The 53,712-nt window shown below is 66.6% G+C and carries 61 protein-coding genes and 1 pseudogene (1 of these 62 only partly in view); 18 read left to right on the top strand and 44 right to left on the bottom strand.

Features of this window, described 5'->3' with window-relative positions:
* Positions 1-1,054, top strand: partial view of a CaiB/BaiF CoA transferase family protein gene (locus HCU64_RS24425; RefSeq protein WP_233387025.1) — the 3' portion only. 164 nt of this gene lie to the left of the window's left edge; 1,054 of the gene's 1,218 nt are visible here — the last part of the coding sequence; the start codon falls outside the window, past its left edge; the stop codon is at positions 1,052-1,054.
* 12 nt (positions 1,055-1,066) lie between these two features.
* On the opposite strand, the gene HCU64_RS24420 is transcribed toward HCU64_RS24425, so the two are convergent.
* The 3 genes from HCU64_RS24420 to tsaD all read right to left on the bottom strand — a co-directional run bounded on the left by HCU64_RS24420 (position 1,067) and on the right by tsaD (position 5,688).
* The gene (locus tag HCU64_RS24420) at positions 1,067-2,071 is read right to left on the bottom strand and encodes an NAD(P)H-dependent glycerol-3-phosphate dehydrogenase (RefSeq protein ID WP_233387023.1); all 1,005 of its coding nucleotides are present in this window, start codon (positions 2,069-2,071) and stop codon (positions 1,067-1,069) included.
* 58 nt (positions 2,072-2,129) lie between these two features.
* Entirely contained in the window at positions 2,130-4,367 is a 2,238-nt protein-coding gene (locus HCU64_RS24415) for a mechanosensitive ion channel family protein (protein WP_233387021.1), read from the bottom strand.
* A gap of 271 nt (positions 4,368-4,638) precedes the next feature.
* Positions 4,639-5,688, bottom strand: a complete 1,050-nt coding sequence (gene tsaD, locus HCU64_RS24410) for a tRNA (adenosine(37)-N6)-threonylcarbamoyltransferase complex transferase subunit TsaD (protein ID WP_233387019.1) — start codon at positions 5,686-5,688, stop codon at positions 4,639-4,641.
* Positions 5,689-5,855: 167 nt separating this feature from the next.
* Between tsaD and HCU64_RS24405 the strand changes: the two genes are divergently transcribed.
* From HCU64_RS24405 to HCU64_RS24390, 4 genes are all read left to right on the top strand, one after another.
* Positions 5,856-6,560, top strand: coding sequence for a uroporphyrinogen-III synthase (locus HCU64_RS24405; RefSeq protein ID WP_233387016.1), 705 nt, complete (start codon positions 5,856-5,858; stop codon positions 6,558-6,560).
* Between the two features lie 483 nt (positions 6,561-7,043).
* On the top strand, positions 7,044-8,834 hold the full coding sequence (locus HCU64_RS24400; RefSeq protein WP_233387014.1) for a hypothetical protein: 1,791 nt from the start codon (positions 7,044-7,046) through the stop codon (positions 8,832-8,834).
* Positions 8,835-8,999: 165 nt separating this feature from the next.
* On the top strand, positions 9,000-10,526 hold the full coding sequence (locus tag HCU64_RS24395) for a heme biosynthesis protein HemY (RefSeq protein WP_233387012.1): 1,527 nt from the start codon (positions 9,000-9,002) through the stop codon (positions 10,524-10,526).
* A 96-nt stretch (positions 10,527-10,622) separates the two neighbouring features.
* On the top strand, positions 10,623-11,714 hold the full coding sequence (locus HCU64_RS24390; RefSeq protein ID WP_233387011.1) for a hypothetical protein: 1,092 nt from the start codon (positions 10,623-10,625) through the stop codon (positions 11,712-11,714).
* A 4-nt stretch (positions 11,715-11,718) separates the two neighbouring features.
* Here HCU64_RS24390 and HCU64_RS24385 read toward each other — a convergent pair whose 3' ends face one another.
* The 3 genes from HCU64_RS24385 to HCU64_RS24375 are packed head-to-tail and all read right to left on the bottom strand — an operon-like array spanning position 11,719 to position 14,753.
* Positions 11,719-12,057: a DUF1491 family protein gene (locus HCU64_RS24385; RefSeq protein WP_233387009.1), complete on the bottom strand. Its 339-nt coding sequence runs from the start codon at positions 12,055-12,057 to the stop codon at positions 11,719-11,721.
* A 49-nt stretch (positions 12,058-12,106) separates the two neighbouring features.
* Positions 12,107-12,799: a peptidoglycan-binding domain-containing protein gene (locus HCU64_RS24380; RefSeq protein ID WP_233387008.1), complete on the bottom strand. Its 693-nt coding sequence runs from the start codon at positions 12,797-12,799 to the stop codon at positions 12,107-12,109.
* Positions 12,800-12,854: 55 nt separating this feature from the next.
* Complete coding sequence (locus tag HCU64_RS24375) at positions 12,855-14,753, bottom strand: sensor histidine kinase (RefSeq protein ID WP_233387007.1); 1,899 nt, start codon at positions 14,751-14,753, stop codon at positions 12,855-12,857.
* Positions 14,754-15,115: 362 nt separating this feature from the next.
* On the opposite strand from HCU64_RS24375, the gene HCU64_RS24370 reads away from it, so the two are divergent.
* Entirely contained in the window at positions 15,116-15,400 is a 285-nt protein-coding gene (locus HCU64_RS24370) for a hypothetical protein (RefSeq protein WP_233387006.1), read from the top strand.
* A gap of 8 nt (positions 15,401-15,408) precedes the next feature.
* Here HCU64_RS24370 and dgcA read toward each other — a convergent pair whose 3' ends face one another.
* On the bottom strand, positions 15,409-16,392 hold the full coding sequence (gene dgcA / locus HCU64_RS24365; protein WP_233387005.1) for an N-acetyl-D-Glu racemase DgcA: 984 nt from the start codon (positions 16,390-16,392) through the stop codon (positions 15,409-15,411).
* A 3-nt stretch (positions 16,393-16,395) separates the two neighbouring features.
* Positions 16,396-17,409 (bottom strand): N-acetyltransferase DgcN, encoded by a 1,014-nt coding sequence (dgcN, locus tag HCU64_RS24360; RefSeq protein ID WP_233387004.1) that lies wholly within the window; start codon positions 17,407-17,409, stop codon positions 16,396-16,398.
* A 209-nt stretch (positions 17,410-17,618) separates the two neighbouring features.
* Between dgcN and hslV the strand changes: the two genes are divergently transcribed.
* The 4 genes from hslV (at position 17,619) to HCU64_RS24340 (ending at position 21,546) form a co-directional block, all read left to right on the top strand.
* The gene (gene hslV / locus HCU64_RS24355) at positions 17,619-18,149 is read left to right on the top strand and encodes an ATP-dependent protease subunit HslV (RefSeq protein ID WP_233387003.1); all 531 of its coding nucleotides are present in this window, start codon (positions 17,619-17,621) and stop codon (positions 18,147-18,149) included.
* Entirely contained in the window at positions 18,146-19,252 is a 1,107-nt protein-coding gene (locus HCU64_RS24350) for a hypothetical protein (protein WP_233387002.1), read from the top strand. The genes hslV and HCU64_RS24350 overlap by 4 nt, the downstream gene beginning before the upstream one ends.
* A gap of 102 nt (positions 19,253-19,354) precedes the next feature.
* Positions 19,355-20,668, top strand: a complete 1,314-nt coding sequence (hslU, locus tag HCU64_RS24345; protein WP_233387001.1) for an ATP-dependent protease ATPase subunit HslU — start codon at positions 19,355-19,357, stop codon at positions 20,666-20,668.
* A gap of 29 nt (positions 20,669-20,697) precedes the next feature.
* The gene (locus HCU64_RS24340) at positions 20,698-21,546 is read left to right on the top strand and encodes an EamA family transporter (protein ID WP_233387000.1); all 849 of its coding nucleotides are present in this window, start codon (positions 20,698-20,700) and stop codon (positions 21,544-21,546) included.
* Between the two features lie 16 nt (positions 21,547-21,562).
* On the opposite strand, the gene HCU64_RS24335 is transcribed toward HCU64_RS24340, so the two are convergent.
* The gene (locus HCU64_RS24335; protein WP_233386998.1) at positions 21,563-23,263 is read right to left on the bottom strand and encodes a methyl-accepting chemotaxis protein; all 1,701 of its coding nucleotides are present in this window, start codon (positions 23,261-23,263) and stop codon (positions 21,563-21,565) included.
* A 115-nt stretch (positions 23,264-23,378) separates the two neighbouring features.
* Positions 23,379-24,440 (bottom strand): MBL fold metallo-hydrolase, encoded by a 1,062-nt coding sequence (locus HCU64_RS24330; protein ID WP_233386996.1) that lies wholly within the window; start codon positions 24,438-24,440, stop codon positions 23,379-23,381.
* Positions 24,441-24,825: 385 nt separating this feature from the next.
* Between HCU64_RS24330 and HCU64_RS24325 the strand changes: the two genes are divergently transcribed.
* Complete coding sequence (locus HCU64_RS24325; RefSeq protein WP_233386995.1) at positions 24,826-28,011, top strand: efflux RND transporter permease subunit; 3,186 nt, start codon at positions 24,826-24,828, stop codon at positions 28,009-28,011.
* Positions 28,012-28,021: 10 nt separating this feature from the next.
* Positions 28,022-29,248: an efflux RND transporter periplasmic adaptor subunit gene (locus tag HCU64_RS24320; protein ID WP_233386994.1), complete on the top strand. Its 1,227-nt coding sequence runs from the start codon at positions 28,022-28,024 to the stop codon at positions 29,246-29,248.
* 77 nt (positions 29,249-29,325) lie between these two features.
* Here HCU64_RS24320 and HCU64_RS24315 read toward each other — a convergent pair whose 3' ends face one another.
* A complete protein-coding gene (locus HCU64_RS24315; RefSeq protein WP_233386993.1) occupies positions 29,326-30,417 on the bottom strand; it encodes an aromatic ring-hydroxylating oxygenase subunit alpha in 1,092 nt (363 codons plus the stop codon).
* A gap of 370 nt (positions 30,418-30,787) precedes the next feature.
* On the bottom strand, positions 30,788-31,249 hold the full coding sequence (locus HCU64_RS24310) for a hypothetical protein (RefSeq protein ID WP_233386992.1): 462 nt from the start codon (positions 31,247-31,249) through the stop codon (positions 30,788-30,790).
* A gap of 269 nt (positions 31,250-31,518) precedes the next feature.
* Between HCU64_RS24310 and HCU64_RS24305 the strand changes: the two genes are divergently transcribed.
* Genes HCU64_RS24305 through rimM form a run of 5 tightly spaced genes read left to right on the top strand, consistent with a single transcriptional unit; the run spans position 31,519 to position 34,681 of the window.
* A complete protein-coding gene (locus HCU64_RS24305) occupies positions 31,519-31,740 on the top strand; it encodes a glutathione S-transferase (RefSeq protein ID WP_233386991.1) in 222 nt (73 codons plus the stop codon).
* Positions 31,741-31,755: 15 nt separating this feature from the next.
* Complete coding sequence (ffh, locus tag HCU64_RS24300; RefSeq protein ID WP_233386990.1) at positions 31,756-33,321, top strand: signal recognition particle protein; 1,566 nt, start codon at positions 31,756-31,758, stop codon at positions 33,319-33,321.
* Complete coding sequence (locus tag HCU64_RS24295; RefSeq protein WP_233386988.1) at positions 33,318-33,653, top strand: chorismate mutase; 336 nt, start codon at positions 33,318-33,320, stop codon at positions 33,651-33,653. Before ffh ends, HCU64_RS24295 begins: the two co-directional genes overlap by 4 nt.
* Positions 33,653-34,015, top strand: a complete 363-nt coding sequence (rpsP, locus tag HCU64_RS24290; protein WP_233386986.1) for a 30S ribosomal protein S16 — start codon at positions 33,653-33,655, stop codon at positions 34,013-34,015. Before HCU64_RS24295 ends, rpsP begins: the two co-directional genes overlap by 1 nt.
* Positions 34,016-34,075: 60 nt before the next feature.
* Complete coding sequence (rimM, locus tag HCU64_RS24285; RefSeq protein WP_233386984.1) at positions 34,076-34,681, top strand: ribosome maturation factor RimM; 606 nt, start codon at positions 34,076-34,078, stop codon at positions 34,679-34,681.
* Between the two features lie 12 nt (positions 34,682-34,693).
* Here rimM and HCU64_RS24280 read toward each other — a convergent pair whose 3' ends face one another.
* From HCU64_RS24280 to HCU64_RS24270, 3 genes are all read right to left on the bottom strand, one after another.
* Entirely contained in the window at positions 34,694-35,488 is a 795-nt protein-coding gene (locus HCU64_RS24280) for a bestrophin-like domain (RefSeq protein ID WP_233386982.1), read from the bottom strand.
* Positions 35,489-35,592: 104 nt separating this feature from the next.
* Positions 35,593-35,964: a hypothetical protein gene (locus tag HCU64_RS24275; RefSeq protein ID WP_233386981.1), complete on the bottom strand. Its 372-nt coding sequence runs from the start codon at positions 35,962-35,964 to the stop codon at positions 35,593-35,595.
* Positions 35,965-35,992: 28 nt separating this feature from the next.
* On the bottom strand, positions 35,993-36,742 hold the full coding sequence (locus tag HCU64_RS24270; RefSeq protein ID WP_233387031.1) for a class I SAM-dependent methyltransferase: 750 nt from the start codon (positions 36,740-36,742) through the stop codon (positions 35,993-35,995).
* 96 nt (positions 36,743-36,838) lie between these two features.
* Between HCU64_RS24270 and trmD the strand changes: the two genes are divergently transcribed.
* Complete coding sequence (trmD, locus tag HCU64_RS24265) at positions 36,839-37,543, top strand: tRNA (guanosine(37)-N1)-methyltransferase TrmD (protein ID WP_233386980.1); 705 nt, start codon at positions 36,839-36,841, stop codon at positions 37,541-37,543.
* Between the two features lie 85 nt (positions 37,544-37,628).
* Here the strand turns inward: trmD and rplQ are convergent, their stop codons facing one another.
* The 29 genes and pseudogenes from rplQ to tuf all read right to left on the bottom strand — a co-directional run.
* On the bottom strand, positions 37,629-38,045 hold the full coding sequence (gene rplQ, locus HCU64_RS24260; protein WP_233386979.1) for a 50S ribosomal protein L17: 417 nt from the start codon (positions 38,043-38,045) through the stop codon (positions 37,629-37,631).
* 152 nt (positions 38,046-38,197) lie between these two features.
* Positions 38,198-39,217: a DNA-directed RNA polymerase subunit alpha gene (locus tag HCU64_RS24255; protein WP_233386978.1), complete on the bottom strand. Its 1,020-nt coding sequence runs from the start codon at positions 39,215-39,217 to the stop codon at positions 38,198-38,200.
* A 93-nt stretch (positions 39,218-39,310) separates the two neighbouring features.
* A complete protein-coding gene (locus tag HCU64_RS24250; protein WP_233386977.1) occupies positions 39,311-40,195 on the bottom strand; it encodes an MBL fold metallo-hydrolase in 885 nt (294 codons plus the stop codon).
* A 23-nt stretch (positions 40,196-40,218) separates the two neighbouring features.
* Positions 40,219-40,608, bottom strand: coding sequence for a 30S ribosomal protein S11 (gene rpsK, locus HCU64_RS24245; protein WP_009866710.1), 390 nt, complete (start codon positions 40,606-40,608; stop codon positions 40,219-40,221).
* Between the two features lie 175 nt (positions 40,609-40,783).
* Positions 40,784-41,152: a 30S ribosomal protein S13 gene (gene rpsM, locus HCU64_RS24240; protein WP_183507025.1), complete on the bottom strand. Its 369-nt coding sequence runs from the start codon at positions 41,150-41,152 to the stop codon at positions 40,784-40,786.
* Positions 41,153-41,374: 222 nt separating this feature from the next.
* On the bottom strand, positions 41,375-41,977 hold the full coding sequence (locus HCU64_RS24235) for an adenylate kinase (protein ID WP_233386976.1): 603 nt from the start codon (positions 41,975-41,977) through the stop codon (positions 41,375-41,377).
* Between the two features lie 131 nt (positions 41,978-42,108).
* A complete protein-coding gene (gene secY, locus HCU64_RS24230; RefSeq protein WP_233386975.1) occupies positions 42,109-43,455 on the bottom strand; it encodes a preprotein translocase subunit SecY in 1,347 nt (448 codons plus the stop codon).
* A gap of 104 nt (positions 43,456-43,559) precedes the next feature.
* Positions 43,560-44,057, bottom strand: a complete 498-nt coding sequence (gene rplO, locus HCU64_RS24225; protein ID WP_233386973.1) for a 50S ribosomal protein L15 — start codon at positions 44,055-44,057, stop codon at positions 43,560-43,562.
* Positions 44,058-44,067: 10 nt separating this feature from the next.
* On the bottom strand, positions 44,068-44,259 hold the full coding sequence (gene rpmD, locus HCU64_RS24220) for a 50S ribosomal protein L30 (protein WP_147047099.1): 192 nt from the start codon (positions 44,257-44,259) through the stop codon (positions 44,068-44,070).
* Between the two features lie 12 nt (positions 44,260-44,271).
* Entirely contained in the window at positions 44,272-44,859 is a 588-nt protein-coding gene (rpsE, locus tag HCU64_RS24215; RefSeq protein ID WP_233386972.1) for a 30S ribosomal protein S5, read from the bottom strand.
* A 127-nt stretch (positions 44,860-44,986) separates the two neighbouring features.
* Positions 44,987-45,349: a 50S ribosomal protein L18 gene (rplR, locus tag HCU64_RS24210; protein WP_233386971.1), complete on the bottom strand. Its 363-nt coding sequence runs from the start codon at positions 45,347-45,349 to the stop codon at positions 44,987-44,989.
* Positions 45,350-45,359: 10 nt separating this feature from the next.
* Positions 45,360-45,893 carry a 50S ribosomal protein L6 gene (rplF, locus tag HCU64_RS24205; RefSeq protein ID WP_233386970.1) on the bottom strand — a complete coding sequence of 178 codons (534 nt, stop codon included), beginning with the start codon at positions 45,891-45,893 and terminating at the stop codon, positions 45,360-45,362.
* Positions 45,894-45,909: 16 nt separating this feature from the next.
* Positions 45,910-46,305, bottom strand: a complete 396-nt coding sequence (gene rpsH / locus HCU64_RS24200; protein ID WP_183507011.1) for a 30S ribosomal protein S8 — start codon at positions 46,303-46,305, stop codon at positions 45,910-45,912.
* 12 nt (positions 46,306-46,317) lie between these two features.
* The gene (gene rpsN / locus HCU64_RS24195) at positions 46,318-46,623 is read right to left on the bottom strand and encodes a 30S ribosomal protein S14 (RefSeq protein ID WP_233386969.1); all 306 of its coding nucleotides are present in this window, start codon (positions 46,621-46,623) and stop codon (positions 46,318-46,320) included.
* 39 nt (positions 46,624-46,662) lie between these two features.
* The gene (gene rplE, locus HCU64_RS24190; RefSeq protein WP_147047285.1) at positions 46,663-47,193 is read right to left on the bottom strand and encodes a 50S ribosomal protein L5; all 531 of its coding nucleotides are present in this window, start codon (positions 47,191-47,193) and stop codon (positions 46,663-46,665) included.
* A 112-nt stretch (positions 47,194-47,305) separates the two neighbouring features.
* Positions 47,306-47,623 carry a 50S ribosomal protein L24 gene (rplX, locus tag HCU64_RS24185; RefSeq protein ID WP_147047093.1) on the bottom strand — a complete coding sequence of 106 codons (318 nt, stop codon included), beginning with the start codon at positions 47,621-47,623 and terminating at the stop codon, positions 47,306-47,308.
* Positions 47,623-47,991 (bottom strand): 50S ribosomal protein L14, encoded by a 369-nt coding sequence (rplN, locus tag HCU64_RS24180; RefSeq protein WP_147047092.1) that lies wholly within the window; start codon positions 47,989-47,991, stop codon positions 47,623-47,625. The genes rplX and rplN overlap by 1 nt, the downstream gene beginning before the upstream one ends.
* Before the next feature lie 251 nt (positions 47,992-48,242).
* Positions 48,243-48,515, bottom strand: a complete 273-nt coding sequence (gene rpsQ, locus HCU64_RS24175) for a 30S ribosomal protein S17 (protein ID WP_147047091.1) — start codon at positions 48,513-48,515, stop codon at positions 48,243-48,245.
* 13 nt (positions 48,516-48,528) lie between these two features.
* Complete coding sequence (gene rpmC, locus HCU64_RS24170) at positions 48,529-48,744, bottom strand: 50S ribosomal protein L29 (protein ID WP_183507005.1); 216 nt, start codon at positions 48,742-48,744, stop codon at positions 48,529-48,531.
* Between the two features lie 14 nt (positions 48,745-48,758).
* Positions 48,759-49,172: a 50S ribosomal protein L16 gene (gene rplP, locus HCU64_RS24165; RefSeq protein ID WP_233386968.1), complete on the bottom strand. Its 414-nt coding sequence runs from the start codon at positions 49,170-49,172 to the stop codon at positions 48,759-48,761.
* Between the two features lie 33 nt (positions 49,173-49,205).
* The gene (gene rpsC / locus HCU64_RS24160) at positions 49,206-49,952 is read right to left on the bottom strand and encodes a 30S ribosomal protein S3 (protein ID WP_233386966.1); all 747 of its coding nucleotides are present in this window, start codon (positions 49,950-49,952) and stop codon (positions 49,206-49,208) included.
* A gap of 10 nt (positions 49,953-49,962) precedes the next feature.
* Positions 49,963-50,346 carry a 50S ribosomal protein L22 gene (rplV, locus tag HCU64_RS24155; protein WP_147047087.1) on the bottom strand — a complete coding sequence of 128 codons (384 nt, stop codon included), beginning with the start codon at positions 50,344-50,346 and terminating at the stop codon, positions 49,963-49,965.
* 1 nt (position 50,347) lies between these two features.
* Positions 50,348-50,626, bottom strand: a complete 279-nt coding sequence (gene rpsS / locus HCU64_RS24150) for a 30S ribosomal protein S19 (protein WP_147047086.1) — start codon at positions 50,624-50,626, stop codon at positions 50,348-50,350.
* Positions 50,627-50,631: 5 nt separating this feature from the next.
* The gene (rplB, locus tag HCU64_RS24145; protein WP_147047085.1) at positions 50,632-51,468 is read right to left on the bottom strand and encodes a 50S ribosomal protein L2; all 837 of its coding nucleotides are present in this window, start codon (positions 51,466-51,468) and stop codon (positions 50,632-50,634) included.
* A gap of 26 nt (positions 51,469-51,494) precedes the next feature.
* Complete coding sequence (locus HCU64_RS24140) at positions 51,495-51,791, bottom strand: 50S ribosomal protein L23 (protein ID WP_147047084.1); 297 nt, start codon at positions 51,789-51,791, stop codon at positions 51,495-51,497.
* Complete coding sequence (rplD, locus tag HCU64_RS24135) at positions 51,788-52,408, bottom strand: 50S ribosomal protein L4 (protein WP_233386965.1); 621 nt, start codon at positions 52,406-52,408, stop codon at positions 51,788-51,790. The genes HCU64_RS24140 and rplD overlap by 4 nt, the downstream gene beginning before the upstream one ends.
* Positions 52,408-53,148: a 50S ribosomal protein L3 gene (gene rplC, locus HCU64_RS24130; RefSeq protein WP_233386964.1), complete on the bottom strand. Its 741-nt coding sequence runs from the start codon at positions 53,146-53,148 to the stop codon at positions 52,408-52,410. Before rplC ends, rplD begins: the two co-directional genes overlap by 1 nt.
* Positions 53,149-53,197: 49 nt before the next feature.
* On the bottom strand, positions 53,198-53,506 hold the full coding sequence (gene rpsJ, locus HCU64_RS24125; protein WP_147047081.1) for a 30S ribosomal protein S10: 309 nt from the start codon (positions 53,504-53,506) through the stop codon (positions 53,198-53,200).
* Positions 53,507-53,590: 84 nt separating this feature from the next.
* Positions 53,591-53,712: pseudogene (tuf, locus tag HCU64_RS24120) on the bottom strand (elongation factor Tu); the annotation flags it as partial.

Raw genomic sequence — 53,712 nt, 5'->3', positions numbered from 1 at the left:
CCCGCCCTCGATCGAGGGCGAGAGCGCCGCCTACATGATGATGAACCGCGGCAAGCGCGGCATCGCGCTGGATCTCAAGAGCCCGGAGGGCAAGGCGGTGCTCCGCCGCCTGCTCGCCGACGCCGACGTGCTCATCGAGAATTACCGCGGCGGCACGATGGAGAAGCTTGGGCTCGGCTACGAGACGCTGCGCCAGGAGTTTCCCGGTCTGATCTACTGCGCTCTGTCCGGGTTCGGCCGTACTGGCCCTTATGCGGACCGCGCGGGGTTCGATCTCGTCGCCCAGGGTATGAGCGGGCTGATGAGCATCACTGGGGAAGGGCCGGGTCGGCCTCCGATGAAATGCGGGCCGCCGGTCACCGACATCACCGCCGGTATCCTCGCGGCCATGGGCGTGCTCGCCGCCTACACGCACAAGCTCAAGACGGGGGAGGGCCAGGTCGTCGACACCTCGCTGTTCGAGGCCGGCATCACCCTCACCTACTGGCAATCGGCCATCGCCATGGCGACCGGCGTCGCCCCCGGCCCGATGGGCTCGGCCCATCCGCTCAACGCCCCCTACGAGGCCTTTGAGACGGCCGATGGCTGGATCACCATCGGCGCCGCTAACCAGACCAACTGGCTGCGGCTGCTCGGCGTGCTCGGCGTCGAGGAATTGTCGAACGATCCGCGCTTCGCAGCGAACCGCGACCGCATGGCCCATCGTGAGGATCTGGTCGCGGCGCTTGCCCCGCATTTCCGCAAACAGGATTCGGCGACTTGGCTGGCGCGGCTCGAAGCCGGCGGCGTTCCGGCCGGTCCGGTCCTCGACGTGCTCGCCATGCAGCGAGACCCGCAGACGCTCGCCCGCGAGATGGTGGTCGACGTCAACCATCCGAAGGCAGGGCGCATGAGCACGCTGGGGCTTCCGGTGAAATTCTCGCAGACGCCTGGGCGCGTGCACGGACCGGCCCCGACCTTCGGCCAGCACGGTCGCGAGATCCTGTCGGAGGCCGGCTACGACACGGCGGCGATCGAGGCGCTGCTCGCAAGCGGGGTCATTCGCGAAGCCTGACCGGCTGGGCTTTCAGTCCGTTTCGGCCTTGAGGGGCCGGGCGAGAAGCCGTGCCACCACCCCGTCGACATCGGACGCGCCGGACACGACGTCAGCCACGGCTTCGGCGATCGGCATCTCGAGATTGCGGGCCTTCGCCAGATCGATCAGCGCCGCTGCGGTGAAGGCGCCCTCGGCGAGCTTGCCGCCGGAGGCCTTTTCCGGCGAGGCGCCTCGGCCGAGACGGTCGCCGAAGGCGAAGTTCCGCGATTGCGGGGACGAAGCCGTCAGCACGAGGTCGCCGAGCCCGGACAGGCCCATCAGCGTCTCGGGTCGTCCGCCAAACGCCTTCGCGAACCGCATCAACTCGGCGAAGGCGCGAGCAATGAGGGCAGCCCTGGCGCTCTCGCCGAGGCCGCGCCCAGCGACAATGCCCGAGGCGATGGCGAGCACGTTCTTGCCGGCGCCTCCTATCTCGACGCCGCGCACGTCGTCGGTGTGATAGAGCCGGAAGGCCGGGCCGGAGATCAAGCCCGCGAGCCGGGCCGCCTCCGCGGCGTCGGCGCAGGCGAGCGTCACGGCGGTCGGCAGGCCGCGGGCGACGTCCGTGGCGAAGCTCGGACCCGACAGCACGGCGACGGTCGAGGAAGGCATGGCCTCTGCGGCGACGTCGCTCATGAACGAGTCGGTGCCCCGCTCGATTCCCTTCGCGCAGAGAACCAGGGCGGCAGCGCCGAGATGCGGTCGGAGCTGCCCGAGCACCTCACGCACGGTCTGGGCCGGGGTCACGAGAAGGACGCACCCCGCCTCCGACAGGACGCTTTCGTCGCTCGTCGCCCGGACCTCTTCGTGTAATGGGATGCCGGGCAGATAACGGGTGTTGTCGCGGGTCTTCTGGAGCCGTTCGGCGGAAGCCGGATCGCGTAGCCAGAGTGTGACGTCCCGCCCGGCACAGGCTGCAGCATTCGCCAAGGCCGTGCCCCACGAGCCGCCGCCGACAACGACGATGCGATTGGCTCGTCCGCTCTCGACGCTCATGGAATCTCCCGTCTTCGGCGGCACCCTCTGTCGTCTCGACGGTGCCGTCAACGTCGCATCAGGCCGCGACGGGTGTCTCGCCATCGCCTCGGATGCCGAGACGCTCGCAGAGCCGCAGGATGTTCAGCATCAAGCGGTTGACGATCTCGGTCTCGTTTGCGCCGTTGCGGACGTCGAGGCCGTATTTCAGCGTCACTTCGATCCCGTCCTGGCTCAGCGCTGAAACCGCGACCGAGGTGCGCTCCGGTGTCGATTCCGGGATGTCGGACACGAGCTCCTTCATGCCTGAAACAAGCGCTTCGATCTGCGGAACGCTGGTCTCGTAAGGAATTGGGAGCTTGGCCGAGTTCAGATGGAAGCGGCGTGTGCCGAGGTTGTTCACCGTCGCGTCGGAGAGCTTGCCGTTCGGCACGATGATGAGGCTGTCGTCGGCCGTGCGCACCCGCGTCGAGCGGATGCCGACATGTTCCACGGTGCCTTTCGTGTCGCCCGTGGCGATCCAGTCGCCGCGCCGGAATGGTCGATCGATCGCGAGGATGCCGGCGCCGAAGACGTTCGACAGGGTTTCACGCGAGGCGAAGGCCACTGCAAGACCGCCGATGGACAAGCTCGCCACCACGCCCTCGTAAGGCAGCGAAAGCTGGATCGCGATGTAGGTCAGTCCCGCCGCGATCAGCGCGATCTTCAGGGCGCCGAAGCCGAGGGAGACCAGGATGTTGTCCATGGTCATGCGGCCGCCCTCCCCGCCCGTGAAGTAACGGGCGACCACCGCATCGATAAGACGCCAGCCAAGCCACATCACCGAGATGGCGAGCATGACGCCAGTCACGCCGACCGAAATGCGTGTCGCGAGGTCGGGCAGGCCGAGCGCCGGAACCAGGGCGTTGTAGACGAGAAAAACGACGGTGCCCCAAAGCGGCCAGCGGAAGGCGCGGCGCGCCGCCCGCGGGTCGGCCTCGCCGACGGAGCGCACGAGGAAGACCAGGATCGCCCGGGCGATCAGCCATCCGAGCCCAATCGCCGCCAGGATGATCGTGGCCCAGCCGGTGATCTGCCACGCTTCGAGCGGGCCGAACTCCGTCAGCATCGGCGGCGCGATACCGCGCACCCATTTGCGGACCTTGAAGAAAACCGAAGGCGGGGCTGGAAGCCCCTTGGCATCCGCCGCCGGCATCTCCTCGACGGCGATGTAGAGGTCGCGCGCGCTGCGAAGGGTCTCGGCGGTGAATTTCCAGCTCATGGCGTCGCCGGTGCCCTTTGGCGCGAGGACGATACGCCCTGCCGGATGGCTGAAGACGACGAGGGGCTCCCGATTTTGGGGATCGTCCGAAATCTCCTGCGGGGCCATCAGCCCGATGCGGTTCATGATCCCGTTCAGATACTGGAGCGCCAGCACGCCCTGATCGTCGCGGACCGCCTCGCTGAGCTCAGAGGTGTCGAGGGTCGAGAGCGCCTGGGCGCGGCCGCCCGCCTCCCACTCCGAGAAGGCGCGGGTGAAGCTGCGCATGGCATCGCGCGCGTTCTTGCGCAGCTTGTAGGCCTCAGGGCTCGGCGGTCGGCCTCCCGAGCGGGCGAACAGGGCCTTGCGACCCGCCTCCAGCGCAGCCTCGTCAGGCATTGCGATGAACCACTTGTCGTCCTTCTTGACGAGATGCAGCGGCAGCATCGCGCCGGTGCCGGCCTGCTCGAGCTTGAGATCGATCGCGTCCTTGTCAGTCTTTCGACCCGGAATGCCGTGAAGGCGGAAGGTGGTCTGGTCGACGAGGTTGAACAGCGTCTGCGCCAGCCCGAGCTTCTGCTCCGGATTGATGGAGCCGGTATGCTCTCCGAAGTCGATGACGGAGACGGCGCGGGTCATTTGGTCCGGCGCGTCGTAGCGGGCACTGTTGCCGGCACCGGCGAAAGTGCGCAGCGCCTGACGCGGGCCGCGCTGGTCAATGCCAAGCGCCTCCGGATTGCCAGCGGTCCGCCCACCGGTCCACCACTCGCCCGTGTCGAAGCGGCCCATGAAGGTCTGGCCGTCATTGGCAAGGACGAACTCGATACCGCCCGAACGCTGCCCCTGAATCCAGCGCCCCTTCAGAGTCCGCCCGTGTACTTCGCCTTCGATCGAACCGTCGTATGACAGGTAAGTGCCATGGACGTGACTGCCTTCCTGCTGCAGCGCCATCCGCGCACCGCCCTGGCGCCAGCGTGTGTTCCAGGTGCCAGTCCAGCTGGGATCACCGGCGAAGCTCGGGGCGGAAACGAAGGTAACGGTGATGAGGACGAGCAGCAGGCGCAGGATGGAGTGCATTGCGTTCCGAAGACGGTGGAAGTCGGCCGGAAGCTAGGTGGCCGCGATCCAAGGTCAACCATTGACGTTTGGAACACATTCTCGCCGCATTTCACCTCGCGCGGCGGTCTGCTCGGTCCACAATACCTGGACAAGATCAGTCGTCGGCGGGCGAGCAGCACTGAATCCCTGTTCAATGCCTGCAGGTCTGCCATGCCGTCTTCCGTCACCTGCCGAACCACACAAGGATCGCGATCGAGGACAACCCGTCTCGATCGTCGGTTGACCGGATTCAGGCTGCTGTGGCCGCCGCCGCGAATGGCCAACGGGCGCGTGCGGGTGCCGTCAGGTCGTCGACGTAACCTGCGCGCAGGCGCTCGAGCCCGGCCCAGGCGATCATCGCGCCATTGTCGCCGCAGAGCGGCAGCGGCGGGGCGACGAAGCTGAGGCCGACCTGCCCGGCCTGCGCCGCCAACGCTCGCCGGATAGCCCCATTCGCGGCGACGCCGCCGGACGCCACGAGGGCCGTCGGCCGGCCGGCGACGGCATCGAAACCGCGCAGGGCCACGCGCACCCGGTCGGCGACGACGTCGACCACGGCGGCCTGAAAGCTCGCACAGAGATCGGCCACGTCGGCGCGCGCCAGCGGAGCGATCTTCTCCACCTCGATGCGCAGGGCCGTCTTGAGCCCCGACAGGGAAAAATCAGCCTCGCGCCGGCCGAGCATCGGCCGCGGCAGGGCGAAGCGTTCGGGGTTGCCAGCCTCGGCCATGCGCTCGACTTGCGGACCACCCGGGTAACCGAGCCCAAGCAGCTTCGCGACCTTGTCGAAGGCCTCGCCGATCGCGTCGTCGATGGTCCCACCGAGCCGGACGTAGTCGCCCACGCCTCTCACCGCCACGAGTTGGGTATGGCCGCCCGACGCGAGCAGCAGCAGATACGGGAAAGCGACCCCATCAGTGAGGCGCGGCGTCAGGGCGTGCGCCTCGAGGTGGTTGATTGCGAGCAGCGGCTTGCGCGAGACGAGCGCCAGGGATTTTGCCGTGACGAGCCCGACCAGCACGCCGCCGATCAAGCCCGGCCCTGCGGCGACAGCGATGCCGTCGAGCTCCGCCAGCGTCGTGCCGGCCTTGTCCAGGGCGCGCTCGATCAGGCGGTCGAGCACTTCGACATGGGCGCGCGCAGCGATTTCCGGCACCACGCCGCCATAGGCCGCGTGCTCGGCGATCTGGCTCAGCACCTCGTTGGAAAGGATCCGTCCGCCCTGCTCGTCGCCGTCGGGCTTGGCGACTACCGCAGCGGCGGTCTCGTCGCAGGTGGTCTCGATGCCGAGAATCTTCATCGGATTTCGCTCACGGAGGCGTTGGCCGTGGCAGGCCAGGTCGCCGGAAGGGCTGGGTTCGTTGTCGACCCGGCCTGGATGGACCGAGCATACATGGAAAAGGATGGGCCGAGGGTTTACGGCAGATCGATCGCGCCGAACAGCGCGGCCGAACCGAGGGAGGCTCGATGCGGATCTGGGTAGCCCGTCCCGAACCGGGCGCCTCGCGGACGGCCGAAAAGCTGCGTGCGCTCGGGCACGAGCCCGTCGTTGCGCCGGTTCTCGTGGTTGCCGCCACCGGGAGGCCGAAGCCCATCGGCCGGTTCGATGCCGTACTGCTTACCAGCGCTCATGGCGCCGCTGCCCTCGCCGAGAGTAGCACGGCCATGGAATGTCCGATCTTTGCCGTCGGCCGGGCGACGGCCGATGCAGCCCAGGCGGCCGGTCTCGATCGGGTGCATGAGGCGGGTGGCGACGCGATGGCGCTGTCGCGCCTCGTCGCATCACGCCTGCCATCCGGCGCACGCCTGCTGCACGCGGCCGGCGAAGACCGCAAGGCCGAGCCGGCAGCGAGCCTTGCTGCGGCGGGCTACGCTGTGACCGCCTGGGAGGCCTACGCGGCGCGGGTGGTTGCCGCCCTCCCCGGGCCGGTGGAGAAAGCCCTTCGCGTCGGCAATCTCGCGGTAGCACTCCATTATTCCCGCCGCAGCGCGGAGGCGGCCTTGTGGCTCACGCAATCTGCCGGACTCGACGCACCATTTCGGATAGTGGATCACTACTGCCTGTCCGCAGACGTGGCCTTACCCCTGGTCGAGGCCGGGCTCGCGGCCCATTTCGTTGCGGCACAGCCGAGCGAGGACGCGCTTCTGGCCGGTCTTCCCGAACCGGCCTGAACGCAGCCCTTGCACGAGCGGGACGAAGAGACCAAGCCGGCGAAAGACGGCGGGGCCGGCGAACGGCCGAACGAGAGGGACGACACGCCCGTGACATCACCGGCAGACGAGCGCGGCAAACCCGGCGACCGACCGGACGGATCCGGAAAACCTGGGTCGGCGCCGGCCAAGCCCGGTTCGACTGGCAGCAGCACGATGGCGCCAAGCGCAACCGTGAAGGCCGCCGAGGCTCCAAAGGCGAGTGAGCCGACAAAACCCGGTGCCATCGGCAGCAGTGACAGCGCGTCGAGCGCCGCTGGAGCAAAACCGTCGGAGAGCGCATCTTCTGCATCACAAGCCGTTCCGAAAGACGGCACCGGCAAAGACACGGACGTGAAGGCGACGATCGGAGGTGGCGGCTCCGCCTCATCGGCCGCCGGCAGTTCTGGGCCGAACACGGCGTCGTCCAGCGCATCATCCGCCAACGCCGTACCGAAATCGGCAGTGGGCGATTCTGCGAGGACATCCGGACCGGAACCCGTACCGCCAGCGAAGCCCGGCGCGACCGGTAGCAGCGCGGTACCACCCGCTTCGCCCTCTGCAGGATCTGGCGCACCCAAGCCGAGCGAACCGATCAAGGGCGGCGCCACCGGCAGCAGTACGGCCGGAGCCGACAAGTCCGGCTCGGGTCCGAATCCGTCTGGCGCGTCGGCCAAGGCGCAGCCGGGCGCGGCGCGCGTGGGCCGGGACGATGCGCTGACCGACGGCCCGATCATCGACCTCAAGGCAAACCGCCCCGCCGGTCCGCCGGGCGCCAAGCCGACGACGAAAGAGACGAGCAGCGCGCCACCAACCGGGGGTGCTGTCACTACAGCGTCAGGCCCCGGCTTTGCCCCGCTGGCCATCGCCGGCCTGATCGGTGGTCTGATCGGTGCAGTCCTGCTGTTCCTGCTCGCACAGACGGGTGCGCTGGCGCCAAAGGGCGAACGTGCACGGCTCGATGAACTCGATAAGCGCATCGCGTCGCTCGCCTCTGGCAGCACCGTCGCGGCCCTCGACAAGCGGGTGAGCACCAACGAGGCCGCGCTGAAGCCACTCCCCGAAGCGATTACCAAGGCCCAGGCCGCCGCATCGAGCGCGAGCGAGAAGGCGGATCAGGCGCTGCAGAAGACGTCGGGCTCCTCTGGTGCCCCCTCGGCCGAGGGAGCGCCTGCGGCATCAGTCGATCTGTCAGCGCGTCTGGATGCTCTCGATCAGCGCGTCTCAGCCCTGCAGGAAGAGCCGGGCCGCGACCCGGGATCGGACGCGAAGTCCGGCACCGCGCGCAACGGTGAGGATCCGGTGCGCCTCGCCGACATCGACGTCCGTTTGAAAGCGCTCGAGGCCAAGGGCCAGGCGCAGGGGGCTGCCGTTCCCGAAGAGGATCTGGCCCCGAAGCTCGCAGCGCTACAGGGCGATGTCGAAGCTCGCGCCAAGGCGAACGAGGCAGCCGACAAGGCGCTCGGCCAACGGATCGACCAGATGCAGCAATCGCTCGATGGCCGGATCGCCACGGCGACCGAAGCCGTTCAGCAGGCGACCCAGGCCAGCCGCCAAACGGCTGAGGCGGGCAAAGTCCAGGCCGAGGAGGCTGCAAAGGCGGTCGATCGCCGTCTGCAGGAGCAGGGTGACCGCATCGCGGTGCTCGACAAGACGGTCGACGGCAGTGCGAAGGCGGTGACGGTCCAGGCCGCGCTGCGCGCCGTTGCAGCCAATCGCATTTCGGATGCCCTGTCCTCCGGTGCCCCTTACGCGGATGCGTTGGCGAGCCTGCGTGGCAACGATCCGAGAGACGGCGCCGCGCTTCAGCCGCTGGCGGCCTTCGCCGATGCAGGGGCCCCGACCACTTCCGTGCTTGCTGAAGAATTTCGCCCGATCGCGGAGAAGATCGCTTCGGCGCGACGCGCGTCCCGTTCGGCCGCCCGTGCCTCCAGTGGCAGCATCGGCGACCGCCTGCTGGGAATGGCGGAATCTGTTGTGCACGTGAAGCGCGTCGGGCCGTCCGGTGGCTCCAATGGTGGCACCGCAGCAGCGCCGGCGGCAGACGACGAGCCTGAGGCCAAGGTGCAGGAGGCGCTCGATCGAGGTCGCCTCGATGCGGCAGCCAAGGCCTTCGCGGCGATGCCCGAGGATGCCCGTGCCCAGGCCAAGGAGTTCGGTACCCGGCTGAAAGCCACAGCCGACGCCCGCGTATCCGCTCAGGCGCTGCAGGCCGATGCCTTCAAGGCGCTCTCGGCGCCGGCCGCCGGTCGCTGAGCGTGCCATCTGCCTTGGAAAGCATCCCGAAAGTGGGGTGGACGATCCAGGTACCGATCGGCGGCGCGGATGACGTGCCGCCGCCGGCCCATGTTAAACAGCAACAGTTCAGCGCGGCCGCTCCCTCGCGATCTGGCCATTCGACGTTCTGGAGTTCTTGACCGAATGTGGCGCGCTCTCGTCTTCCTCGCCCTCCTGGCCGTTGCCGCCGTCGGCGCCGTCTGGGTGGCCGACCATCCCGGTACCGTCACCATCGTCTGGAGCGGCTACCAAATCGGCGTCAGCCTCGCAGTGGCCCTGGTCGGCGTGCTTGTCGCCGTACTGGTTGTCGGAATCATTCTCGCGGTGGTGCGCGGGGTGGTGGGGCTGCCGGGCTTCCTGAGCCGCTCCACCCGAGAACGCCGCCGCGCCAAGGGCATGTCGGCGCTCTCGCGCGGCATGATCGCCGTCGGCTCGGGTGATCCGCTGGCGGCCCGGCGCCATGCGGGAGACGCAGAGCGCCTGCTCGGCGCCCAGCCGCTGACCCTGCTGCTGAAGGCGCAGGCGGCCCAGATCTCTGGCGACCGCGACGCGGCGGAAAAAGCCTTCCGCAGCATGGCGGACGATCCGGAGACGCGCGTGCTCGGCCTGCGCGGACTTTATGTCGAGGCACGCCGCCGCGAAGACGACACGGCAGCGCGCGCCTATGCGACCGAGGCGGCGCGACTGGCGCCCAGCGTAACCTGGGCGAACGATGCCGTGCTCGAAGCGCAATGCGCGGATGGCGATTGGGCGGGCGCGACGGAGACCGTCGAGCGCCGCGCATCCCTCGGCCTGATGGACAAGAACGCTGCCCGCCGTCAGCGCGCGGTCTTGCTGACGGCCTCCGCCCAACTCCACGAGGCCGGCGAGCCGGAAGCGGCTCTCGTCGAGGCGCAGAAGGCAGTGAGCCTCGTGCCGGATCTTGTGCCAGCTGCCTGCATCGCGGGCCGACTGCTCGCCCGCAAGGGCGACCTGCGCAAGGCGGCGAAGGTGCTACAGACGGCCTGGAAAGCCGAGCCGCATCCGGATCTCGCCAAGGTCTATCTGACGCTGCGCCCGGGTGATTCCACACAGGACCGGCTCAATCGCGCCGAGGTTCTGGCGCGGCTGTCGAGCTGGCACCCGGAGGCGCGCCTCGCGGTGGCCCACGCGGCCACCGAGGCACGGGATTTCGCCAAGGGTCGCGAGGTTTTGGCGCCTCTGGTCGCGGATCATCCGACGGTGCGGACCTGCATGCAGATGGCCCGGATCGAGCAAGCAGAACACGGGGCCGAGACCGGCCTCGCCCGCGAGTGGCTTGCCCGCGCCACCCGTGCCCCGCGCGATCCGGCCTGGATCGCCGACGGCATCGTCTCCGAACGCTGGGCACCCGTCTCGCCGATTTCCGGACGTGTCGACGCCTTTGTCTGGAAGACGCCGCCGGAGCTGCTTGGAGGACCCTCGGATGACGATGCGGAGCACGAGCCGGAGACGGCATCGCAGTCGATGAAGAACCTCGCCTCGCCCGTAGCTCGCGCCGACGGCCCCCTGCTGGCGGCCAAGCCGAAAGGCGATCCTGTGGCGGGAAGCGCCTACCTCGTCGACAGCGGCACGCCGCCCGTGCCGCCCGTTTTCAAGGTCGGACAGCCAGCGGGCAACAATGAGCCGCCGGAGCTACGCGGCCTCTCCTGAGCGAGGCCGGGACATCCGCGATCCGCGCGGCTTAAAGCTCGATTCACGCAAACTTGCTTAACTTGGGCAAAGCGAGTTCTGCGTTATCGAAAGCCCATGACCTCATCCGTCAGCGACACGCCGGACGTCACCGGCCTCATCGAACTGTCGCGCGATCCGGGGCTAGACCTGAAACCGGTCATCCTGCGGGTTCAGACCGATCTGTTTCTGGCTGCGCCGATCCGCGACCGGGCCGTGCTGTCCTCCTTCGCCTCGCTCGCGACAGGCTTGATCTCGACCGTCGACGACGAAACCCTGCTCACCGTCGCGCGCAAGCTCGCCTCCTGTCCCGAAACTCCGCAAGCGGTGCTCGCTGCTCTCGCGAGCCGTGGCGGAGAGGCCTGCCTGGAGGTGATCGAGTCCGCGCACTTGCTCGAACCGGCTGTCATCGCTGCCGCCCTGGCATCTGGCACTGACGTCGGCGCGGCCATCGCAGCCCGTGCCGAGCGCGACCTCAGATCGAGCCGCACTGCCGAAGCCGTCGATCCGACACTTCCCGACACGATGCTCGACCGCTCGACCTTCGAGGAGTTGATGAGGCGAGCACGTCACGACGCGGACATCGCCGGTGCTTTGCTCGCGCGGCCTGACGTTGCTGCTGCCGATGTTGCTCCGCTCTGGCTGCATGCGGAGCCGGCGTTGCGTTCGAAAATCCACGAGGCTGTTGCGGCGACGGCGTCCCTGCGCTCGCATCCGCAGGCTCCGCGCGGTCTTGGCGAGACGCTCACCGACCTGTCGCGAGATGGAGACGTCAAAGGCTTTACGGCGGCGCTTGCTGGGGCGCTCGGGCTTCCGGCGAACTTCCTTACGTCAGCGCCAAATCCCGCCTCGCGCTATGATTTGTTGACGCTGGCCTTGCGCGCGGCCGACCTCAGCGAGGCCGAGGCGGTCTATGTCTTTCTGACGCTGAACGCGACCGTCGCGCGCTCTGCCGACCGAGTCTTTTCGCTGGTCCAGCTCTTCCGCTCTCTGACGCGACCGGCTTCGCGCGATCTCCTCGCGGCTGTTCTCGACATCCGGTTGCCTGAGCGGGCAGCGGGCGTCGAGCACCGTCCCTATTACGCGCCGGATGCCGACAAGCCGCGAGCGGTGGCCGAGCGGATCTCCCCGCGCGATATCCTGCCGGCCCGCGCGCGGCAGACGGTCTAAGCAATCATTCGACGAGTTCGAGACCGTGACGCCCATCGCGGTCGTCGACCTCGATGATCCAGAGGTCCTCGTCGAAGCGGATTTCCTTCGCGATCCGCATCTCGACGTCGGGGCTGTCGGCTCCCGATAAGATCGCTGCGAAACGCCGCTCTCCGTCATCGGCCTTGATCAGCGCCTGCGGCGCCGGACCATAGAGATCGGCCGTGCCGTTCAGGCGATCGACTTTCAGGAAGATCGCGCCGGCCTCGGGTGAGCCGCGGCGGCGCTGCACGGCGGGAATGCCCTCTACGGCGAGACGGCGCAGATGCGCGGACACCCAGAAATCGGCGCGGAGACGAGACATGGCTTCGCGATAGCGCGTCAGGCGCCGCGCTGCATCCCCGCGTTCGGCCTCAGCCCTTGGCGGCGCTGGCCTTGGCGGCGAGTTCGCGCAGGGTCCTGCCGGAGGCTTCGCCGGTGACCGGGAGCTTGCGGTCGCGCTCGAACTTCTCGATGGCCGTCTTCGTCGCCGGTCCCATCACGCCATCGGCCTTGATTGTGCCGTAGCCGAGCTTTGCCAGCGCACGCTGAGCCTGGGCAACCTTGTCGACGGCTTTCGGCGTAACCGACGCCGTGGTGTCGCTGGGTGAGCGCAGGATGTCCGCGATCGGATCACGGACGGGCGCCTTCTCCGCGTGCCGTGGCTCGACCTTTTCCCGCGCGGCCGGCTCTGCGGCTGCCGCGACGGGCGCTGCCTGGGATGGGGCAGCGGGCGCCGGAGCGGCCTTGGCCTGCTGGATCGCTGCTTTCGGCAGGATCGGGGCCGGGTGAGGCCCGGATTGGCGGCCCAGAGCGTTCACGCTCACGTAGCCGACAGCCACCAGCGCGGCGATGGACCCCAACGCTTCACCGGGGCGGCTCATGCAGGTGCGGCCGAGCCAGCGGCTGAAGGTGGCCGCCGTCGCGAAGAATTCGGCGGACGCCGAGCCGGAGGACGGCGCGCGCGGGGAGCCGCGCGTTGCGGCCTTGGCGACGGCTTTTGCAGGTCGCATATCGCGCGGCACGACGATCTCGCGCTGATCCCGCCGCGTGCTTGGCTCGCGCATCAACGCGCTCCTTCGAGGGTTCGGGTTGCCGCGTTGGGCGGAATGCGCAGCATGATCAGCCCGCCTTCCGGAGCGCGGTCGCGCTCTCGCCACGAGGCATAGGGGCGTCGTCGAAAAGGCCGATCGGCAAGCGCACGACGGTTGGAGCAGGCTCGACGGCCGGCGCCGCACCGCGCAGGCTCGCACGGATGGGTGCCGGCTCGGCTGGAGCGGCACTGCGGCGGGGTTCGACTGGCAGCGTCACTGAGATTGTGGTGCCCAGGCCCGGCGCGCTCTCGATGGAGACCGAGCCGCCGTGCAGGCCGACGAGGCCGCGCACAACGGAGAGGCCCAGGCCCGTGCCCTCATGCGTGCGCCCGTAGCCGCCATTCGCCTGGAAGAAGGGATCGCCGATGCGCGGCAAGTCCGCTTCGGCGATGCCGCAGCCGGTATCACCGACGACTAGGTCGAGGTAGTTCCCTCCGCTGCGCACTCCGACCTCGATGCGACCGCCCTTCGGCGTGAACTTCACGGCATTCGAGATCAGGTTGATCAGCACCTGACGGCAGGCCCGCGCGTCGGCCTTCAGAACTGCGCCGTGCGGGATCACCCCGCGTACAAGCTGGATGCCGGCGCTTTCGGCCCTCATCTGCATCAGGTCGCAGCAACCGTTCACGAGCTCCGAAACGTCGAGCATTTCGGGATCGAAGTCGAAATGCCCGCTCTGGATGCGCGACATGTCGAGCAGCGTGTTGACGACGCCGAGCAGGTGCCGGCCGGAGGAGGCGATGATGTCGGCATATTCCTTCGAGCGTTCGGCGGTGAGCGTGCAGGCGCCCTCCCCTGCGAGCACTTCCGAGAAACCGATGATGGCATTGAGCGGCGTGCGCAGTTCATGGGTCACGGTCGCCAGGAACCGGCTCTTCACAGCATCGGCGCGCTCGGCATCGGCCCGCGCCTTGTCGAGCTCGGCAGCGTGGCGATGATGTTCCGAGACGTCGCGCGTCACAGCGACGACGGTCGCGGCATCCGCACCGGCGAGGCCCGCCTCGATCCGGTGGGCGCGCATTTCGGCGAAGATGGTGCGGCTGCCGTCGGCGCTCGGCACCGCCAGGTGCAGGCGGAAGGGAACAGTAACCGGCTCACCGTTCGAAGCGACGTCGCTGATCGCCTTCAGGAGCGCCGGGCGGTCACCGATATGGACGCGGTCGAGCAGACCGAAGCCGCGCAGCTGACCATGGTCGATACCGACGAACCTCACGGCCGATGCGCTCGCCTCCAGCACGCGTCCGTTGGAATCGTGCCAAGTGACGAGGTCGTCGATGGCCGAGAGCAGCAGGCGGTCGCGGGCCTCGTTGTCGCGCATCCGGGCGCGCCATTCGCCCTCGCGGCGCAGATGCTCGATGGCCTGAGCGGAGATGTGGCCGATCGCGGTGATCGCGAAGAGCGGCATCGCGATCGCACTCGGCCAGCCGACGGCCTGACCGGCCAGGTCGAACTGTCCCGCCACGGCGATGGCGAGCGCACCGATGGCAGCGATCACTGCGGCGGCGACGGTCGCACGGATCGAGCCGGAGACCAGGGCTTCGAGCGGGATCGCCACCAGCCAGAGCGCGGCAGCAGAGCTCGACCCGCCCGTAAGTGCGGCGAGGCAGACCACCACGCCGGTCAGGCCGGCGGAGGACAGGGCGTGCGCGATCCAGAGGATCCCTGTCCGCGAGAGCACTGCTGCGGCCAGGACCGGCAGGAACAGAGAGGCGATCCCTAGCGCTTCGATGCCGCTCGGAACACCGCGCCACAGTAGGTAGGGCGGCAGGGCCGCCATCATCACCGCGCCCGCGGCGAGACGCGACACGAGGAAACGCTCGTGCCGGAACCGTATTCCGGGCTCTTCGAGAGCCGTCTCGTGAACGAGGCCCGCCAGACGGGCATCGAACAGGGACGCAAAGGTCGTGTTGATACGCAAACCCGCCACTCGCCACGCGATCGGCCGCAAACGACGACCGGATTTCGCGCCCTTCAAGCTCACAGCTTCATCCGATGCCAACCGTCGCAGAGGCGGTTTAAGTGACGATGAAGCGAAAGCGTCGGATCGAGTCGCATGGCTCGGATATTGGACGCCGGACGCGCTCCCAGGATGAAGCCGGGGCAGTTTTCCACAGCCACGCCTCTCGCATTTCGATGATTCACGAAGGGCGATGCGATCGAGACAAGGCTTCGTTCACCACGCCCATCGTTTTCACCCGCGGCGTGGGATGCGCTTCACGCTCCGATGCGAGGGTGAAGCTCGAAGCAAACGTCGCGCGGGCTTGCGCCCCGCATCCGGAAGCTCAAGCCATGTCGTTCCTCTTTCGGGCCGCCCTCGTGATCGGCGGCCTGTCCTACTTCGCCATGCAACGCGACGGGAACGCACCGCCGGTCGCCGACCTGAAGGCGGCGGCCGAGCGGCAGGGCGAACAGCTCACGGCGCTTGCGGGGGCGCTGCCGGAGGGGATGCGCGATGTGGCGGCGCAGGCCGCCACGGCGGAACTGATGAAGCGGCTCTCGACGCAGACGGCTTCGCGCGACACGCTTCTCGCCGTCGACCGCCGGCCGGAATGGCGCGGCAGCGATCTTCACTGACGGGAGAACTAGCCCCAGAGCGCTCGCGTCGGAGGGTGGACGAGGCTGCCCTCGTAGACCAGGCCCGGCTCGCGGTCGCGGGCGAGCAGCAGCGGTCCATCGAGATCGACATAGGCCGCGCGCGGCGCGAGTAGCATCGCCGGTGCCATGGCAAGCGACGTGCCGACCATGCAGCCGACCATGATCGCCAGGCCGCGCGACTGCGCCTCTGCCGAGAGCATCGCTGCTTCCGTCAGTCCACCGGCCTTGTCGAGCTTGATGTTGATGGCGTCGTAGCGCTTGGCCAAAGCGTCGAGTCCGGCCCGGTCATGCAAGCTCTCGTCGGCGCAGATCGGGATACTGCGGTCGATGGTTTCGAGAAGCGCGTCTTCGCCAGCCGGCAGGGGTTGCTCGATCAGGCCGACACCCGCTGCCGCGCAAGCCGCCAGATTCTCCACGATGGTCTCGGCCCGCCACGCCTCGTTGGCGTCGACGATCAGCCGCGAATCCGGTGCACCCCGTCGCACGGCGGCGATCCGGGCAGGGTCGCCCTCCCCCCCCAGCTTGACCTTCAGGAGCGGGCGGTGCGCGGCCTTGCGGGCCGCCGCCTCCATGCCCCCGGGATCGCCGAGGCTCAGCGTATAGGCTGTCGTCGTTGGCGCTGGAGCGTCGAGGGACAGCATCTCCCAGACCGGGCGGCCGGTTCGTTTGGCCTCGAGATCCCACAGGGCGCAATCAAGGGCATTGCGGGCGGCGCCTGGTTTCATGCGCTCGAGAAGGTCGCGCGGCGAGACGCCGTCGGTGACGGCGGCGGCCTGTTCCTCGATTAAGGCCGTCACGCTCTCCACGGTCTCACCATAGCGAGCGTAGGGCACGCACTCGCCGCGTCCGCGGAGCTCGCCCTCCTCCACGGTTGCGACGACGACCACGGCCTCGGTGCGGCTGCCGCGGGCTATGGTGAAGGCCCCGGCGATCGGAAAGCGCTCGACCGAAACGGATAGGCGGCGGGTCATGGTTCAGGCCTTCGGAAACTCGGCGGCGATCCGGTCGACGATGCCATCGACGCCGAAGCGGACCGGATCGGTCGCCGGAAGATCGTGCTCTCGGGTGAGCTCGTCGAGGAGCTTTCGCGCTTCCGCTTCTTCCAGGGCTTGGGTGTTCACCGCGATGCCGACAGGCCGGATATCGGGATTGGTCAGCCTTCCACTGGCGATCGTCTGGGTGATCACCTCGGCGATGGACGGCAGCGGGTGTTTGACGCCGCGCATGGTGGTGCGGGTCGGCTCGTGGCAGATCACGAAGGCATCCGGTTGTGCACCGTGGAGTAGCCCCAGGCTCACTCCGGCGAAAGAAGGATGGAACAGCGAGCCCTGACCTTCAATGAGGTCCCAGTGCTCGGGATCGGCGGCCGGCGCGATCCATTCCACGGCACCCGAGATGAAATCAGCCACGACCGCATCGATGGCCACGCCGCGGCCGGAGATGAACACACCGGTCTGGCCGGTCGCGCGGAAATCGGCATCGAAGCCGCGCTCGCGCATGCCGCGCTCCAGCGCCAAGGCCGCGTATTTCTTGCCCACGGAGCAATCGGTGCCGACGGTGAGCAGCCGTTTACCCAGACGCTTGGTGCCCTTGCCGGTATCGAAGCTCTCGGTGCTGTGGCGGACGTCGTGCAACTGGCGGCCGTTGACACGCGCGGCCTCTGCGATCTCGGCGATCGAGCCCAGGCGCACGTGCAGACCGCTCGCGACGTCGAGACCAGCTTCCAGCGCGGCGACGATCTCGGCGACCCAATGGTCAGGCAGTCGGCCGCCGGCATTGACCACGCCGACCACCATGGTCCGGCAGCCTTTCTCGATCGCTTCGGCCAGTGTCAGGTCCGGAATGCCGAGATCGGCGGCGCAGCCGTCCATGCGGATCTGGCCGATGCACCATTCCGGACGCCAATCGGCGATGCCGTAAGCGGTCTTGGCCGCGAGCCGGTCGGGCACGTCGCCGAGGAACATCAGGTAGGGCGTGGCGATCTGCATGGGTTCACGTCCTTCGATGGATGATGTGCGCGTCGTAGCCCTTGGGCTGAGACGGCTCGGTGTCGATCCGCTCTGTGCGGGCTATACGAGAGCCGACCTTGCGGCCACTTCCCTTGGAGGTGCCGCCCCAAGCGCCTACCTGATCATTCTGATCGAAGCCGACACGGACATCCCCTTTGCCTCACGCCGACGCAAGCTCCACGCCGTCCATGCACGCCACCACCATCCTGATGGTGCGCAAGAACGGCCGGGTCATCATCGGCGGTGACGGTCAGGTCAGCCTCGGCCAGACCATCGTCAAGGGCAATGCCCGCAAGGTGCGGCGCCTCGCCAAGGGCTCGGTGATCGGAGGCTTCGCCGGAGCCACGGCCGATGCCTTCACGCTGTTCGAGCGGCTGGAGGGCAAGCTCGAGCAGTATCCTGGCCAGCTCACCCGCGCCTGCGTCGAGCTGACCAAGGATTGGCGCACCGACCGCTACCTGCGTCGCCTCGAGGCGATGATGGTGGTCGCCGACAAGGACGTGAGCCTGCTGCTCTCCGGGGCCGGCGACGTGCTGGAGCCGGAAGGCGGCGTCATGGCGATCGGCTCGGGTGGCAACTACGCTCTGGCCGCAGCGCGTGCGCTGGAGGACCAAGACCTCGATGCCGAGGCGATCGTGCGCAAGGCGATGAGGATCGCCGCCGAGATCTGCGTCTACACCAACGGCAATCTCGTCATCGAAAGCCTCGACGAGAAATGAGCGAGGCGCCGGCTTCGCCCGCCATAGCGGAGGCGGTCCGCGCGCTGCTGGCGCGTGGCGTCGAGAGCGCCGTCATCACGCGGGACCAGGCCGAGCGCCTCGGCGCCCTTGCTGCCGAGCCCGATGAAGCGGCAGACGACGAGCGCCTGCGTTTCATCACGGGCTTTGCCGACATCTTCGTGACCTTCGGTATCCTGCTCTTCCTGGGCGCTGCGAATACGCTAGCGGCCTCGATCCTCGGCCCGTTATCGGCCTATCCCCTCGTCGCGATCCTCGCCTGGGGATTGGCGGAACCCTTCACGCGAGTCCGCCGGATGGCGCTTCCGAGCATCGTGTTGCTGCTGATCTTTGCGTTGAGCAGCTTCGCCGCCGTGGTCGTTGCGATTGCCGGCGAGGCGGTGCAGTTCGCATCGCTGGGCAAGCAACCGAACACGCTGCTGGCTGCCGCGATCGTCACGGTTGCTCTGGTGGCGCTGCACTACTGGCGTTTTGCCGTTCCGATCACCATTGCCGCCGGAACGGCCGCGCTCGTTGCTGCCGCGCTGGCGCTGTCGCTGTCGGTTGCTCCCGAGACTGCGCAGCAGCATCTGAACGTCGTTCTGGCTTGCGCAGGAGTGGCGGTCTTCGCGCTGGCGATGCGCTTCGACCTCAGCGATCCAGCTCGCCTGACGCGGCGCTCGGACATTGCGTTCTGGCTGCACCTGCTCGCGGCGCCGCTGATCGTGCACCCCGTTTTGAGCACCCTCGTCTCCTCGCAGGCGCGGCCTCGTATCGTCTCGGACACGAGCGAAGCATTGGTGTCCTCGGGGGCCTCGTCGAGTGCGCAGATCGCGGTGCTCGCCGTGGTTCTGCTGCTCAGCGTCGTCGCCCTGGTCACTGACCGGCGTGCAATCCTGGTCTCGGGACTAGCCTATGCCGGTTACACGATCGGCGATCTGATCCGGCAGACGGGCTTGACCAACGCTGCGCTTCCGCTGAGCCTCCTGACGCTCGGTGCCTTCGTCTTGCTTCTTAGCGCTGGCTGGCGGCCGCTCCGGAAGGCCGTGCTGTTGCTCGTCCCGACCAAGACCCGGCAGCGGCTCCCGCATCCCGTAGGAGTATGACGCTCACTGGCCGCGTCTGGAAACGCAGCCGATCGCCGCTTAGATCGGGGCACTTGGACCGGCTCTTGCGCAGAGGCGATCCGAACCCCGACCAGGAACCCGATGACCACCTTCTCTCCCCGTGAGATCGTCTCTGAACTCGATCGCTTCATCGTCGGCCAGAAGGACGCTAAGCGCGCCGTAGCCATCGCGCTGCGTAACCGCTGGCGGCGCCAGCAGCTCACCGGCCCGCTGAAGGAAGAAGTCGCGCCCAAGAACATCCTGATGATCGGCCCGACAGGCTGCGGCAAGACCGAGATCGCCCGTCGGCTGGCAAAGCTCGCTGGCGCGCCGTTCCTCAAGGTCGAGGCGACCAAGTTCACCGAGGTCGGCTATGTCGGCCGTGACGTCGAGCAGATCGTACGCGATCTCGTCGAGGTCGGCATCAGCCTGCGGCGCGAGGAGAAGCGTAAGGAGGTCAAGGCGAAGGCCGAGGCGGCCGCCGAGAACCGCATCCTTGATGCGCTGGTTGGCCCGACCTCCAGCCAGGCCACCCGCGATTCTTTCCGCAAGAAGCTGCGCAACAGCGAGCTCGACGACAAGGAGGTCGAACTGGAGCTTGCCCAAGGTGGGGCGCAGGGGCTGCCCATGTTCGAGATCCCCGGGATGCCCGGTGCCTCGATGGGTGCGATTAACATCGGTGAAATGCTCGGTAAGGCCATGGGCGGTCAGCGCGGCAAGCCCAAGCGGATTACCGTGCGCGACGCGTATGCGCCGCTGCTCGCGGAGGAGAGCGACAAGCTCGTCGACGACGATGCACTAACCCGCGAAGCGATCCGCGAAGTCGAGGATAACGGCATCGTCTTCCTCGATGAGATCGACAAGATCTGCGCTCGCGAGAGCCGCTCAGGCGCCGATGTGTCCCGCGAGGGCGTGCAGCGCGATCTGTTGCCGCTGATCGAGGGCACAACGGTGGCGACCAAGCACGGCGCGGTGAAGACCGACCACGTTCTGTTCATCGCTTCGGGCGCTTTCCACGTTTCGAAGCCATCGGACCTCCTGCCCGAGCTTCAGGGGCGCCTGCCGATCCGCGTCGAACTGCAGCCGCTGACCGTGGAGGATTTCAAGCAGATCCTCACCACCACCGAGGCGAGCCTGATCAAGCAGACCGTCGCCTTGATGCAGACTGAAGGCGTCACTCTCGATTTCACGGACGACGCCGTGGATGCGCTGGCCCGTGTGGCGGTGGAGGTGAATTCCTCCGTCGAGAACATCGGGGCCCGCCGGCTCCAGACAGTCCTGGAGCGGGTCATTGACGAGATTTCCTTCACTGCCACCGATCGCTCAGGCGAGACCCTGACGATCGACGCAGGCTACGTTCGCGACCGGGTCGAGGATCTGGCGGCCAACGCTGATCTCAGCCGGTTCATCCTGTAGCAGTGATTTCGTCGGATGCGCGGGACGGGATGCTGCTCCCGCTTCTGGCGCTGGTCGCCGGAATGATTTCGATCCAGGTCGGGGCGGCGCTGGCCAAGTCGCTTTTTCCGGTGGTCGGCGCGTCCGGCGTGACCGCCCTGCGCGTCGGCATCTCAGCCGTGATCCTGGTCGCGGCATGGCGTCCGTGGCGGCGTCATCTCGCGCTCGCTGACGCACGAGCGATCGTCCTCTATGGCTGTGCGCTCGGGGCGATGAACCTGCTGTTCTACCAGTCGCTGCGGACGATCCCGCTTGGGGTCGCGGTGGCGATCGAGTTCGTGGGGCCGCTCTCCGTCGCGCTGTTCTCGTCTCGCCGGTCGGCCGATTTTGCCTGGATCGGCCTAGCCGTGATCGGGCTCGGGCTGCTGCTCCCGCTGCATGACCAAGCGACGATCGATCCGCTCGGCGCTGCTTATGCACTCGCAGCGGGCGTGTGCTGGGCGCTCTACATCGTCTTCGGCCAGCGTGCGGGTCAGGCGCATGGCGGGCAGGCTGTGTCGTTGGGCATGGCAGTCGCCGCGTTGCTGGTCGCGCCGTTTGGTATCGTCGAGGCCGGTGCGAAGCTCCTCGAGCCGCAGGCTCTCTTGACCGGGCTGATCGTCGCCGTGATGTCGAGCGCGCTACCCTATTCCCTGGAAATGTACGGGCTGAGACGACTGCCGCGGCAGGTCTTCGGGGTGACGATGAGCCTTGAGCCGGCCGTGGCCGCCCTCGCAGCACTCGTCGTTCTTGGCGAGCGCTTGAGCCCGCTTCAGGGTGTCGCCATCGGCTGCGTGATCGCGGCCTCGGCGGGCATCACCGTGGGAAGCCGCCGGCGCGTGCCGCCGGCCGACGCGTGACCCAAAGACCTCTCCGTTAGGCCGCCACGGCCTTCAGGAAGCGCTCGATCTCGCCTTCGAGGCCGGAGGCGACGTCTTCAACGGAGGACGCTGCGCTCTGCACGGTCGCGGACATTTCCGAGGTTCGGTGTGCGGCCTCGCGGACGGTTCCGAGTGCTCCCGAGATGCTCGCGGCCGTCGCTGCCGATTGAGCGGCGCTTTCCGAGATCTCGCTGGTGGCCGCACCCTGGGCGGAGACGGCCTGGGAGATCTCGGCCGTGGTGGCATTGATCGCCACCATGCGTCGCGACATCCGGCCGATCGCTTCGACGGCCGAGGCGGTCGAGCTCTGCACGGTGGCGATCTGCTCGGCGATCTCATCCGTCGCCTTCGCGGTCTGGGTGGCCAGCGTCTTCACCTCGGCCGCAACGACAGCGAAGCCGCGGCCCGCCTCGCCAGCGCGGGCAGCTTCGATCGTTGCATTGAGGGCGAGCAGGTTGGTCTGCTCCGCAATGCTGCGGATCAGGCCGACGACGTCACCGATGCGCTGAGTGAACGAGGCAAGCTTCACGACCTCGTCATTCGTCGCGCTGGCCTCGCTGACCGCACCCTCGACCTCTCGTTTGGCATCCTCGACTCGGGCTGCGATCTCCGAAATCGAGGCGGACAGTTCTTCGGCAGCTGCGGCGACGGCCTGGACATGGCCCGAGCTCTGATCGAAGCCGACGGATGCGTCGTCGGCGCCGCTCTGGGCTTCGCTCGAGAGGTCCGACATCGTGTGCGAGCGCTGGCGAAGCTCGCCGGTTCGCGTGCGGAAGGCGGCGATGGCCGTGCCGACTTCTCCGCGAAACCGCTCGATCTCTCTCTCGATCTGCGCGCGGCGCAGGCCGTCGGCTTCCGACGCGCTTTTCTGATCGATCTCCATGACGCGGGCGTGGCGGCTGGTGTGGAGCAAGCCATCCAGCGCACGGGCGACGGCGCCGATCTCGTCGGCACGGTCGCGATGACGGATCGGGCTGTCGAGGTCACCGGCCGTGAGCTGCGTTGTGCGCTCGGCGATGTCGCCGAGCGGCCGGAACAGCCGGGCTGCGATCCAACCGATGATCAGCATGGCGACTAGCGCGACGCCGGCTGCCACCCAGCCCATCGCCACCATCGTCTCGCGATGCATCATGTCGTAGCGCTCGATCGGAATGCCGACATAGAGGATCCCGTTGACCTTGCCGGCCGCGTCCAGGGTCGGCTGGTAAACGGTGTAGAAGCGGCGCCCGAACAGATCGGCCGGGCCGGAATAGGTCTGACCCTTCCGCAGAATGGCTTGGGCCGGATGATCGGCCGCCAAGGCGGTGCCGACCGCGCGTTCGCCGTTCTCCTTCTTCACGTTCGTGATCTTGCGGACGAAGGCGTCGCGGGCGGGATCATAGGCGAAGACAGTCGCATTGCCGCCGACATAGGCGGCGGCGCGGTCGACGATCGAGAGGTCGCTGAGATTTGTCAGGTCGGGCGTCACGGCCTGGAGGACGCGGCTGCCATCGAGGCGCAGCGTGGTCCCGGGTACGATGTCGGCGAAGACACGGGCCAGCGCGCCGATGTTGTGCTCGCCCTCTTCGCTCTGCTTGCCCTCGAGATGCGACTGCATCTCGTAGCTGGCGCCGAACCACAGCGCGCCCGAGGTGATCGCGATGGCGACGGCTGCGAGAACGATGACCTTTGATGTCAGGCTTCTGAGCCGCAGCATGACTAATCCCCCGGATGCAGATTTTGCGGAGGACTTTTTCACAGCGCGGTTAGCGCCGGGTGAACGGGCGCTTGCAGGTTGGGGCCGCAGCAGCGCTGCGGCGCGGCCGGCGCGATCAGGCCGCCCAGACCTGACCGGGGCGGAGCGGGAGGAATACGTCTTGGCTCAAGCCGGCGGCACCGAGCGCCGCCGCAAGAGCCTCGGCCGGCCGCTCGATGCCCTCGTCGGTGAGCTTGAAGGTGCCCCAATGGTGGCCGAGCGCCTGCTCGGCGCCGAGAAGCCGAAACGCCTCCACGGCGTCCGCCGGATTCATGTGCTGCGGCCGCATGAACCAGCGCGGCTCGTAGGCTCCGATTGGCAGCGTCGCAAGGCGTGGCGGTCCAAAGCGGGCACGGATGTCGCGGAAGATCTGGCCGGTGCCGAGGCCGGTATCACCGACATGGTAGTGTACGCCCTGCGGCGTCGTCAGCACGAACGCGCACCAGAGAGCCATACGACGATCATTCAATCCGCGCGCCGACCAATGGTTGGCGGGCGTCAGATGCACCGTGATGCCGCCGCCCAGATCGATCGACTCACCCCAGTCGCGCGTCTCGACATGCATGGTCTCGTCGTAGCCACGCAGGATGGCATCGTTTCCGAGCGGCGCGACGATCAGCGGCTGATGCGCCTGCCAGAGACGCGCCATGGTTGGCCCGTCCAGATGGTCGTAGTGGTTGTGGGTGATCAGCACCGCATCGATCGGCGGCAGATCCTCGAAGGCGATGCCGGGCGAGTTGGCTCGTTTCGGGCCCGCGAAGCGGACGGGGCTCGCGCGCTTGGCGAAGACGGGGTCCACCAGGATGTTCTTGCCCGCCGCCTGAAACAGGTAGCTCGCATGGCCGATTAACACCGCGCGAAAACCTTCGAACCGCGGCGGCGGCACGTCCGCCGGAAAAGGACTTGGCGCTGCAGCCGGCCAGTCCTCGCGTTTCGCGCTCATCCGCCAGCGGACGACGTCCGAAAAGTCCTTATCGGGCGACTGCTCGGGTCCGTAGAAGCGCAGGCCGTCGAAATGGTCGCTGACCGGGCCGCGATAATACGGGTTGGAGTTGCGCTTATGCGCGGCGTAGCCGACCCCGCCCAGGGTCATCACCGTGGCCGCGCTCGCGGCCGTGATCAGGCTCCGCCGTTTCATCGTTCATGACATGGCGAGCCGCAGCGCCGCTTCAAGCATGTTGCCGCCAACTTGCGCCCGTTCGAGGCGGCGGGTGTAATCGATCGATTGCTGCCTCGACGACTGAATGATTCATGTGGCGAAGGCTCGATAATGTTTTGATTTTCTAAGTAATAAACTAAATCAAGTTGCGGAGTTCTGCAAAGTTTCAACACTATATATCGCAAAAAATCTCGCTTCAGCTGCCGACTTAACAATTTTCAGCGCCCGATGAAGCGTTTGTTTCTAGTTTGTAACAGGGCTGAGACATAGAATTGCCTCAAAATCTCTGGTATGCCAAATGGCGGTCGCGTCCTCGATGAGGCGCCACATCCGAGCAACCAGGACAGCAGGCTGACCCAAGGTTATGGCGTCGATCGTCCGACTTGCGCTGGTTCGCCCCTACACCTTCGTTGTGATGTCGATTCTGATCCTGATCTTCGGGGTCATGTCGATCTTCCGGACGCCGACCGACATCTTCCCAAGCATCGGCATCCCCGTCATCAGCGTTGTCTGGCAATATGCCGGCCTGCCGCCCGACGACATGTCGGGCCGCATCGTCTCGGTCTTCGAGCGCGTGCTCACCACCACCGTCAACGACATTGAGCACACGGAGTCGCAATCGGTCCCTGGCTATGGGATCGTGAAGATATACTTCCAGCCGAACGTCGACATCACAGCGGCGCAGGCGCAGGTCACGTCGATCTCGCAGACAATGCTCAAGCAGCTTCCGGCCGGCATCACGCCGCCGCTGATGCTGACCTACAACGCCTCGAGCGTTCCGATCATCCAGCTCGCCCTGTCAAGCAACACGCTTTCGCAGAGCGCGTTGAACGATCTCGCCCTGAACTTCATCAGGCCGGCCCTGACCACGGTGCCGGGCGCGCAGATGCCCTATCCGTATGGCGGCGTGGCGCGTCAGGTGCAGATCGATCTCGATCAATCCGCTCTCCACGCCCACAACCTGTCGGCCACGGATGTCGGCGCCGCTCTGGCGAACCAGAACCTGATCACGCCGGTGGGCACGCAGAAGATCGGATCCTTCGAGTGGATCATCGATCTGAACAACTCGCCCAAGACGATCGACGAGTTCAACAACCTTCCGATCAAGGTGGTCGACGGCGCGACGGTGTTCATCCGCGACGTCGCCCACGTCCGCAACGGCTCTCCGCCGCAGACCAACGTGGTCGAGCTCGACGGCAAGAAGGGCGTCCTCCTCTCGATCATGAAGATCGGCGGCGCCTCGACCCTCGACATCATCGCCGGCATCAAGGAGCGCCTTCCCGCCATCCAGGCCACGCTGCCGCCGGGTGTCGATCTGAAATACGTGGCCGACCAATCCGGCTTCGTCAGAAACTCGGTCGTGTCGGTCGTGCGCGAGGGCGTGATCGCGGCCACGCTCACCGGACTGATGATCCTTGTCTTTCTCGGCTCGTGGCGGTCGACCCTGATCATCACCGTGTCGATTCCGCTTGCGGTGCTCTGCGCGCTGATCGCGCTCTCGGTGCTTGGTCAGACCATCAACGTGATGACACTCGGCGGACTGGCACTCGCGGTGGGCATTCTGGTCGACGACGCCACTGTGACGATCGAGAACATCAACCGGCACATGGAGGAATTCGGCGAGGACATCGTCACGGCGATCACCCGCGGTGCCCAGGAGATCATGCCTCCGGCGACGATCGCCCTATTCTGCATCTGCATCGCCTTCGTGCCGCTGCTCGCCCTTGGCGGGGTCGCCGGCTACCTATTCCGTCCGCTGGCGATGGCCGTCGTCTTCGCGATGATCGCATCCTACGTCCTGACCTACACGGTGGTGCCGACGCTCGCCCGCTACTTGCTGGCGCATCAGGCCCAGCACCATGCTCCGGGTACCGAGGGGGCACCGAGCAATCCCGGCTTTTTCGGCCGCTTCCAGCAAGGCTTCGAGCGGCGTTTCGAGAGCTTCCGGCAGGCCTATCTCGGCCTGCTCGGTCTGGCGCTCTCGCGAAAATACCACTTCTCGCTCGGCTTCCTCGGCGTGGTGATCCTGTCGTTCGGGCTGGTGCCCTATCTCGGCACGGACTTCTTCCCGACGACCGATGCCGGCGCGCTGCGCATCCATCTCCGGGCGGCGACGGGCACGCGCATCGAGGAGATGACGGCACTGACCGGGCGCGTCGAGCAGCGCGTGCGCACGCTGCTCACGCCCGATCGGGTCGCGAGCGTCGTGAACAACATCGGCCTGCCGATCAGCGGCATCAACATGTCCTACGGCAACAGCGGCACCATCGGCACCTTCGACGCCGACATGCTGGTGACTCTGCACGAGGGCGAGACGTCGAGCGCCGAACTGACAAAGGCCCTACGCGAACGGCTGCCGCGGGACTTCCCCGGCGTCACCTTCTCGTTCCTGCCGGCCGACATGGTCAGCCAAATCCTGAACTTCGGCTCGCCGGCCGCCCTGAACGTCCAGATCGCCGGCCGCGATGCGGCGGGCAACCGGGCCTATGCCAACCAGTTGCTGTCGCGCATCCGGCACGTGGCCGGCATCGCCGATGCCCGTATCCAGGAGCAGGCGAACGCCCCCAGCCTGAGGCTCGACTTCAATCGCGAATTCGCCGGCACGGTCGGCCTGACCGAGCGCGACGCCGCCGCGAGCATGCAGGCGAGCCTGTCGGGCAGCACGCAGACAGCGCCGACCTACTGGCTCGATCCGAAGAACGGCGTCTCGTATTCGGTTTCCATCCAGACGCCGCAATACGCGATCGACACCCTCGGCGACCTCCGGAACGTGCCGATCACCACCGCACGCTCCATGCAGCTCGTCGGGGGCCTGTCGACCATCTCTCTGCAGCCGCAGAGTGCCGTGGTCACGCACTACAACGTCGCCCCGACGATCAACATCCTGGCGGCGACGCAGGACCGTGACCTCGGCGGCACCGCGGCTCAGGTTCAGCGGATCATCGACGAGACCAGGGCCAGCCTGCCGAGGGGGTCGACCATCTCCATTCGCGGGCAATCGGCCACCATGGCGAGCGCCTACCAGCAGCTCCTGATCGACTTGGCCTTCTCGATCGTGCTCATCTACCTGCTGATTGTCGTCAATTTCCAATCCTGGCTCGATCCGTTCGTGATCATCATGGCGCTGCCGGCGGCGCTGGCCGGGATAGTGTGGATGCTGTTCGTGACGCAGACCTACGTGTCGGTGCCGGCATTGACCGGCGCGATCATGTGCATGGGCGTGGCGACAGCCAACTCGATCCTGGTGATCAGCTTTGCGCGCGAGCAGCTCAGCGCCGGCCGAGACGCGGTCCAGGCGGCCCTCGCGGCCGGCGCGACCCGTCTGCGGCCGGTCGTGATGACGGCGCTCGCCATGGTCATCGGCATGGCTCCGATGGCGATCGAGCCCGGCCAGAACGCGCCGCTCGGCCGTGCCGTCATCGGCGGCCTGCTCTTCGCCACGACCGCAACGCTTCTTTTCGTCCCGGTGGTGTTCAGCATCGTCCACGGGCGCGCCAAGCGGCGAGCCGACGCGGATATGCCGGCCGCCCTCCCATCCCCATCCCTCTGAGCCGAACGCCATGCATTCCGCCGAAGGTCCCATCACGGCACCTGCGCCCTCGAAACGTAAGCTCTTCCTGCTCCTCTGCGGCCTGGCCGTCGGCGGCGCATTCCTCGCTTATTCCGGCATCACCGGCCGGGCGAAGGGCATGCAGGAGACGGCAGCCTGGACCGAGGCTCAGTCCATTCCCACGGTGAGCGTGGTCCAGGCCAAGCGCGGCCCGCAGAGCGAAGATTTGACCCTTCCCGGCTCGCTTGCCGCCTTCGCCTCGGCGCCGCTCTACGCCCGTGCCAGCGGCTACGTGAGCGCCTGGAACAAGGATATCGGTGCGCGCGTCCAGAAGGACGACGTGCTCGCGGAGATCTCGGCCCCCGATCTCGACCAACAGCTCGCCGAAGCCCGCGCGACGATGATGCAGCTCGAGGCCGCCATGCAGCAGGCCCAGGCGAATTCCGACATGAGCGAGGCCACCAATCGCAGGACCTCGCGGCTCGTCCAGCAAGGCTGGTCGAGCGAGGAACGCGGCGATACCGACCGCTACACTGCCGCGTCTCGGACGGCGGCACTGTCGGTCGCCAAGGCAAATCTCGTCGTACAGAAGGCCGTCGTCGGGCGCCTCGAGGAGCTGTCGCGTTTCAAGGAGATCAAGGCTCCCTTCGACGGGATCGTGACCGCCCGTTCCGTCAATGTCGGCGATCTGCTCACCGCCGGCGGCACGGCCGGGCGCCCGCTGTTTCGCGTCTCCGACATCCGCCGGATGCGCATCTACGTGGACGTGCCGCAAGCCTTCCTCGCTGCGATGAAGCCTGGCCTGAAGGCCTCCCTCACCGTGCCGGGCCATGAGAAGAGCTTCGAAGCACAGGTCACCTCGACCTCGAACGCGGTCTCGGAGGAATCGCGTAAGGGCCTCGTCGAGCTGCAGGCCGACAACCCGAACGGCGACCTGTGGCCTGGCGCATTCACGCAGGTGCAGTTCCACATCCCGTCGAACCCAGACACCCTGCGCATCCCGGCGACAGCGCTGATGTTCAATCGGAATGGTACCTTCGTCGCGGAAGTTCAGGCCAACAAGGTCGAGCTGAAGCCGGTGACCCTCGGCCGCAATCTCGGCAACGAAGTCGAGGTGCGCAGCGGCGTCATGATGACCTCGCGGCTGATCGACAATCCGCAGGAATTCATGACCACGGGCGATACCGTGCACGTGGCCGACGAAGACGCGGCCCAACGGACCGCCTCGGCGAACTGAGCGCGATCCGACCGGTCGCCGTCCTTGCTTCGCAGCGCTCGCAACGTCGGTGGATGAGACGGCCTGCGAAACCCGTCTCAAGAACGCCAGCGCAGCTCTTGACGGCTGAGCGGGTTCTCGAACGACCGACCGGCGCGCGCCGCCTCCAACGCCTCACGCTTCAACCGGAAATACCATTGTGAGGGCAGATCGCCCTGGCCGAGCAGCACCATGGTCGGCTTGCGGTCGAGGCCGTCCTGAGCGTGCTGGAGCACCTGCTGGTCCTGGGTGAGGAACTGCCTCATCAGCGGCCGCGCCACGGGCTTCAAAAGGTTCAGCAGCGGCATACTCCAGTAGAGCGCGTTGGTAAGCATGGTGCGGTTGTTCGAGAGCGGCGTCGCGAAGGTGTAGTTCGCCACGCGCTTGTCGCCCGCCACGATGCGCTCCAGCCGTACGCCCGGCAGCCGGAACTCGATCTCAACGTCGGGCACCCCGCCGAGCAGCTTGTAGACCGGCGAGGATTTCGTGGTGGCGTGGCTCGACATGACGAAGCCGTGCGGCACCGGGATGAAGGTCTTCACCTTCTCGCGCAGCTCCTTGGAGGGGCGAAACCACCAGGAATCGTGCACGAAGGCGACGTGTCCGGGATCGACGAGGCTGAGCGTCGTCAAGTCGAAGCTCGCCTCCACCACCAGCTCGACGATGAGAGAGCCGGCCGCCTCGAAGCCCAGTTCGGGCACGGCCGGGATGTCCTCGGCCACGGCCGGTCCGAGATAGGGGTTGATCCAGAGGAAGCCGGCGCTCTCGATGACCGGAAAGCGTTGCACGACGATGCGCGAGAAATCGGAGGAATCTGTCTCCGACAGGGTTGGCACGTCGCGGCAGCGCCCGTCGGTTCCGAAGCGCCAGCCGTGGAAGGGGCACATCACTGTGGAGCCGTCGAAGCGCCCCTTGGACAGCGCCATGCCACGATGCGGACAACGGTCGCGCATGGCGAAGAGCTTGCCCGAAGCATCGCGCCCGACGACGATCTGCTCGCCGTTCAGCTCCACCGGCCGCATGCCGCCGGCCTTCAGCGTGGCTGACTGCCCGACGCAGTACCAGGCATTCGGCAGCGGCTCACGCATCGCCTTCGGGTCGAGGGCGTCGGATACGGAATCGTCTGCGGCGCGCGTGGTCGCGGCGAGCATGGAAGGCCTGGAATCATCCGGGTGAGCCCAGTTGGGCGTGCTCGGGCCGTCATACGCTGCCGGCGTAAGGGTTGCCAGCAGTGGACATCACGCGGATTTGTGCGCCGCGGCGAGAAAACGCAGGCTGGGGGCTTTACGAAGCCGGCTGCGAGTTCCTACCTTCGAAGTCCCAGCAACGAACGAAAGGAGGTGATCCAGTGTCTCATTGTCATCAGCCGCTGTCGGCGACCAGGACCTGGACCGTTACCTCCGGCGAGTGCTTCTAGCTCTCGCGGGACGCGCGACAGGTTTCGTCGAACCGCGGTTCGGCAATGGAAGGGCCGCCCTCATAGGGGCGGCCCTTCGGCTTTCAGAAGCTTTGAGAGAGTGATCAGCGCGTGCCGTTGAAGAGCGGCTGCATCAGCGCTTCGCAGCGCGCCTTCCAAAGGTCGCGCTCCTCGCGCAGATCCTCGAGCTTGGCGATCTCTTCGGTAACGTGCCCCCGCAATTCGCGGATCTCCTGGGCGAGGAGGATCTGGAACTCGTCCTGACGATCGGCCGCGATGCGCAGCTTGGCCTTCAGCATCATGTTTTCGGCGATCAACTCGGCGATTTCGTCGTCCTGAGCCTGGACCTCGGTGCTCGGCGCCTCAGCAGCGGAGGCGACGAGGCGCGGTGCCCAACCACTCTGCTTGGACGTGTCGGCGATGGGCTGAGGCGCCTCTGCCTCCTGCTGGCGGCCCTCGGGGGCAGTCGCCCGCATGGCAGCAAGCCAATCGCGGAGCGGACCCGCCTGGGTCGACTGCCGGCTCGTGGTGTCGTGGAGAGAAGTGTTACGAGCGGGTTCCGACATCGGCTGGATCCTCGATTTCGAGGCTATTTCAACCAGACATGCTTAATGAACGGTAAAGGTTAACACAGTCAGGCCCGTGCCGGCCCGGGATCTTGACTTGAAGGCCCGTACGGCCTACCGCCCACGGCTCAATCCGACGACAAGTCGTCACCGAGAGCCGCCGACCGGTCCGAGAGACCGGAGGTCAACGCCCGACAGCGCGTCTGCGCCCTCGGGCGGGCTTTGCGTTGGCGGTACGGCGTCCTCACCGGCGAGGCAAGCAGCAGCCCATGGCGCCTGCAAGCGAGACCACCCTGCGCATCGAGGATGCGATCAACGAGAATTGCCCCTGGTCGGGCAAGCCGATCTCGGCCGACTCGCTGACGCTCTACAACGGTGCCGTCGTCGGCTTCTGCAATCCCGATTGCCGGGACAAGTTCGCCCGTGCCCTGGCGAGCTTCGAGGATGCGCTTCAGGCGCGCCGCGCGGCCAATGCCGGCATCTATCAGTAGGCGACCGGGACCCGCATGTTCGAAGGCCTTTCCGACCGCCTTTCCGGCATTCTCTCCGGGCTGACGCGCCGCGGCGCGCTCACGGAGGCCGACGTCACCGCTGCGATGCGCGAGGTGCGTCGCGCCCTGCTGGAGGCTGACGTCTCGCTCGAAGTCGTCCGCGGCTTCACCGACGCGGTCCGCGAGAAGGCGGTCGGCGCCACCGTCGTGAAGTCGGTCACGCCCGGCCAGATGGTCGTAAAGATCGTCAACGACGAGCTCGTGGCGATGCTCGGCACCGAAGCCGGTGTCATCGATCTCAACGCCCCCGCCCCCGTCGCCATCCTGATGGTCGGCCTGCAGGGCTCGGGTAAGACCACCACCACCGCCAAGATCGCGCGCCGCCTGAACCAGCGCGACAAGCGCAAGGTACTGCTCGCCTCTCTCGACACCCGCCGCCCGGCTGCGATGGAACAGCTTGCGGTGCTCGCCAAGCAGGTCGAGGTCGAGAGCCTGCCGATCGTCGCCGGCCAATCGGCGGTGCAGATCGCCCGCCGCGCCATGGAGGCTGCGCGCCTCGGCGGCTTCGACGTGGTGATGCTCGACACTGCCGGCCGCACCACGGTCGACGACGCGCTGATGGCCGAAGCCGCCGAGGTCAAGGCGGTAGCCAAGCCCCACGAGGTGCTGCTCGTTGCCGACGCCCTGACTGGCCAGGACGCGGTGAACACCGCCCGCGCCTTCGACCAGCGCATCGGCGTCACGGGCATTGTGCTGACCCGCATGGACGGCGACAGCCGCGGCGGTGCGGCGCTCTCTATGCGCGCCGTCACGGGCAAGCCGATCAAGCTCGTCGGTGTCGGCGAGAAGGTCGATGCGCTCGAAGAATTTCACCCGGCGCGCGTGGCCAACCGCATCCTCGGCATGGGCGACATCGTCTCGCTCGTCGAGAAGGCGGCGGAGACCATCGACGCAGAAGCGGCGATGCGCACCGCCGAGAAGATGCGCAAGGGCAAGTTCGATCTCGAGGACTTGTCCATGCAGCTCGCCCAGATGGAGAAGATGGGCGGCATCGGCGGCCTGATGGGCATGCTGCCTGGCATGGGCCAGATGAAGAAGCAGGTCGAAGGCGCCAACCTCGACGAGAAGATGTTCAAGCGCCAGCGCGCGATCATCTCCTCGATGACCCCGCAGGAGCGCAAGAACCCCGACCTCCTGAAGAACAGCCGCAAGAAGCGCATCGCGGCCGGTTCGGGCGTCGACGTCTCGGAGATCAACAAGCTCCTGAAGATGCACCGGACCATGGCCGACATGATGAAGGCGATGGGCTCGGGCAAACGCGGCATCGGCCAGGCTCTAGGCTCGATGTTCGGTCTCGGCGGCGGGATGCCTGGTGGGCTCCCCGGCGGCATGAAGATGCCTGCCGGCATGCCCGAACCGACCCCGGAGCAGATCGAGCAAATGCAGAAGCAGTTCGGCGGCAAGCTTCCGCCCATGCCCCCGGGCCTGGGTGGTGGAATGCCGAAGATGCCCGGCTTGCCGGGTCTGGGCGGACCCAAGCTGCCGGGTCTCGGCGGCTTCATTCCGGGCAAGAAGAAATGACGATTTTGTCCGCCCAGGGCGTCGACCCGGAACTCGTGCGCCTGCGCGACAGCATCGACAATTTCGATGCGGCGCTGATCCACCTGCTCGCCGAGCGATTCCGCTGCACGCAGCGGGTCGGCGAGCTCAAGGCTCGCAAGGGCATGCCGGCGTCCGATCCCGACCGGGAGGCGCGCCAGGTCACCCGACTGAGAAAACTCGCGGTCGATGCAAAGCTCGACCCCGACTTCGCCGAGAAGTTCCTGGCCTTCGTGGTCAAGGAAGTCATCCGGCACCACCAGACGATCGCACTCAACGCCGATCTGAACAACGACACCGAAAGGAAAGACTGATGTCCCTCAAGATCCGCCTCACCCGCGGCGGCGCCAAGAAGCGCCCCTACTACCGCATCGTCGTCGCCGATGCCCGCGCACCGCGCGACGGCCGCTTCATCGAGAAGGTCGGCGCCTACGACCCGATGAAGGCCAAGGACGATCCGGCTCGCATCGTGCTCGACAACGAAAAGATTCAGAGCTGGCTCGCCAAGGGCGCCCAGCCGACGGACCGCGTCCTGCGCTTCCTCGACCAGGCTGGCCTCGCCAAGCGTCCGGCCCGGAACAACCCGCAGAAGGCCGAGCCGGGCGAGAAGGCCAAGGAGCGCGCCGCCAAGCGCGCCGAGAAGGCCGCTGCCCCGGCCGAAGACGCCGCTGCTTAAGCTGATGCTTCCCTCCCCGCTCGCGGGGAGGGAAACCCTGCTATCACCAGAGACCAGCACATGGCCCGTCGCCCCGGCCCCCCATCGCGCGCCGCGAGCGAGCCACGGGCAGCTCCCAAAGACCTCGTCATCCTCGGCGAGTTCGGCCGCGCCCAGGGCCTGCGCGGCGAGATCCGGCTGAAGTCTTTCACGAGCGACCCGCTCGCCATCGCCTCGTACGGCCCGCTTCGCGCAGCCGACGGGCGAACTTTCGTTCTCACCGACGCCAAGCTTGCCCCCGGCTCCTCGGCCGATGTTCTGGTGGTTCGCGTTCAAGGCGTGACAGACCGGACCGGTGCCGAGTCGCTGACGCGCGTCGCGCTCTATTGCGAGCGAGACAAGCTCGGGACGCCGGAGGACGAAGACGAGTTCTTCGCCGCCGATCTCGTCGGCCTCGATGCAGTCGATGCCGCTGGCGCAACGGTTGGTACGATCATCGCCGTGCCGAACTACGGCGGCGGCGACCTCCTGGAGATTCGCTCGGCTGTCGGCGGCGCGACTGCGCTGCTGCCCTTCACCAAGGCGTTCGTGCCGAGCCTCGACATTCCGAACCGGCGCGTCGTGATCGATCCGCCGGAAGACTTTTTCGCACCGGCCGGCCCGAAGCCTGCCGACGAGCCGGAGTGACTGCGGACGCCGTTAGGGCGCCTTGATCTCCATCCCGGCGCGCGCCACACGCAGGGGATCCGGCTGCAACGCCATCGGGCCGTCGAAGGGCCGCTCGTGCAAGGCGATCAACCCGAGCGTGGAGATCATCGCCGTCGCGAAGAGCAGCAGGACGGTCGCCTGCGCGCGCGGTTTCTCCAGGTGGATCAGCGCGAGCGCGACGAGCGTCAGCGCGGCGAGTACCAGCAGCGTCAACCATTTGGTCTCGTCGCCCTGCGCATCGGCAAGCGCCAGGCGTTCTCCGCGTGCCGAGCGTAGGCTCATCACCGCTTCGAGCAGGGTCGATTGCGCGGCGACCCCCGCCTCGGCACCGACCTTCGGATCGGCGACCGCCTGGAGCAGCCGTCCCAACGCTGCCCCCGCTCGCTGGGACGCGTGACCGGTCTCGGCCATGGCAGGCCATTCGTCACCGATCACCGCATCGAGATAGTCGGTGAGGGACGCCCGAATTCCACTCATGTCGGAGACGGTCGCGATGCTGAGGTCGTAGATCGCGCGAGCGTTGGCGCGTTCAGACTGGACGACACGCGAGGCTTGGCGCTGTCGTTCCCACGCATCGTTGGCGACGAAGCCCGTCAGCAGAGCGAGCAGGACCGAGATGGCACTGAAATACGGCGCCACGATCCCGGTGCCGCTGGCCTGCATCAGTGGGCGTGAGCGCCGCCAGAGCGTCAGTCCCGAGAGGATTACGCAAAGGCTGAGGAACGGCACGGCGAGCAGAGCGAACATCAGCCAGACGGGCTGATCGAGCCAAAGGCCGAGGATCATGGCGGTATCCTGGGATGGGATCTGGCCACGCTAGCCGCAGAATCCTCGCAAGCCGTGAATGGCCCCATCCGATTCTCGATAGATGCGCCTCGCCATCCGGCCAATCACGAACGCTCTCCCGAGCCATTCGTCTCCCCCAACACGGAGGGTGCCTGACCCGCCGTGAGCAGCGCCTGCAGATCGGTCTCCACGACACGATCGAGGCGCACGAGCACGGCTGGGAAGCCGCGATAGTGATCGTCCGTGAAGAAAACGTCCGAATCGGACGACAGGATCGCGTCCTTCTCTTCGGCCGGGCAGCGCACGGCGAGGACGTCGAGGCGAGATCGACGAGGCTTCTTGGGCTCGACGCGCTCCTGCCAACTCCAGGCGAAGCCCTTCCCGCGCACCTCGAACCGCAAAGCAGAGGGCGTCGACAGGTCCGTAACCTCCGGCAGCGAGCCGGCGAAGCGGCGGACGGCCTGAACGGAGATCATGGCAGGCGAACCGTCCTCGCTCGTTGGCTCAGCGCGAATTCTTGCGGGTCGTCTCGTCCTTGCAGGGCGTAATCGTGGCCGGATCGGGCCGCGCTTCCGCCGCCGGCGCTTCGAAGATCCCGAGATAGCCGACCCCGCCCTTCAGCGTTTTCAGGCTGATCTCCTTGTAGCCCGCAGCCGCCAATTCGCAGCGCAGCAGTTTCGGCGGCGTGCCGTGCTTCGAGGGGATGTCCTCCGCATCGACGATCCCGACCCGGCCGCCGGGCTTCATGGCTGCAGCAAGGTTGTGCAAGAGTCCGTAGGGCTGGCTGATCTCGTGATACATGTGCACGAGCACTGCCGCATCGAGCGAGGCCGGTGGCAGCCGCGGGTCGTGCGCCTCGCCGCGCGCCACGGTGATGTTGGTCTGGCCGCTCTCGCGGACCTTCTTGTCGAGGTCGGCGAGGTAGTCGGGTGTGATGTCTTCGGCGAAAATCCGGCCGGTCGGCCCCACAAGCTTGGCGAGCCGGAAGACGTAGTAACCGTTGCCTGCGCCGATATCGGCCACGGTCTGACCCTCGCGGATCCCCATCAGCGCGACCACCTGCCCGACCTCGTCTGCCTTGTCGCGCTTCTTCTCCAGCGCCCATTGCGCCGAGACGATTTCGGCGACCGGACGGTCGGGCTTGGGAAACCGATCCGCCGCGGCGCCGGACGGTGCCATCGGCTGGATCTCGTGCGCCTCGACGCCTCCAACGAGCGCGGCAGCGATGAGCAGGGTCGAGAGCGGGTTACGCATCATCCTACCAGCATAGCCGAAGGCGGCCCGGAAACCTCACTCTCCACCTGCTCTCGTGCATTTGACGCCCGCCCGTGCGGCGCGTCATGGGAAGCCATGGCCGATCGCACCGCGCCCTGGCGCGCCACCATCCTCACGCTCTACCCGGAGATGTTCCCCGGTCCACTCGGGATTTCGCTTTCCGGCGATGCACTGGCGCGCGGAACCTGGGCGCTCGAGGCCCGGCAGATCCGCGAGCATGGCATCGGACGCCATCGCAGCGTCGACGACACGCCGGCCGGCGGCGGTGCCGGCATGGTGCTTCGGTGTGACGTCCTCGCTGCCGCCATCGACGCAGCGGCGGCAGATGATCCGCGCCCCCGGCTGCTGATGTCTCCGAGGGGGAAGCCTCTGAGCCAGACGCGGGTGCGCGCGCTGAGCGCCGGCCCCGGTGCTGTAATCGTCTGCGGGCGCTTCGAGGGCGTCGACGAGCGGGTCATCGCCGGCCGCGGATTGGAGGAGGTTTCGATCGGCGATTACGTGTTGTCCGGCGGCGAGATAGCGGCGCTCGTGCTCATCGATTCCTGCGTGCGGCTTCTCCCCGGCGTGATGGGCAAGATCGCCTCGGGCGAGGAAGAGAGCTTCGAGTCCGGGCGGCTCGAATATCCGCACTACACGCGGCCGCGCGAATGGGAAGGGCGCGCGATCCCGGACGTCCTCAACAGCGGCAACCACGGGGCCATCGCGCGGTGGCGGGAAACCGAGAGCGAGCGGCTTACGCGGGAGCGGCGCCCGGATCTGCTCGGCAGCGGAAAGGATTAGAGCCGTTCCCGCCCCGGCTGCAGCCGCTACAAAAAAAGGGCGACCCGAAGGCCGCCCTTTCCGAACTTTCAAAGGGTTAAGCGGCTTAGGCCGCCTCTGCTTCGCCGCCCTGCACCGGGCCGGAATCCTTGCCGCGGGCATCGACGTCGCGGTCGACGAACTCGATGACAGCCAGCGGAGCGTTGTCGCCCTTGCGGAAACCGGCCTTCATGATGCGGCAATAGCCACCCGGACGCGCAGCGTAGCGCGGGCCGAGGACCGTGAAGAGCTTGGCGACCATGTCGGCGTCGCGGATCTGGCCCATGGCCAGGCGGCGCGTGTGCACGCTGTCGGTGCGGCCCAGCGAGATCAGCTTCTCGACGACCGGGCGAAGATCCTTCGCCTTCGGGAGCGTGGTGATGATCTGCTCGTGCTTGATGAGCGCGGCGGACATGTTCGCGAACATGGCCTTGCGATGCTCGGTGGTGCGGTTGAAGCGACGACCGCGGAAACCGTGACGCATGGTTGGCTATCCTTGTCTGTAACGGCCGCCGTGCCACGGTACGGCCGTGTGCCTCATGGCGAGGCTGTTTCTGTGATCCGCTTAACCCCGCGGCGGGATTGGTCTGGCAGTGCCGGCTCGACGGGCCGATGCCCATCGAGCCGAAGCGTGGCTCAGTAGTGCTCTTCGAAGCGCTTGGCGAGATCTTCGATGTTCTCCGGCGGCCAGCCGGGGATGTCCATGCCGAGGTGCAGGCCCATGCCGGCGAGCACTTCCTTGATCTCGTTGAGCGACTTGCGGCCGAAGTTCGGGGTGCGCAGCATCTCGCCCTCGGACTTCTGGATGAGGTCGCCGATGTAGACGATGTTGTCGTTCTTCAGGCAGTTCGCCGAACGGACCGACAGCTCGAGCTCGTCGACCTTCTTGAGCAGCGCAGGGTTGAAGGGGAGCTGCGGCGCGAGCGGAGCAGCCTCTTCCTTACGGGGCTCTTCGAAGTTCACGAAGATCTGGAGCTGATCTTGAATGATGCGCGCGGCGTAGGCGAGCGCGTCCTCCGGCGAGATCGCGCCGTTGGTCTCGACCGTCATGGTCAGCTTGTCCTTGTCGAGATCCTGGCCCTCGCGGGTGGTCTCGACGCGGTAGCTCACCTTGGTGACGGGCGAGAAAAGAGCATCGACGGGGATCAGGCCGATCGGCGCGTCCTCGGGGCGGTTGCGCTCGGCCGGGACGTAGCCCTTGCCGGTGGCGACCGTGAACTCCATCCGGATCTCGGCACCGTCGTCCAGCGTGCAGAGCACGAGATCGGGGTTGAGGATCGTGATGTCGCCAACTGCGCCGATATCGCCGGCGGTGACGAGGCCCGGGCCGGTCTTGCGCAGGGTCATGCGCTTCGGCTGGTCGGTCTGCGAGCGGATGGCGATCGTCTTGATGTTCAGGACGATGTCGGTGACGTCCTCACGAACGCCCGGGATCGAGGAGAACTCGTGCAGCACGCCGTCGATCTGCACCGAGGTCACGGCGGCGCCCTGGAGGGAGGACAGCAGCACGCGGCGCAGCGAGTTGCCGAGCGTCGTGCCGAAGCCGCGCTCGAGCGGCTCGGCCACGACGGTCGCGACGCGCTTGGGATCGTCGCCGGCCGAAACCTGCAGCTTGTTCGGCTTGATGAGCTCTTGCCAGTTCTTCTGAATGACCACGGTCCTACCTCTCGTCGTACTCGCGTGTCCGGCGTCCCGGATCGCGCTTCGGCCGATCCCCACGCGCCCCCGCGCCGGGATCGGTCCCTGAAACTATTGCTGCCCTGAAACCCAGAGCTCGGGCACGAAGCGGTAGCCACCGCCATCGCACTCCACGTAGCCGAGCGCCGGGAACTCGAGATGAGACCCGGCAATCAGCGTGCCGCTGTCGGCCACTTCGGCGAGGATGCGCTTGCGCGTCTCCCGTGCCTGATCACCGTCAACGTCGAAGCCCACGCCTGCCTCGGGCTTGGCGAACTGGATCGCCGGCAGGTGGACGACGTCGGTCCACATCAGCAGCGTCTTGCCGCCCGACGTGATCCGGAAACCGGTATGGCCCGGCGTGTGGCCGGGCAGCGGAACGGCGACGATCCCCGGTGCGACGTCGCCGCCCCGATGTTCGCGAACGCGCCCCTCGTAAGCCGAGATCGCCTTGCGGGCATTCTCGAAATACGGCTTGGCCCCATCCGGCGCCTTGGCGAGTGCGGCGTCGGGAAGCCAATGAGCGGCCTCGTCGGCGTGCAACACCAGCGTTGCGTTTGGGAAGCGTGCTTTGCCGTCATCCCCAAGCAGGCCGCCGACATGGTCGGGATGCAGGTGGCTGACGAGCACCGTTTCGATGTCGGCCGGCGCAACACCCGTCGTGGCCAGAGCCGCTGCGACCCGGCCGAGCGTATCGACCGGCGAGAACGGGCCGTAGCCCGCATCGATCAGCAGCGGCTTGCGGCCCGGTCCCGTGATCAGGAAGGCATTCAGCGTGACGCGCGGATCAGAAGGCCGATGACCGGACTTCTGAAGCGCGACGGCCTCCTCTGCGGGAATGCCGGTGACGAGGTTCTCGGCCGAATCCTGGAACCAGCCGTCGTTGAGCACGGTAACCGTGAGGTCACCGAGGTTCCAACGCAGCACTCCTGGAAGCGGCTTCGAACCGTCCGACACGCGGAACTCCTTCCGAACCTCGCTCAGACGCGGCGACGCTTGCGCGGGCGGCAGCCGTTATGCGGGATCGACGTGACGTCGCGGATCGAGGTCACGGTGAAACCCGCAGCCTGGAGCGCGCGCAGAGCCGACTCACGGCCCGAACCCGGACCGGACACCTCGACCTCGAGGGTGCGCATGCCGTGCTCGGCGGCCTTGCGGCCTGCATCCTCGGCGGCGACCTGGGCGGCATACGGGGTCGACTTGCGCGAGCCCTTGAAGCCCATGGCGCCGGCCGACGACCACGAGATCGTGTTGCCCTGTGCGTCGGTGATCGTGATCATCGTGTTGTTGAACGAGGCGTTCACGTGGGCAACGCCCGACACGATGTTCTTGCGTTCGCGCCGGCGGACGCGGGTCGGTTCCTTGGCCATCTGTTCTCTGTCTCTTCCTTCAGGCACGCCCGTAACACCAGGCGCTCGGGATGGGTGTCTCTGGGTGCCGAGGACGCCGCCAGGAGCGGGCGTCTCGAACGATCGTGGCTGCGATCACGTCGCGCCGCGAAGACGAAGGAGGCCGCGCTAGGCCCGGCCTCCCCAATCGATGAAATTACTTCTTCTTGCCGGCGATCGGCTTCGCCTTACCCTTGCGGGTACGAGCGTTGGTGTGGGTGCGCTGACCACGAACGGGGAGCTGCTTGCGGTGGCGAAGTCCACGGTAGCAACCGAGATCCATCAGGCGCTTGATGTTCATCGAGACGTCGCGGCGCAGGTCGCCCTCGACGAGGTAATCGCGGTCGATCGTCTCACGGATCTGGAGAACCTCGGCGTCGGTCAGCTCGTTGACGCGACGCTCGGCCGGGATGCCGACCTTCTCGGTGATCTCGCCCGCCTTCTTGGAGCCGATGCCGTGAATGTACTGAAGCGCGATGACGACGCGCTTGTTGGTCGGGATGTTGACGCCTGCGATACGAGCCAAGGTCTTCTCCATCTGGGCCGGGCTGAGCCCGAGCCACGAATTGAGCACGCGTCCGGTGGAGGCCGGCCCATGCGCGCGGATGCTGGTGTTTCGGCCCGTAACGACAAATCGGCCCAAGAGCAGCCTCAATGAGGCACCCTGGACCTGATCGCGGTCTGGACGAAGGTGGCCCGCCTAGCGCAGGCCACCTAGGGAGTCAAGGCCACTGGCGAACCGGTCGGTTCAGGAGGTGACGGTCTGCCGGTAGCGGTCGAGCACTGCGGTGAGGTCTTTGGTGACCTCGTCGATCGGCTTCATGCCGTCGATCGTCTGCAGATGACCGAGGCTGGAATAGTAGTTGGACAGAGGCGCCGTCTGCTTCTTGTAGGCCTCGAAGCGCGACTTGAAGACCTCCGGCGTGTCGTCCTTGCGGACAGGCTGGCCACGCGCGGCCGTCTCCTCCGCGCGCTTGGCGATGCGGCCGACGAGCGCGTTCTCGTCAACGACGAACTCGACCACGGTGTCGAGCTCGAGGCTCTTCTCCTTGAGCATGGCATCGAGGGCGATGGCCTGATCGACCGTGCGCGGGAAGCCGTCGAGGATGAAGCCGTGCTCACAGTCAGGCTCCTCGACGCGGTCGGCGACGATGCCGACAACGACCGCATCGGGCACCAGGCCGCCGCTCTCCATGATCGACTTGGCTTCCAGGCCAACCGGCGTGCCAGCCGCGACGGCGGCACGCAGCATGTCGCCGGTCGAGAGCTGGGGGATGCCGTAGGCCTTGGTGATTCGCTCGGATTGCGTGCCCTTCCCTGCCCCGGGGGGTCCGAGCAGAATGATCCGCATGGCGCCGTGATCCTCCTCAGGCCCGCCTCGCGGGCTCGTTATTCCGTAAGGCAGGGTAATCTATCGAAGGGCTGGAAAGGAACGCCTTTTGTACGCTCCTTCCGGTAGACCTTTGGCCGAGAGTCTCCGGCTCAGCGCCGACGCTGCGTCGCGGACGCGCCCCGCAGCTTCGCCTTCTTCACGAGGCCCTCGTACTGGTGCGCCATCAGGTGTCCGTGGATCTGGGCGACCGTGTCCATGGTCACCGAGACCACGATCAGCAGCGAGGTGCCGCCGAAGCCGAGGCTTGCCGAGGTCTGCGAGGCGACGATCTCCGGCACCAGACACACGAAGGTCAGGTAGAGCGCGCCGATCACCGTGATCCGGGTCAGGATCTTGTCGATATAGGCCGCAGTCCGCTCACCAGGCCGCTGGCCGGGAATGAAGCCGCCATGCTTCTTCAGGTTGTCCGCCGTCTCCTGCGGATTGAAGACGACGGCCGTGTAGAAGAACGTGAAGAAGATGATCAGCGCGGCGTAGAGCAGCATGTAGAGCGGCCGACCATGCCCGATATAGGCGGTCAGCGTGCCGAGGATGCCACCAGAGCCCTGGTTCGCCGAGAAGCTTGCGACCGTCGCCGGCAGCAACAGGAGCGACGAAGCAAAGATCGGCGGGATGACGCCCGAAGTGTTGAGCTTCAGCGGCAGGAACGAGGTCTGGCCCTCGTACATGCGGTTGCCGACCTGCCGCTTCGGGTACTGGATCAGAAGCCGGCGCTGGGCCCGCTCCATGAAGACGATGAAGTAGACCAGGGCCACCGCAGCGACCGTTGCACCGAGCAGCAGCGCCGGTGACAGCGCACCGGTGCGACTCAGCTCGAGAGCACCGAAGATCGCAGCCGGCAGGTGGGCCACGATGCCGGCAAAAATGATCAGTGAAGAGCCGTTGCCGATGCCACGGGACGTGATCTGCTCGCCGATCCACATCAGGAACAGCGTGCCGCCGGTCAGCGTCAGCACGGTCGAGAGGATGAAGAACGGGCCCGGGTTGATGACGGCATTGGACCCCTGAAGGCCGAAGGCGATGCCCCAGGACTGCACCAGCGCCAGCACCACGGTCAGGTAGCGCGTGTATTGGTTGATGACCTTGCGGCCGGATTCGCCCTCTTTCTTGAGGGCCTCCAGCGTCGGCACCACCGAGGTGAGCAACTGAACGATGATCGAGGCCGAGATGTACGGCATGATGTTCAGCGCGAAGACCGCCATGCGCTCGACAGCACCGCCGGAGAACATGTTGAACATGCCGAGCACGCCGCCGGCCTGGCTCTGGAAGTTCTTCGCGAACTGCTCGGGATCGATACCCGGGATCGGGATGTAGGTGCCGAGCCGGAATACGATCAGCGCACCGATCGTGAACCAGATGCGCTTCTTCAGCTCGTCGGCTTTGGCGATCGCGCCGAAATTCAGATTGGCGGCAAGCTGCTCGGCGGCTGATGCCATGTCACGGGTTCCCGAAGAATGCCGTCCGGAGGATCTTGAAACAGAGACGGCGGCCACGCGCGTAGCACGGGCCGCCGCTCAGGTGGTTCGACTTAAGCGTTGGCTCAGGCCGACGCAACCGTCGCCCGGTGAGCAACGCCTGCGGCGAAGGCGGTCGTGACCGATCCACCGGCCTTCTCGACCGCCTCGATGGCGGATTTCGAAGCGCGGGTGACTTCGAAGCTGAGCTTCGTCTTCAGTTCGCCGACGCCGAGCAGCTTCACGCCGTCACGAGCGCGGCCGATGATGCCGGCCTTGACGAGCGCGTCGACCGTGACGGTCGCGGCCTTGTCGAGCTTGCCAGCGTCGATCGCCTCCTGAACCCGGCCGACATTCACCTCGTTGAGGTCGGTCGAGTACAGGTTGTTGAAGCCGCGCTTGGGCAGGCGACGATGCAGCGGCATCTGGCCGCCCTCGAAGCCCTTGATGGACACGCCGGTGCGGGCCTTCTGACCCTTCACGCCGCGTCCAGCGGTCTTGCCCTTGCCGGAGCCGATACCGCGGCCGACGCGCATGCGGGCCTTGGTCGCGCCTTCGTTGTCGTGGATCTCGTTGAGCTTCATCGCGCCCTCCTCAAGCCACGTCGCCATGGACGCGCACGAGGTGCGCGACCTTGCGGATCATGCCGCGCACGGAGGGGGTATCCTCCAGCTCGGACACGCGGTGGAGCTTATTCAGCTTGAGGCCGATCAGCGTCGCGCGCTGGGAGGCCTCGCGGCGGATCGGCGAACCGATCTGCTCGATGCGGACAGTCTTGGTAGCCATTCTGCCCTCCCCTTACGCAACGGCGGCTTCGGAGGTGTCGTTCGGATCGGCGTCGCGGCGACGCGACTGCAGAGCGGACACCTTGAGGCCACGACGGGCGGCGACGGAACGGGGGCTGTCCTCGTTCTTCAGCGCATCGAAGGTCGCGCGGACCAGGTTGTAGGGGTTCGAGGAGCCGAGGCTCTTCGCCACCACGTCCTGCATGCCGAGCGTCTCGAACACGGCGCGCATCGGGCCGCCGGCGATGATGCCGGTACCGGCCGGGGCAGCGCGCAGGATGACCTTGCCAGCGCCATGACGTCCGTTGACGTCGTGATGCAGCGTGCGGCCTTCGCGCAGCGACACGCGGATCAGGCCACGCTTGGCGGCTTCCGTTGCCTTGCGGATGGCCTCAGGCACCTCACGGGCCTTGCCGTGACCGAAGCCGACGCGACCCTTCTGGTCGCCGACGACGACGAGAGCGGCGAAGCCGAAGCGGCGGCCACCCTTCACGACCTTGGCGACGCGGTTGATGTGGACGAGCTTGTCCACGAACTCGCTGTCGCGCTCCTCGCGATCTTCGCGGCGGCCGCGGCCACCGCCTTCACGTTCACGTGCCATTGTTTTTCCTATTCATCTCACTGGCGCAGATCGAAACGATCCGCTCGCTCGATGGTCCGGGCCCGCTGATGAAGACTCAGCGGCTCGTACCGAGGCCGGGCAGCGCTGCCGCCCGGCACTGGATCAATCAGAACTCGAGGCCGCCTTCGCGGGCAGCGTCGGCGAGAGCCTTGACGCGGCCGTGGAAGATGTAGCCCGAGCGGTCGAAGACGACCTTCGAGACACCGGCAGCCTTGGCGCGCTCGGCGACGAGCTTGCCGACGGCCTCAGCCGCAGCCTTGTCGGCGCCGGTCTTGAGTTCCTTCTTGAGATCCTTGTCGAGGGTCGAGGCCGCAGCCAGCGTCTTGCCGGCGGCGTCGTCGATGACCTGGACGTAGATCTGCTTGGACGAGCGGAACACCGAGAGCCGGGGCCGACCGTTCGCCGCTGCACGCAACGCACGGCGCACGCGCGCCTTACGCTTGATGAGGGCTTCGTTCTTTGAAGACATGTTCGCCCCCTTACTTCTTCTTGCCTTCCTTGCGGAAGATGAACTCGCCCGCGTACTTCACGCCCTTGCCCTTGTAGGGCTCGGGGCCGCGATAGTCGCGGATCTCGGCGGCGACCTGACCGACCTGCTGACGGTTGATCCCCGAGATGGTGATCTCCGTCGGCTTCGGCGTCACGATCGTGATGCCGGCCGGGATCTCGTATTCGATGTCGTGGCTGTAGCCGAGCGACAGCTTGAGGGCCTTGCCGGCCATCGCGGCGCGATAACCCACGCCGGTGATCTCGAGCTTCTTCTCGAAGCCCTTCGACACACCCTCGACGAGGTTGGCGACCTGGGCACGCGAGGTACCCCACAGGGAACGAGCCTGCTTCGACTGGTCCTTGGGCTGCACCGAGACGGCGCCGTCCTTGAGTTCGACGGTGACCTGCGGGGGCACCACGAATTCCAGTTCGCCCTTCGAACCCTTCATCTTCACCGTCTGACCCGTGACCGTGGCGGTGACGCCGGACGGAACGGGGACGGGCTTCTTGCCTACGCGAGACATTTGGCTGTCCTCCGGATCAGAACACCTTGCAGAGCACTTCACCGCCGACATTGCGCTCACGCGCATTGTGATCGGCCATGACGCCCTGCGGGGTCGAGATGATGGTGATGCCGAGGCCATCGGCAACGCGCGGCAGCTCGCCAACCGACGAGTAGACGCGACGACCGGGCTTCGACACGCGCTGAAGCGAGCGGATGACCGGCTGGCCATCGTAGTACTTCAGCTCGATCGCGAATTCCGTCCGACCATTGCCGAGATCGCTCACGGCGTAGTCGCGGATGTAGCCCTCGGACTTGAGGACATCGAGAACGCTCTTGCGGAGCTTCGAACCGGGCGTCTGGACGACGCTGCGGCGGCGAAGCTGGCCGTTGCGGATGCGGGTGAGCATATCACCCACGGGATCGTTGACCATGGTGGCTCCCCCTTACCAGCTGGACTTCACGAGGCCCGGGATCAGGCCCTTGTTGCCGAGCTCACGCAGGGCGACACGGGACATACCGAGCTTGCGGTAATAGGCGCGGGGGCGCCCGGTGACTTCGCAACGATTGCGGATGCGCGTCGGCGAGGAGTTGCGCGGCAGCTCGGCGAGCTTGAGCCGCGCCTCGAAGCGCTGCTCCATCTCGAGCGAGGTGTCGTTGGCGGTCGCCAGCAGCGCCTTCCGCTTGGCGGCGAAACGCTTGACCAGCGCCTTGCGCCGGTTGTTTTTCTCGACTGAGCTTGTCTTAGCCATGTCTGTCTATCTCCAGTGTCCGCGTCTGAGCCCGAGGGCTCACTGCCGGAACGGGAACTTGAAGTGGGCGAGAAGGGCCTTTGCCTCCTCGTCGGTCTTGGCACTCGTCTGAACGACGATGTCCATGCCCCAGGTCTGCTCCGCCTTGTCGTAGGAGATTTCCGGGAACACGAGGTGCTCCTTGAGGCCCATGGCGTAGTTGCCGCGGCCGTCGAAGGAACGCGGGTTCAGGCCGCGGAAGTCGCGGACGCGCGGGAGCGCGATCGTGACCAGCCGATCCATGAACTCGTACATGCGCGCCTTGCGGAGCGTGACCTTGCAGCCGATCGGCATGCCTTCGCGGACCTTGAAGGTCGCGATGGCCTTGCGAGCCCGGGTGATGACCGGCTTCTGGCCAGCGATCAGCGCCAGATCACCGGCAGCAACGGTGGCCTTCTTCGAATCCGCGGTGGATTCGCCGACGCCCATGTTGATGACGATCTTCTCGATCTGCGGCACTTCCATCGGGTTCTTGTAGCCGAACTGCTCGATGAGCTTCTGGCGCACGACCTCGTCGTAGTGCTTGCGCATCCGCGGGGTGTAGCCATCGGCGCTCGCGCCACGCTTCGGGCCAGCCGCCTTCGCGGTCTTGGCCTCGTCCGCCTTGCCGGCGTCCTTGGGAGCCTTTGCAGGCTTCTTTGCATCAGCCATCGATCAGATCCCCCGAGCGCTTGGCGAAGCGGACCTTGCGGCCGTCATCGAGAATACGGAAACCAACGCGCGTGGGCTTGCCGTCCTTGGGATCGGCGATCGCGATGTTGGAGAGATGGATGGCGGCCTCCTTGGAGATGATCCCGCCTTCCTGGTTCTGCGTCTGCTTCTGATGCTTCTTCACCAGGTTCACGCCGCGAACGAATGCGCGGTTCTCCTTCGGAAGCACCTGGATCACCTCACCCGAGCGACCCTCGTCGCGGCCGGTGAGAACGACGACCTTGTCGCCCTTCTTGATCTTCGCAGCCATCACAGCACCTCCGGAGCGAGCGAGATGATCTTCATGTGATTGCGAGCGCGAAGCTCACGCGGCACGGGTCCGAAGATACGGGTGCCGACCGGCTCCTTCTGATTGTTGATCAGAACGGCGGCGTTCTTGTCGAAGCGGATTACCGATCCGTCGACGCGCTTCACGGCCTTTGCCGTGCGAACGACGACCGCCTTCATGACGTCGCCCTTCTTCACGCGGCCGCGCGGAATCGCTTCCTTGACGGAGACGACGATGATGTCGCCGACGCCGGCATATTTACGCTTCGACCCGCCGAGCACCTTGATGCACATCACACGACGCGCACCAGAGTTGTCGGCGACGTCCAGATTCGTCTGCATCTGGATCACGGAAGTGACCTTTCCTTGTTTCGGGCGGGTATCCGCACACGGACGGTATTGTCCGGCGGACGACGCCTGATGGGGATCTGATGTCCCCGAATGTAACGAACCGCGCCATCGGCGCTTGGAACGCCGGCGCGGTCGCCGCGGTCATGTGAGAGCGCGAACACTCTCACGAAATGTCTGCGAAGGCCGGCGCGATACTACGGGCCGGCCGTCGATGCAAGAGGCTAGTGCGTAACAGCCTCCCGCGAACCGCCTCAGGCGGCGGGAGCCTGTCCGGCAGCCTCGGCTGCGGCAGCCTGGTCCTCGACCAGCTTCCAGGTCTTGGTCTTCGAGAAGGGACGTGACTCCTCGATGAACACCGTCTGGCCCGTCTTGGCGACGTTGTTCTCGTCATGGGCGTGATAGTGCTTCGAGCGGCGAACCGTCTTCTTCATCACCGGGTGGGTGTAGCGGCGCTCCACCTTCACCGTGATGGTCTTGTCGGTCTTGTCGCTGATGACAGTGCCCTGCAGCACGCGCTTCGGCATGGTCTGGAACTCCTTAGCCTTGCGCCGACGCCAGCGTCTTCTGACGCTGAAGGGTGCGGACGCGGGCGATGTCGCGGCGGACCTCACGGACGCGGGCGACGTTCTCGAGCTGGCCCGTCGCGCCCTGGAAGCGCAGGTTGAACTGCTCCTTCTTCAGGTTGACGAGTTCGTCGCTCAGCTGATCCGGCGACAGGGCGCGCAGATCCGACAGTCTCTGTGACGACTTCATGATCCCCTCCCCTCTCAGTCGGCGATGCGGGCGATGATGCGGGTGCGCACCGAAAGCTTGGCGGCTCCGAGGCGCAGCGCCTCGCGAGCGACCGTCTCGGCAACGCCGTCCACTTCGAACATGATCCGGCCCGGGTGAACGCGGGCCGCCCAGTACTCGGGAGCGCCCTTACCGGAACCCATGCGGACCTCGGTGGGCTTCGCGGTGACCGGGAGATCCGGGAACACCCGGATCCAGACACGGCCCTGACGCTTCATCTCGCGGGTGATCGCGCGGCGGGCCGCCTCGATCTGACGAGCGGTGACCCGCTCCGGCTCGATGGCCTTGAGGCCGAACGTGCCGAAGTTCAGGTCGAAACCGCCCTTGGCCGCGCCATGGATGCGACCCTTGAACTGCTTACGGAACTTGGTTTTCTTGGGTTGCAGCATGGCAGCCTCTCAAACTCTCCTGGGCTCAGGCGATCAGGCGTGAGCCGGCTCGCGGCGGCCGCGGCCACCACGATCATCGCCGTCACGCTCGCGACGCCCGCCGGAACGGCCGCCCTCTTCCTGTGCCTTCTTGTCCTGGGCCATCGGGTCGTGCTCGAGGATCTCGCCCTTGAACACCCAGACCTTGATGCCGCAGGTCCCATAGGTGGTGAATGCCGTGGCAACGCCGTAATCGACGTCGGCCCGCAGCGTGTGCAGCGGAACGCGGCCCTCGCGGTACCACTCCGTGCGCGCGATCTCGGCGCCGCCCAGACGGCCGGCGCAGTTGATGCGGATGCCCTCGGCGCCGAGACGCATCGCCGACTGAACGGCGCGCTTCATGGCGCGACGGAAGGCGACGCGGCGCTCGAGCTGCTGAGCGATCGAGTCGGCCACCAGGGTGGCGTCGATCTCGGGCTTGCGCACCTCGACGATGTTGATCGTGACGTCGGCCTTGGTCATCGAGCCGACGAGCTTGCGCAGCTTCTCGATATCCGCGCCCTTCTTGCCGATCACCACGCCGGGACGACCCGAGTGGATGGTGACGCGGCACTTCCGGTGCGGACGCTCGATCACGATCTTGGAGACAGCGGCCTGCTTGAGCTGCTTCATGAGGGCGGCGCGGATCGCGACGTCCTCGTGCATCAGCTTGGCATATTCGCCCTTGCCGGCGAACCAGCGGGAATCCCAGGTCCGGTTGATGCCGAGACGCAGGCCGATCGGATTGATTTTCTGACCCATGGAATCCTCCTCAGGCCGCTTCAGCGCGCACTTCGCGAACCACGATCGTGAGGTTCGCGAAAGGCTTCAGGATGCGCGCGCCGCGGCCGCGGGCACGGGCGTGGAAACGCTTGAGAACCAGCGCCTTGCCCACGAAGGCCTGCGAGACGACGAGGTCGTCCACGTCCAGGTCGTGGTTGTTCTCGGCGTTGGCGATCGCGCTCTCGAGGCACTTCTTGACCTCGACGGCAATACGCTTGCGGGAGAACTGAAGATCGGCGAGCGCCGTATCGACCTTCTTTCCGCGGATCAGCTGCGCCACGAGGTTCAGCTTCTGGGGCGAGACGCGCAGCATGCGCGCAACGGCCTTGGCCTCGTTCTCGGGGAGCGCGCGGGGGGTGGCAGCCTTGCCCATCTTAGCGCCTCTTCGCCTTCTTGTCGGCCGCGTGACCGGGGAAGGTGCGGGTCGGCGAGAACTCGCCGAACTTGTGACCGACCATTTCCTCGGTGACGTAGACCGGGATGTGCTTCTGCCCGTTATGCACACCGAAGGTGATGCCAACGAACTGCGGGAGGATCGTGGAGCGACGGCTCCAGATCTTGACGACCTCGTTGCGGCTGGAGCCGCGGGCGGCGTCGGCTTTCTTGAGGAGGTAGCCGTCGACGAACGGCCCCTTCCAGAGGGAGCGTGCCATGGCGATTACTTCTTACGGTTATGACGGCTGGACAGGATGAAGGTGTCGGTCCGCTTGTTGGACCGGGTCTTCTTCCCCTTGGTCGGCACGCCCCAGGGCGTAACCGGGTTGCGGCCGCCCGAGGTACGACCCTCGCCGCCGCCATGCGGGTGATCGACGGGGTTCATCGCCACGCCGCGGTTGTGAGGACGCTTGCCGAGCCAGCGATTACGGCCAGCCTTGCCGAGCGAGATGTTCATGTGGTCCGGATTGGAGACCGCACCGACGCTCGCGAAGCACTGGCCATGCACCAGGCGCTGCTCGCCCGAATTCAGGCGCAGCGTGACGTAGCCCTGGTCGCGTCCGACGATCTGAGCGTAGTTGCCGGCCGAGCGGGCGATCGCGCCGCCCTTGCCGATCTTCAGCTCGATGTTGTGGACGATGGTGCCCACCGGCATGTTGCCGATCGGACCGGCATTGCCCGGCTTGATGTCGACGTTCTCGCCGGCGACGACCTTATCGCCTGCCGAGAGGCGCTGCGGGGCCAGGATATAGGCCTGCTTGCCATCCTCGAACGCGATCAGCGCAATGAAGGCGGTGCGGTTGGGATCGTACTCGATCCGCTCCACGGTCGCCGTCTGGCCGAGGTTCTCGCGACGCTTGAAGTCGACGTTGCGCAGGGTCCGCTTGTGACCACCGCCGCGGAAGCGGACGGTGACGCGGCCGAGATTGTTGCGGCCACCCGAGGACGACTTGCCCTCGGTCAGCTTCTTCACCGGCTTGCCCTTGTAGAGCTCACGGCGGTCGACGAGCACGAGCTGGCGAAGGCTCGGCGTGACCGGTTTGAATGTCTTCAAGGCCATCGGCTTGATCCTAGACTATCGTGTTCTCAGAGGCCGGTCGTGACGTCGATCGTGTCACCCTCGGCGAGGGTGATGATCGCCTTCTTCACGTCTGACCGCTGACCGCGTTGACCGCGGAAGAACTTCTTCTTGCCCTTGGTGACGAGCGTGTTCACGCCGGTCACCTTGACGTCGAACAGCTTCTCGACCGCTTCCTTGATCTGCGGCTTGGTAGCCTTCGGGGCGACCCGGAAGACGACCTTGTTCTGCTCGGTGAGGTTCGTCGCCTTCTCGGTGATGACCGGGGAGACGATGACGTCGTAGTGGCGCGGATCGGCACTCATTTGAAACGCTCCTCCAGCGCATCGACCGCGGCCTTCGTCAGGACGAGGGTGTCACGGCGCAGGATGTCGTAGACGTTGATGCCCTGAACGGGCAGCACGTCGATCTTCGGCACGGCGCGGGCGGCGCGGCCGAAATTCTCGTCGACCTCGGCACCGCCGATGATCAGGGCGCTCGACCAGCCGAGCTTGCCGAAGCGCTCGACCATGGCCTTGGTCTTGTGGCTGTCGGCCTTGATGTCGTCGACGACGATCAGGGTCGATGCCTTGGCCTTGGCCGAGAGCGCATGCTTCAGGGCCAGCGCACGGACCTTCTTGGGAAGGTCGTGGCCGTGGTCGCGCACCACCGGGCCGAATGCACGTCCACCACCGCGGAACTGCGGAGCGGAGGCGGCGCCGTGGCGGGCGTTACCGGTGCCCTTCTGCTTGTAGATCTTCTTGGTCGACCGATCGATGTCCGAACGGTTCTTGACGGCATGGGTGCCGGCGCGCCGCTTGGCGAGCTGGTAGCGAACCATGCGCTGCAGAAGATCGGCGCGGGGCTCGAGGCCGAAGATGGCCTCGTTGAGCTCGACCGAGCCGGCGGAGGACCCGTCGAGCGTGGTGATATCGAGCTTCATCACGCGTTCTCCTCGGCTGCGGGCGCCTCAGCGGGCGCTTCCTTCGAAGCCGAACCATTCGAACCGTTCTCACGGAACTTGCCCGGATGCGGCACCTCGGCGGGAAGCTTGCGCTTGACCGCGTCGCGAACCTGGATCCAGCCGCCGGCAACGCCCGGAACCGCGCCCTCGACGAGGATCAGACCGCGATCGGGGTCGATGCGAACGACCTTGAGGTTCTGCGTGGTGACACGCTCGACACCCATGTGACCGGGCATCTTCTTGTTCTTGAAGGTCTTGCCCGGGTCCTGACGGCCACCGGTCGAACCGATCGAACGGTGCGAGACGGACACGCCGTGCGTGGCGCGCAGACCACCGAAGTTCCAGCGCTTCATACCACCGGCGAAACCCTTACCCGTGGTGGTGCCCGTCACATCGACGAACTGACCCGGGATGAAGTGGTCCGCGGTGATCTCGGCACCGACCGGGATCACGGAGTCCTCGCTGACGCGGAACTCGGCAAGCTTCTGCTTTGGCTCGACCTTGGCGACTGCGAACCGGCCGCGCTCGGCAGCCGACACGTTCTTCACCTTGGCCTTGCCCACGCCGACCTGGAGGGCGACGTAGCCGTCCTTTTCGGTCGTGCGGTGTGCCACAACCTGGCACTGATCGATTTGAAGCACGGTAACCGGCACGTGCTCGCCTGCGTCCGTGAAGACGCGGGTCATGCCGACCTTTCGTGCAATGACGCCTGAGCGCATAGGTCTCTCCCTCGCGCGTTGATCGCTGAAGCTCTAAATCCCGCGGGACTTAGAGCTTGATTTCCACGTCCACGCCAGCGGCGAGGTCGAGCTTCATCAGCGCGTCCACGGTCTGGGGGGTCGGATCGACAATATCGAGCACTCGCTTATGCGTGCGCATCTCGAACTGTTCGCGCGACTTCTTGTCGATGTGCGGCGAGCGGTTCACGGTAAACTTCTCGATGTGGGTCGGCAGCGGGATCGGACCACGGATCTGCGCACCGGTGCGCTTGGCCGTGGAGACGATCTCCTTGGTCGACGCATCGAGGATGCGATGGTCGAACGCCTTAAGGCGAATGCGAATATTCTGACCGGTCATAACCTGAACCTCGGCGGAAACGTGAAGAGCGGGCGGGAGGGCCCGCCCCTCAACGTCCCCTGTCGATGATGTGGTGGGGGCTGCTTATTCCTGGATGCTTGCGACGACGCCTGCACCGACGGTGCGGCCACCTTCGCGGATGGCGAAGCGCAGCTTCTCTTCCATGGCGATCGGCACGATGAGTGCGACGTCCATGGTCACACTGT

This window comes from Methylobacterium sp. C25, from assembly GCF_021352225.1.
GTDB lineage: Bacteria > Pseudomonadota > Alphaproteobacteria > Rhizobiales > Beijerinckiaceae > Methylobacterium.
The sequence above is the reverse complement of the archived record's forward strand: the minus strand, read 5'-3'. Positions and strand labels throughout refer to the sequence as shown.

Bases quoted from the DNA above. Each gene is read 5' to 3' on its own strand.
- HCU64_RS24310 (WP_233386992.1), bottom strand. From the start codon at position 31,249: ATGTCGGAACCCGCTCGTAACACTTCTCTCCACGACACCACGAGCCGG.
- rpsJ (WP_147047081.1), bottom strand. From the start codon at position 53,506: ATGACCGGTCAGAATATTCGCATTCGCCTTAAGGCGTTCGACCATCGC.
- HCU64_RS24385 (WP_233387009.1), bottom strand. From the start codon at position 12,057: ATGTCTCGTCTCCGCGCCGATTTCTGGGTGTCCGCGCATCTGCGCCGT.
- HCU64_RS24295 (WP_233386988.1), top strand. From the start codon at position 33,318: ATGACGATTTTGTCCGCCCAGGGCGTCGACCCGGAACTCGTGCGCCTG.
- rpmD (WP_147047099.1), bottom strand. From the start codon at position 44,259: ATGGCTACCAAGACTGTCCGCATCGAGCAGATCGGTTCGCCGATCCGC.
- tsaD (WP_233387019.1), bottom strand. From the start codon at position 5,688: ATGAAGATTCTCGGCATCGAGACCACCTGCGACGAGACCGCCGCTGCG.
- rplD (WP_233386965.1), bottom strand. From the start codon at position 52,408: ATGAAGCTCGATATCACCACGCTCGACGGGTCCTCCGCCGGCTCGGTC.
- secY (WP_233386975.1), bottom strand. From the start codon at position 43,455: ATGGCATCAGCCGCCGAGCAGCTTGCCGCCAATCTGAATTTCGGCGCG.
- rplF (WP_233386970.1), bottom strand. From the start codon at position 45,893: ATGTCTCGCGTAGGCAAGAAGCCCGTCCCCGTTCCGTCCGGCGTCACC.
- rplR (WP_233386971.1), bottom strand. From the start codon at position 45,349: ATGTCTTCAAAGAACGAAGCCCTCATCAAGCGTAAGGCGCGCGTGCGC.
- rpsP (WP_233386986.1), top strand. From the start codon at position 33,653: ATGTCCCTCAAGATCCGCCTCACCCGCGGCGGCGCCAAGAAGCGCCCC.
- hslU (WP_233387001.1), top strand. From the start codon at position 19,355: ATGACCACCTTCTCTCCCCGTGAGATCGTCTCTGAACTCGATCGCTTC.
- HCU64_RS24320 (WP_233386994.1), top strand. From the start codon at position 28,022: ATGCATTCCGCCGAAGGTCCCATCACGGCACCTGCGCCCTCGAAACGT.
- rplV (WP_147047087.1), bottom strand. From the start codon at position 50,346: ATGGGCAAGGCTGCCACCCCCCGCGCGCTCCCCGAGAACGAGGCCAAG.
- rpsC (WP_233386966.1), bottom strand. From the start codon at position 49,952: ATGGGTCAGAAAATCAATCCGATCGGCCTGCGTCTCGGCATCAACCGG.
- dgcA (WP_233387005.1), bottom strand. From the start codon at position 16,392: ATGACCCGCCGCCTATCCGTTTCGGTCGAGCGCTTTCCGATCGCCGGG.
- HCU64_RS24335 (WP_233386998.1), bottom strand. From the start codon at position 23,263: ATGCTGCGGCTCAGAAGCCTGACATCAAAGGTCATCGTTCTCGCAGCC.
- HCU64_RS24415 (WP_233387021.1), bottom strand. From the start codon at position 4,367: ATGCACTCCATCCTGCGCCTGCTGCTCGTCCTCATCACCGTTACCTTC.
- rpsS (WP_147047086.1), bottom strand. From the start codon at position 50,626: ATGGCACGCTCCCTCTGGAAGGGGCCGTTCGTCGACGGCTACCTCCTC.
- rplO (WP_233386973.1), bottom strand. From the start codon at position 44,057: ATGAAGCTCAACGAGATCCACGACAACGAAGGCGCGACCAAGGCCCGC.
- HCU64_RS24405 (WP_233387016.1), top strand. From the start codon at position 5,856: ATGCGGATCTGGGTAGCCCGTCCCGAACCGGGCGCCTCGCGGACGGCC.
- rpsH (WP_183507011.1), bottom strand. From the start codon at position 46,305: ATGGTCAACGATCCCGTGGGTGATATGCTCACCCGCATCCGCAACGGC.
- hslV (WP_233387003.1), top strand. From the start codon at position 17,619: ATGCACGCCACCACCATCCTGATGGTGCGCAAGAACGGCCGGGTCATC.
- HCU64_RS24340 (WP_233387000.1), top strand. From the start codon at position 20,698: ATGCTGCTCCCGCTTCTGGCGCTGGTCGCCGGAATGATTTCGATCCAG.
- HCU64_RS24305 (WP_233386991.1), top strand. From the start codon at position 31,519: ATGGCGCCTGCAAGCGAGACCACCCTGCGCATCGAGGATGCGATCAAC.
- HCU64_RS24380 (WP_233387008.1), bottom strand. From the start codon at position 12,799: ATGCGCGAGCCAAGCACGCGGCGGGATCAGCGCGAGATCGTCGTGCCG.
- rpsE (WP_233386972.1), bottom strand. From the start codon at position 44,859: ATGGCACGTGAACGTGAAGGCGGTGGCCGCGGCCGCCGCGAAGATCGC.
- rplP (WP_233386968.1), bottom strand. From the start codon at position 49,172: ATGCTGCAACCCAAGAAAACCAAGTTCCGTAAGCAGTTCAAGGGTCGC.
- rpsQ (WP_147047091.1), bottom strand. From the start codon at position 48,515: ATGCCGAAGCGCGTGCTGCAGGGCACTGTCATCAGCGACAAGACCGAC.
- rplQ (WP_233386979.1), bottom strand. From the start codon at position 38,045: ATGCGTCACGGTTTCCGCGGTCGTCGCTTCAACCGCACCACCGAGCAT.
- HCU64_RS24395 (WP_233387012.1), top strand. From the start codon at position 9,000: ATGTGGCGCGCTCTCGTCTTCCTCGCCCTCCTGGCCGTTGCCGCCGTC.
- rimM (WP_233386984.1), top strand. From the start codon at position 34,076: ATGGCCCGTCGCCCCGGCCCCCCATCGCGCGCCGCGAGCGAGCCACGG.
- HCU64_RS24350 (WP_233387002.1), top strand. From the start codon at position 18,146: ATGAGCGAGGCGCCGGCTTCGCCCGCCATAGCGGAGGCGGTCCGCGCG.
- ffh (WP_233386990.1), top strand. From the start codon at position 31,756: ATGTTCGAAGGCCTTTCCGACCGCCTTTCCGGCATTCTCTCCGGGCTG.
- HCU64_RS24315 (WP_233386993.1), bottom strand. From the start codon at position 30,417: ATGCTCGCCGCGACCACGCGCGCCGCAGACGATTCCGTATCCGACGCC.
- rpsK (WP_009866710.1), bottom strand. From the start codon at position 40,608: ATGGCCAAGGAACCGACCCGCGTCCGCCGGCGCGAACGCAAGAACATC.
- HCU64_RS24390 (WP_233387011.1), top strand. From the start codon at position 10,623: ATGACCTCATCCGTCAGCGACACGCCGGACGTCACCGGCCTCATCGAA.
- HCU64_RS24420 (WP_233387023.1), bottom strand. From the start codon at position 2,071: ATGAGCGTCGAGAGCGGACGAGCCAATCGCATCGTCGTTGTCGGCGGC.
- dgcN (WP_233387004.1), bottom strand. From the start codon at position 17,409: ATGCAGATCGCCACGCCCTACCTGATGTTCCTCGGCGACGTGCCCGAC.
- HCU64_RS24370 (WP_233387006.1), top strand. From the start codon at position 15,116: ATGTCGTTCCTCTTTCGGGCCGCCCTCGTGATCGGCGGCCTGTCCTAC.
- trmD (WP_233386980.1), top strand. From the start codon at position 36,839: ATGGCCGATCGCACCGCGCCCTGGCGCGCCACCATCCTCACGCTCTAC.
- rpmC (WP_183507005.1), bottom strand. From the start codon at position 48,744: ATGAAGTCGTCACAGAGACTGTCGGATCTGCGCGCCCTGTCGCCGGAT.
- rplX (WP_147047093.1), bottom strand. From the start codon at position 47,623: ATGGCTGCGAAGATCAAGAAGGGCGACAAGGTCGTCGTTCTCACCGGC.
- rplB (WP_147047085.1), bottom strand. From the start codon at position 51,468: ATGGCCTTGAAGACATTCAAACCGGTCACGCCGAGCCTTCGCCAGCTC.
- HCU64_RS24270 (WP_233387031.1), bottom strand. From the start codon at position 36,742: ATGCGTAACCCGCTCTCGACCCTGCTCATCGCTGCCGCGCTCGTTGGA.
- rplC (WP_233386964.1), bottom strand. From the start codon at position 53,148: ATGCGCTCAGGCGTCATTGCACGAAAGGTCGGCATGACCCGCGTCTTC.
- rplE (WP_147047285.1), bottom strand. From the start codon at position 47,193: ATGCGCAAGCACTACGACGAGGTCGTGCGCCAGAAGCTCATCGAGCAG.
- HCU64_RS24235 (WP_233386976.1), bottom strand. From the start codon at position 41,977: ATGCGGATCATTCTGCTCGGACCCCCCGGGGCAGGGAAGGGCACGCAA.
- HCU64_RS24280 (WP_233386982.1), bottom strand. From the start codon at position 35,488: ATGATCCTCGGCCTTTGGCTCGATCAGCCCGTCTGGCTGATGTTCGCT.
- HCU64_RS24140 (WP_147047084.1), bottom strand. From the start codon at position 51,791: ATGAGTGCCGATCCGCGCCACTACGACGTCATCGTCTCCCCGGTCATC.
- HCU64_RS24325 (WP_233386995.1), top strand. From the start codon at position 24,826: ATGGCGTCGATCGTCCGACTTGCGCTGGTTCGCCCCTACACCTTCGTT.
- HCU64_RS24275 (WP_233386981.1), bottom strand. From the start codon at position 35,964: ATGATCTCCGTTCAGGCCGTCCGCCGCTTCGCCGGCTCGCTGCCGGAG.
- rpsN (WP_233386969.1), bottom strand. From the start codon at position 46,623: ATGGCTAAGACAAGCTCAGTCGAGAAAAACAACCGGCGCAAGGCGCTG.
- HCU64_RS24330 (WP_233386996.1), bottom strand. From the start codon at position 24,440: ATGAAACGGCGGAGCCTGATCACGGCCGCGAGCGCGGCCACGGTGATG.